The organism is Citrobacter sp. Cpo147 (assembly GCF_030332405.1).
GTDB classification, from domain to species: Bacteria; Pseudomonadota; Gammaproteobacteria; order Enterobacterales; family Enterobacteriaceae; genus Citrobacter; species Citrobacter portucalensis.
This window is the reverse complement of the sequence record NZ_JAOWHX010000029.1, coordinates 284,304-328,235: the sequence shown is the minus strand read 5'-3', so window position 1 is coordinate 328,235 and position 43,932 is coordinate 284,304. Positions and strand designations below refer to the sequence as shown.

Sequence of the window (43,932 nt, the reverse complement as noted above, 5' to 3'; positions counted from 1 at the left end):
GGTGATGCTGCCAACTTACTGATTTAGTGTATGATGGTGTTTTTGAGGTGCTCCAGTGGCTTCTGTTTCTATCAGCTGTCCCTCCTGTTCAGCTACTGACGGGGTGGTGCGTAACGGCAAAAGCACTGCCGGACATCAGCGCTATCTCTGCTCTCACTGCCGTAAAACATGGCAACTGCAGTTCACTTACACCGCTTCTCAACCCGGTACGCACCAGAAAATCATTGATATGGCCATGAATGGTGTTGGATGCCGGGCAACCGCCCGCATTATGGGCGTTGGCCTCAACACGATTTTACGTCACTTAAAAAACTCAGGCCGCAGTCGGTAACCTCGCGCATACAGCCGGGCAGTGACGTCATCGTCTGCGCGGAAATGGACGAACAGTGGGGCTATGTCGGGGCTAAATCGCGCCAGCGCTGGCTGTTTTACGCGTATGACAGGCTCCGGAAGACGGTTGTTGCGCACGTATTCGGTGAACGCACTATGGCGACGCTGGGGCGTCTTATGAGCCTGCTGTCACCCTTTGACGTGGTGATATGGATGACGGATGGCTGGCCGCTGTATGAATCCCGCCTGAAGGGAAAGCTGCACGTAATCAGCAAGCGATATACGCAGCGAATTGAGCGGCATAACCTGAATCTGAGGCAGCACCTGGCACGGCTGGGACGGAAGTCGCTGTCGTTCTCAAAATCGGTGGAGCTGCATGACAAAGTCATCGGGCATTATCTGAACATAAAACACTATCAATAAGTTGGAGTCATTACCTCTTAAAGGTAAGGTTAATATCGTCCTTTCTGTCATCATCAGCTAACGTATTTTTAACACTTAAATTAACCACTGGTGAAAACTTGGCCAACACATCGTTAAAATTATTTTTATTAATATCTATCTTTTCACGCTCAGATAATGGTCGCTGCTCTCTGCCATTACTGAAATCACCGACAGTCAGTAGTTTTAAAGGCAATTCAACTTTCTTTTGAACGCCTCCGGTGTGTAAATCTAACTTAATATTAACGCGTGCCGTCGGCACTTCATTCTGAAAACTGTCACCCATACGTCCCTCTCAGACCGGCGACTCCTGCCGGTATTTTGCGTTTCCTAATGGAGCACGTTCCAATCGCTCAACATGTTTCTTACAACGTCATTTCTGCAGGCAGTTAACAATGGCTGTTGATGACAATTAACTATTATAATTATCACGCTAATGCAATCCGATATATTCCATAGGTAAAAACATGATCAATGTCATTAATTAATCGAATAACACATTATGTTTTTATATTTAAAATGACAATCAAGAAGATATTTATCTAATACAAACAACAATAATTATTTAATGATTGATGCATTCATTTAACGAATGCATTAATCATTAAATATCATTTACCATGAGAATATTTACTGTCATTTATATAAATATAGATACTCATTTAAATATAAGTGCTATCAATCTAATCATAAATAAAAAAACCGGAGATATACTCCGGCTTTTCATATCTCACTCATGAGCGAGCAGAAAGATTAGTCTTCCTTCACCACAATCAGCGGTTCGATATCGCTCTCTTTTTTAATCACCAGCGACTCGTCACCACGCAGGCAGGTACCGCCATAGTTACCACCTACGGTAAAGGTACAAACCTGGATATATTTACCGGCAACTTTTGGCAGACACCAAAGCTGCTGATAAATGTTCTTCTGCTCGGCAAACTTACCGCTGGTTTTATCCAGTAGCTCTTCCTGATGACTCACCAGATCGATGTTGCTGCCACAACGTCCTGCAATAGGTTTCACCGCATAACCGGTTTGCGCCAGCTCTTCATTAACAGTGAAATCCGTATCAAGCAGATAACGGTGGTGCGGGAACAGTTGCCAAAGGATCGGCAGAATCGCTTTGTTGCCAGGGATAACCGTCCACAGAGGTTCGAAGACCAGCACTTCCGGGCGCAGCAACACATCGATTAAGCGCACTTCCTGATTCGTATGCCCGGTACGAATTGGCACCGCGGCGTACTCCGTTTCGCTGACCTCGCGCACCTGTTCAATTGCGGTTTCCCACGCCCAGGTCTTCCAGACGCAGTTCACCAGACGACCGTCCCCGTCAATCAATTGACCGGCGTCATCCCAGCGCAGTTCATCCAGACCTCGCAGAATTTTGCTGTCAAACCCGGCCTGACGCAGCGCCTGCTGCATAAACTGCGCGTGATAGTTTTCCTCGATATCCTTATCCTGCATGATGTGGACAAACGGACGTGCACGGCTGTGCTTCCAGGCACCTGCCAGTTCGTTGATCAACCCTTCAGCCGGGTTGTGTCCCTGCCCTGTGTAACCACGCTCGGCCCATCTTTCGAGAATCAAACCGGCTTCGGTATGGCACGATGCGGAATCGGCGTTGTACTCATACACCTTCAGTCCACGTTCATCCATACAGAAATCCATACGCCCCGTAATCATATGATGCCGACGACGCTGCCAGGAAAGGCGCAGGCGCGGCCAGAGGATTTTCGGGATATCAAACAGCGCCAGCAGGTTGTCGTCTTTCAGCACCTTGTCGGTCGCATGCAGATACATCAGGTGCAGCTCGTTGGTGGCTTTAATCAGCTCCTGCTCGGCGCTCTCGGTAATGGTGAAGTACTGATGAGGGTCCTGATTAATCACATGCCCATTCGCCAGCACGTAGGCTTTTTGCAGCGGATCCTGTTCATCCAGCCATTTGCCGTCAAACTGCCCATTATCTTCCAGTCGCGCACCGCTGATTTTCAGCGAGTCATTGGCGATCTCCGGCTGCGGCAGGCTGTAACGGGTATCATCGGTCTGAATCATCCAACCAAGGATAGTGGTGTCGTCAAAGGTATCACACAGGGTATAACAACCGTTCTCAACCACCATCTCCAGTTCGCGGGTCCACTGCTGTCCGGGAGGCAACGGCGTATGGAGCACGTTCTGCTCGGCAATACGGATTTTGTTTTCCAGCAACTGGGTGACGACCGCCACATGCCCGGTATCTTTAAATTCGCCGCCTTTTTGCCAGATAAGCAGAGCGCCTGCTACCGGCGCGCGGGGCGAACCATTCGGAAATGCCTGTAACGGTAGGATGTTGTCATTCACTACTTCGCGCAGGAAGCGTAAGGAGAAGATCTCCCAGGCCATACCCACATCGGTGAAGACCATGCCATAGTTTAGGAAGAGAAAGCGGCGTGCGAACTCTACGCACTGCCATTTGTGGCCCATGTATTCATCGTCGATATAGCTGCGAAATGCCGCATCATCGTCGTAGTCCCGTGGGTCGAGGGAGCTGTAATCTGAAGAGTAGATTGCTACGCCACCTGGGGCGTAGCCCAATAATGTCCCGAATGGGGCATCCTGACTGGTCGTTCCTTTGCTCATGCACCTTACCTCAAAACAATACAGCCTGAGCAGGTTGGCGTGAATTTTTCGCTCTGGTTGCCTGCTCTGCGACACTAACCGGACAGAGGTCGACATCATCATACACCTCAACGCAGCGGCTGGCGCTCAGAGGCGAAAAATTCACAGCAGGAACTACGCTTTGGTCAGGGTAACCGGTACGCTTTTATACGCCGGAGTCAAACTTTGCGTATCTACCGCATCCAGCGAAAGCAGGACATTCGCTTCTGGCAGATAGGCGCCAATTGAGCCAGCCGCCATGTTGTAAATCACCACCGTTAAACCGTACATGATGCGATCCGCGCAGGGCTGACCATTGTCGTCCAGCGCCTGAACGTTGACCACATCACCCTGGCTCAGACCGCGGCTCGTCGCTTCTTCGGCGCTTAAAAACACCACATCCCGACGACCGGTAATGCCACGATAGCGATCGTTCATCCCATAAATCGTGGTGTTGTACTGATCGTGGCTACGCAACGTCGCCAGCACCAGCGCATCGGCAGGCTGATGTTCCCGCTCCACCGCCCGCTGATTACTGACGATAAAGTTGGCTTTGCCATTCGCCGTTTGCCATTCACGGCGCGAAGCAGGCGTATCCATACGAAATCCGCCCGGCTCGGCAATACGTGCGTTGTAATCGTGGAACGCCGGGATCACGGCTTCAATGGCGTCACGGATCAACGCGTAGTCCCCGGTAAATGCTTCCCAGTTGATCGGTGAACGCGGTAGCGTGGCACGCGCCATGCCCGCCACAATCGCGGGCTCCGATTTTAGCCAGCGGGAAGCCGGCTTCAGCGCGCCGCAGGAAGCGTGAACCATCGACATAGAATCTTCGACGGTCACCGACTGGATCCCCGTCGCCTGCATGTCGCGCTCCGTTCGGCCTAATGCAGGTAGCAGGTAGTTATGCTTTGCCAGCAGCAGATGAGATCTGTTCAGTTTGGTCGCCACATGGACCTGCAGATCCAGATTTTTCATCGCCGCAAAGGTACGCTGCGGCTGGGGCATCGCTACCGCCAGATTGCCGCCCATGCAGATGAGCGCTTTTGCATCTCCCCGCTCGATGGCCCGAATACTCTCCACGCTGGAGCGGCCATGTTTGCGCGGAACACGGATAGAAAAATGCTTCTCAAGGCGTTGCAGGAAGTCTTCGGACGCCGCTTCGTTGATCCCTACAGAACGATCGCCCTGCACGTTAGAATGACCGCGTAACGGGCAGATCCCCGCCCCCGGCTTACCCATATTGCCTTTCAGCAGCAACAGATTTACCAGCTGCTGGACGTTCTCGGTGCCGTTTTTATGCTGAGTGATGCCCAGACCATAACAAACAATCGTGGCGCTGGATTTACTGTAGCTGTGCGCCAGATCTTCCATCTGACTGCGCGTCAGGCCCGAGTCCTGTTCCAGCTCAGCCCAGTTATGCTGACGTAAGTCGTCATACAGCGCTGCATATCCCGCGGTATGTTGGTCGATAAACGCATGATCGAGCGTCGGCTGCTGATCCAGTAGGATCCGCGCTTCGTCCATTTCGATTAGCGCCTTCATTATGCCTTTGAGCAACGAGGCGTCCCCGCCCATTTTTACCTGGTAGTAGTCGTTGCTCAGCTCCGTCGCCTGACCGGTGAACATCTCTTTCGCGCTTTGCGGGAAGCTAAAGCGCTCAAGCCCCCTTTCGTTCAGCGGGTTGATGGAGATAATTTTGGCTCCTCGTTTGGCAACGTCGCGCAAGGTGGTCAGCATGCGCGGATGGTTAGTGCCAGGGTTATGCCCGATACAAATCACCAGATCGCAGTGGTCAAAATCATCAAGTTCAACGGTCCCTTTCCCAAGGCCAATAGCGGGCGTTAGCCCTGCGCTGGTCGGTCCATGGCACATGTTTGAGCAATCAGGGAAGTTACTGCTGCCATATTCGCGGGCAAACAACTGATACAGGAACGCCGCCTCATTTGACGTTCTGCCGGAGGTGTAAAACTCAACCTGCTCCGCTGAGTCATAGCTGCGCAGACGCACGCCGATCTCCCGAAAGGCGATATCCCAATCCACCGCCTGCCAGGTGTCTGACGCTGCATCGTATTTCATTGGATGCGTCAAACGTCCAATGTTTTCCAGCTCATAATCGCTGTAGTGCCACAGCGTGGAAACCGGGTGACGGCTGAAAAATTCCGGTGACGCTTTCTTACTGGTTGTCTCCCAGGAAACCGCCTTAACGCCATTTTCGCACAGCTCCATTGGCGCACGATGCCCTGGGTCCGGCCACGCACATCCCGGACAATCGAACCCTTTCACCTGGTTCATTTTGAACATCGCGATAATGTCGCGCGCAACAGCCTTTTGCGAAAATACCGAAGCAGTGACGGCTTTTACCGCGCCCCACCCACCCGCAGGGCCCTGATAACCGCTTACTCCTGGAACACCATTTTTCATTATTACTGCTTATTCGCCGCCAATTTTTGATGGTGAATACGGTAGCAATTTCCGTCCAACATTGATTTCCTCTTCATGGAGTACGGGCCAGGTACAATGAACGGGTTAGATTTATCTTCCCCTTTCAGCACAAAGCGACATAAAGTCCCAATCTGTTAAATTGAGTTCTACCTAACTGCTACACTGCATCAACACAACCACTCAGAAGGCAGGTCAATATGTCAGACAATACCTATCAGCCCGCGAAAGTCTGGACGTGGGAAAAGTCGAACGGCGGCGCATTCGCCAATATCAACCGCCCGGTTTCCGGTGCCACCCACGAGAAAACGCTGCCGGTTGGCAAGCATCCGCTACAGCTCTATTCGCTGGGTACGCCAAACGGGCAGAAAGTGACGATTATGCTGGAGGAGTTACTGGCGCAGGGCGTGAAGGGCGCGGAATACGATGCCTGGATTATCCGCATCGGCGATGGCGATCAGTTTTCCAGCGGCTTTGTTGAGGTGAATCCGAACTCGAAGATCCCGGCACTGCGTGACCACTCGCAAAACCCACCGGTTCGCGTATTCGAATCTGGCGCAATACTGCTCTATCTGGCGGAAAAATACGGTTATTTCCTGCCGCAGGATTTGGCAAAACGTACCGAAACGCTGAACTGGTTGTTCTGGTTACAGGGTGCGGCGCCGTTCCTCGGCGGTGGTTTTGGTCACTTTTACAACTATGCGCCGGTAAAAATTGAGTACGCTATTAACCGCTTCACTATGGAAGCCAAGCGCTTACTCGACGTGCTGGATAAGCAGTTAGCACAGCATAAGTTTGTGGCTGGAGATGAATACACCATTGCCGATATGGCGGTCTGGCCATGGTTTGGCAATGTGGTGCTGGGTAACGTGTACGACGCGGCAGAGTTCCTCGATGCAGGAAGTTACAAGCACGTGCAGCGCTGGGCAAAAGAGGTTGCCGCGCGTCCGGCAGTTAAGCGAGGTCGTATTGTAAACCGCACTAACGGGCCGCTGAACGAGCAGCTTCATGAACGTCATGACGCCAGCGACTTCGACACCAATACCGAAGATAAGCGCCAGGGTTAAAATGCCTGATGGCGACGCCGGGGCGTCTTATCAGGCCTACAAAGATGCCATGCCGTAGGCCGGATAAGGCGTTTGCGCCGCCATCCGGCATAAAATCACGCGCTGGTGACGTCGTACTCCATGCGGCGAAGTGCGTCTAACGTGGCTTTAGCTTCATCTTCATCAATGATGCTCATGGCGAACCCTACGTGCACCAGCACCCATTGCCCGACCAGCTCAGCGGTATCACCTTCACAAATTAGGGCAATATTGACATCACGTTTGATGCCGCACACTTCAACCTGCGCAAGCTGGTGAATATCTTCACCAACGGCCAGAACCTGACCAGGGACTCCAATACACATATCTGACTCCGCCCCATAGCAACCTATGGGTTATTCGACTTCAATACTTTTCACTTTCAGTGAATCGCCTGCATCAACCCGCAGACGATCGCCCTGACATAGTGGACACTGCGCATCATGCTGGGTGATTTCCACAACCTGACTGCAATCCCAGCACCATGCCTGGGCTGGTTTGTAATCAATATGCAGCTCACACCCTTGCGCCAGCGTGCCCTGACAGACGATGTCGAAACTGAAACGGACGGCGCTCTCTTCAACGCACGAGAGCGCTCCGATTTCCAGCCAAACGCCGGTTACACGTTTGACACCGTGCTGCTCTGCCTGCTGTTGAACAATCTCAACCGCGCTCTGACAAAGGGACAGCTCATGCATTTTCGCAGTTCCGACGACCCAGCAGTAGCGCGCGACGATTTAGCTGCGGCGCATTCGGATCGCTCACCGGCAGCGATAACAGCATGCGCGCGCAATCGTCAGTCAGACGCACACCTTCTTGCGCCGACATGCTGTGCGAAAGCGGCGACATCAGTGAACAGGAAAGGTATTGCGATACGCCATCCAGTTCACCAACGGTAAAGGTCATCTCGCCATACGGCAGACGCAGCCCGATTTTTTCGCTGACTTTACGCACCGGCCAGATCTGGTCCGGCCCGGGGAAAATCAGTGCGCTGAGCATCCAGGGTGTGATAACACACCCCGTCCACTGTCCTTCAAACAGCGTAAAATCAGAGACATACACCGGCATGTTCGGATGCAAGAAAGAGAGATCGTGCATCGAACGCCGGGCAACCTCTTCAAACGCTGCCTGAATCTGCGTCTTCGGGGCCGTCTGAAAACCGACAAACTCCTCAGACATGAGCCGCCTCCCGAGGGATCGCTTCAACGCCTGATTCGCGAAGCGCGGCAAGAACCTGCTCCAGCGCCGGTTCAATCATCGCTTCAACCGTTGGCGTTAGCCCGATATGCGGTTCCAGCGATTCCGGAATAACGCCGACTAAGGTCAGCTTTTTCGGAAACTCGCCGGTAAAACGCAGGGCCGACAATACGTCGGCTAGGCCAAGCTGGTGCGGTGAGATTTTGTTGGTAAACAGCGCCGGGATCTCTTCATCCCGCAGGATCATCATCGTTCCTGGCGTGTTTTTCTTCGACACAATGGCGTCAGCAATGATCAGATGATCTCTGTTCGCCATATCGCCGAGAAGCTCCATCCCAGCCGTACCACCGTCCAGAACATCAACAAAGTCTGGCAGGATGTACCGTTGCTCTAATGCCTCAACGATACGTACCCCGATGGCTTCGTCGGTCAGCAAAATATTGCCGACCCCTAAGACTAATATCCGCATTACAGAACCTTAACTGAGACCACTTCGTTCCCGTCAACGTCCACCACATGCACCGCACATGACATACAAGGGTCGAAGGAGTGAATGGTACGAACCACTTCCAGCGGTTTGTTTGGATCGGCAATCGGCGTACCTACCAGCGAGCGCTCATATGGTCCCACTTCATCATTAAAGTTACGTGGGCCAGAGTTCCAGGTTGACGGTACAACCGCCTGGTAGTTGCTGATAATGCCGTCTTTAATCACCATCCAGTGAGACAGCATACCGCGTGGCGCTTCGAGGAAACCAACACCTTTGAATTCACCCGTTGCCGGAATATCCGGTTTCACGAAGGTGGTGTGGTCGCCCTTACCGATGTTCACAATCAGCGCGTTGTACTGATCCTGCAGAACGTTCTGCAGTTCACAGCAGTGAACGGTACGGCCAATAATACGGCCCAGCGTAGAGTGCAACTGCGACACTTCGATAGTTTTACCAGTCAGCTTGGTGTAAATCGCGATGATTTCATTCAGCTTGGCATGGGTAGACTCGCGTTTGGCCGCCAGTTTACACAGCATGTTGGCCAGCGGACCCACTTCAACCGTTTTACCGTAGAAGGTCGGTGCTTTAACCCAGGAGTATTTGCCGTCGTCTGACCAACCGGTGTAATCAGGAACCGTTGTGCCTTCCCACGGAGCCTGCGGCGCTTCGTCTTTGTACCACGCGTGTTTCGCACTCTCCTGAATCCCTTTGATCAGGTACTCATCTGAGTGAGAGGTGATCGGACGATAGGTCGAAAGATCGGCATCGGTGATATAACCGCCCGGGAACAGGAAGCTGCCGTTTTTACCGTCTGTCGGGAATTCCGGCGCACTCAGGTAGTTAACCGCACCCTGACCACGTTCCAGCCACTCAGGATAGAACGCAGCAATAACCGCGGTATCAACCTTGTACACCTGCTCAACGAAGTCGCTCAGCTTATCGATGAAGGACTTGATGTACATCAGGCGTTCAAGGTTCAGCACGCCGAGGCCGTCAAGGTTAATTGGGTTAGCAACCCCACCTACCGCCAGGTTCTGGATGTGCGGCGTTTTACCGCCTAACAGTGCCACAACGCGGTTGGCATCACGCTGGCATTCCAGCGCTTGCAGGTAGTGTGCGACCGCAATCAGGTTCACTTCCGGCGGCAGCTGCATTGCCGGGTGACCCCAGCAACCGTTAGCAAAAATGCCTAACTGACCGCTGGCAACAAGATCTTTGATCTTGTTCTGAACCTTGGTGAACTCTTCTGCGCTGTTCAGGTGCCAGGAGGACACGCCGTTCAGCATGGCAGACGCTTTCGCTGGGTCGGCTTTCAGTGCAGAAGTGATATCCACCCAGTCCAGCGCAGACAACTGATAGAAGTGAACAATGTGGTCATGCGTGGTGTGCGCGGCCAGAATGATGTTACGGATATACTGTGCGTTCACCGGAACATCAATATTCAGCGCACTTTCTGCTGCACGAACGGAAGAGATAGCGTGAGTGGTCGTACAAACGCCACAGATACGCTGCACAATCATCCAGGCATCGCGCGGATCGCGGTTTTTCACGATCTCTTCCATGCCACGCCACATGGTACCGGAAGCCCATGCTTTAGATACCACGCCATTTTCGATTTCGCAGTCGATGCGTAAATGACCCTCAATACGGGTTACCGGATCAATAGTAATTCTCTGGCTCATGCTTTGCTCGCCTCATGACGATTTTGATCGTTTTGTTTTAAAGGAGGAAGTATCGGCAGTAGACGAATGAGTACGATGTATGCACAAATCTCAATAGCCACAAAACCAATAGAAATCAACAGCTCTTCCCAAGTCGGGAAGTAGTGGTAGCCACCACCAGGATTGAACGCCACCAGCGAATAGGACAGACGCCATGTTGCACAACCCAGCAACGCGCTCAGCGCAGACAGATACAGCATGCGCGAGTCATTACGCAGCTTAGTGACGCGCAGCACCACCAGCGGGAAGACCATCAGCACGACTTCAAGCCAGAACATCAGGGAGTAAAGATCGCCTGAGAACGCATAGGACAGCTTGTCGCGATAGATCAGTTCGCCAAAGCGCAGGACGACGAAAATCGCCAGCAGCACGCTGATGGTATTCGTCAGCTTGATGAACAAGCTTTTCTCGTCCGGACCGTTACCTTTCAGACCGGCTTGTACCAACGAGCCTTCAAAGATGACGATCGAGAAGCCCATAATAAAGGCGGTTAATACCGAGAAAAGCGGCAGCATTTCATAAGCTTGCCATAGCGGATGCACCTTATAACCCGCAGAAATCATCAATGAACCCATTGAAGACTGGTGCATGGTTGGCAGCAGCGCGCCGAGGGCAATAATAAAGAACATCACTTTATTCAAACGTTTGAGGGAAACTTTCCACCCCAGACGTTCAAACAGAGCCGGAGCAAATTCCAGCGCCATGATGCCGATATAGATGGTCATACAGACCGCCGTTTCGAACAGTACCGAGTTCACGTTGAAGTGGCCCGGAATGTAGAAATACGGCAGGTTCCAGTAACGACCGACGTCAATGGTGATCGACAGACCACCCAGCGAGTAGCCAAACAGGCTCGCCAGCAGCGCCGGACGAACCAATGGATGGTATTGTCCTCTGTTGAAAACGTACACCGCCCATGCCAGCGCCCAACCGCCGCACGCGAAGCCAGTACCAATCAACAGGTCAAACGCGATCCATACACCCCATGGGAAACCGCCGTTCAGATCGGAGACTGAGCCCAGTCCGAAGACCAGACGTTTCACGATCAGGAGCATACACAGGACGATAAGCGGCCCAAAAATAATGACCGGTTTGCTGATTATTTTTCCGCCCAGCGGTTTAGGATCATGACTCATGATCGTCTCCTCCATCGTGATGGTCGTTTTTCGTGTTACGACGAACCAGCACGGTTAAGCCCGCCAGCGCAGCCAGGGGTAATATCATGCCCTTGTACAGGGAATGTTGAACATGTTCGGAACGCGCACCAGTTGAAAGATCATCCAGCTTCGGCAGATCCAAATCCTCGTAAGGAACACCCGTCAGTACCATAACCTGCGTACCACCGCCTTCTTTCTCACCGTACAGGTGCGGGTAGTACTTCGGTACCGTATGCAGATAGGTATCGCCTGCTTTCACCGTCTGACGCGGATAGTGGTATTCGCTACCAGGCTTCAGCGCGAGACGTTTTTTCGCCTCAGCCATCAGCTCTTCACGCGTACCAAAAATCACCGCACCGGCAGGGCACACTTCAACACAACCCGGTAAACCACCTTTGTCCAGACGCTCAACGCCTTTCTGGTTACACAGTTCACATTTGTGAAGCGCACCAAACGGGTTGTTGTAGTCGTACTTAGGCACGTTGTACGGGCAGGCGACCATGCAGTAACGACAGCCCGTGCAGACATCTTTGTCATAATGGACGATGCCGGTTTTCGGATCTTTCTTCAGCGCGGAGACCGGGCAAACGGAAACGCAGTTCGGATCAACACAGTGCATGCACTGTTTCTTGATGTATGCGTAGCCATTTTCTTCCTGGTCTTTGTTAACGCCTGTTCCGCTACGCCACACCTGAATGATGTTATTGGTATACGGCGACAGTTTGTCGTTGTTCGACCAGGTTTGCTCGCCTTCCGGGTTACGCGCCGGGAAGTTGATATCCTGACACTTGGTGACACAGGCCTGGCAGCCTACGCACAGCGTCGAGTCATAGAGCATCCCAAGAGAACCTGGGATCGGCGGACGGTTTTCTGCAGCCGCATGGCTGATGGACGGCGCTGCGCCCAACAGCAATGCCCCGCTGGAGGCTGCTTTTATAAAGTTACGTCTGTTCACGGTTATTCTCCCCGTGAGTCAGCGTTATCTTTCTTCTGCTGACGCCCCAGTTCACGAACCGCCATCACGCTGACACCGGCAACCAGTCCTACTACGCCACCCAGCAGTCCAATCGCCCCGGCAGAAACATTGCCGCCTTCTTTCATGTTGACGTCAGGTTTCTCGGAACGCGGCGTTTGGTTTTCCACATGAGCAAGCTGGTGAATACCTTTATGGAAGCCGACGCCTTCTTCGTTACAGCCGTAGCAAGGGTGACCGATAGCCACCGGCCACACGCCACCCACATCGCAGAATTGCAGCGTTGAGCAGTTGCCGTAGGTTTCTGGCCCTTTACAGCCCAGATGGTAGAGGCACCAACCTTCACGGTGGCCTTCATCACCAAACTCTTTAGCAAAACGACCAGCATCGAAGTGCGGGCGACGTTCGCAGTGTTCGTGAATCAAACGGCCATAGGCGAATGTCGGACGGTTTTTGGTATCCAGCTTCGGCGGCTTACCATAAGTGATGATATGCGCGACCGTTGCGAGGAAGTTATGCGGGTTCGGCGGACAGCCGGGGATGTTGATGATGGTTTTGCCTGGCAGAACTTCTTGCAGGCCGACGGCACCCGTTGGGTTAACGCCAGCGGCAGCAACACCACCCCACGCGGCGCAAGAGCCGATGGCAATGATAGCGGCTGCGCCTTCTGCGGCCCGGCGGATGTGATCCACGATCGGCTCACCGGCAACCATGCAGTAAATACCATTATCTTTCAGTGGGATAGAACCATCTACTACCAGAACATATTGCCCTTTGTACTTCTCCAGAGCGTTATGTTTGTTCTCTTCGACCTGATGGCCGAAGGCGGCAGAGAGCACCTCATGGTATTCCAGAGAGATTGTCTCCAGAACGAGGTTTTCCACTGTAGGGTGTGTCGCGCGAAGCAGCGATTCAGTACAACCCGTACACTCCTGAGCACCAATCCAGATAACCGGTGGGCGCTGAGGACGAGAAACTGATTCGGCCATTTCTGCGGCGGCTTTGCTACTGAGCCCCATGGTAGCGGCCAGTGCTGCACAAAGCTTCATGAAATCACGGCGATTAATGCCGCTCGAATTGATGAGAGAGTTATCTCCAGTCATTTTATAGTTATTCCGTTGCGAAGACCTGGCTTTTATTTTGCACCATTCGCATGTTGCATATTGCGATCGGCGCGCCATTACCACACTTTTTATATGGTTATGTGCATTATAATACTTCGGCGGAGCAACAAAACGAAGGCGTAGGTCAATAGTGTAATTAATTAAAGCAAGATAATACCCCTTTCGGATCAAGCTTCGAGTCGATAGCCGGCCATGAAAAACCGAATTGTTGTACTGGACTGGTTCTCTTTAAAGAAATCCATCACCATCTCTTTATCCAGCCCATAACGGCGCGTCAGGATCCCCGCTTCCCACGCGCTGAGCTGTCGATCGCCCGTTTTTTCAAACATTCGATGTGAAAATCCCAGCACAAAACCACGCTTATAATCCGCACAAAAATTCGCCACCGAGCGTGCACTATCCGCACTTGAGGCGTTTAATCCGGCCATCAGACCTTTACCAAAATGGTTGTCCATGCATAACCTCCAATCGCTATATAATAAATTATATAGCGATTTTTTAAGCAAAGACCAGAGGTATCACGAACTTTTTATAACGGCTTAAAAGGACACCCACTCATCCGTTTTAGCGGCCGCAGACGTTTTGCTGTCTGCTGAAGAGGAAGCGGTTTGGCTGGCTGTGTATTGCACATCATTAGCGGAAAGGCGGAACTGTTGCACCGAACGTTGCAGCTCCTCTGTTTGTCGTTCCAACGCTACTGCCGCGGCGGAAACTTGTTCTACCAGCGCAGCATTCTGTTGCGTTACGCTGTCCATCTGCGTGATCGCCACGCTCACCTGCGAGATACCCTTATTCTGTTCTTCCGAGGCAGAGGCAATTTGCTTCATGATGACAGTCACTTCGGTGGCGCCGCGCAGAATCGCCTCCATGGTTAATCCTGTTTCTTTAACCAAACGAGCACCCTGATCAACACGACGCGATGACTCGCCAATCAGCGTCTCAATCTCTTTCGCCGCCCCGGCGCTGCGACTGGCAAGGTTGCGTACTTCACCGGCAACGACGGCAAAACCGCGCCCCTGCTCGCCTGCCCTGGCTGCTTCAACCGCCGCGTTCAGCGCCAGAATGTTGGTCTGGAAAGCAATGCTATTAATAACTGACGTGATTTCCGCGATCTGTTTAGAACTGGCGGCAATGCCGTCCATCGTCTCAACCACTTCCGAAACCAGCGTGCTCCCTTTGCCTGCCGTTTCTGTGGCCGTATCGGCAAGCTGGCTGGCTTCACGCGCATTTTCTGCGTTCAGTTTTACCGTTGCGGTCAGCTGCTCCATGCTGGCAGCGGTCTCTTCCAGTGCCGCAGCCTGTTCTTCAGTACGTGAGGAGAGATCGTTATTCCCGGTCGAAATTTCCGTCGCCCCTCGCCAGATATTGTCACTACCTGAACGGATGGTACTGACGGCTTCACGCAGGCTATCCTGCATCGCGCACAATAACGGCACCAGTTGACCCACACAGTTACGACCAAAATCTTCGATGGGATGGCTGAGATCGCCCTGCGCAATCTGCTGGAACTGTTGGCGAATACGTCCCAGCGGTTTCACCATCATGGAAACAAGGTAGCGGTCGGTAAAGAAAAGGAGGGCAATCCCAAGGATAACGGCGGTGATAATTAGCGTCCGGATGATAGAGGTTTTGCCATCGACCATCACGCGGGTGGTATCGAGTCGCTCGCCTGCCGTGGCGTTAAAACGCTCGGCACTGGCGCCAAATTCACGGCTCAACGCGGGTGTAATAGTGCTGGCATGCTCCGCAAAGGCCGTAAGCGTACCCTGCTGCGCCAGCTGCATTTGCGGGATCACGCCGTTGTCCAGCAGCGCCTGCCACTTCGTCAGTACTGCGTTAGCGACGTCAGGGTCCATAGGGCCCGGAGATAATGTTTTCATCTCCTGGAGTTTTTTGCTCATATTCTCAAGGGACTGTTGCGCCGGCGCAAAATCAGGCGTTCCGCCACTCATTTTGACATCCATGGCGCGACTTAAGCGCGTTACGAAGCGAAAGTACTGATCGTTGCCCTGACTGAGAACCGTCATCTGATGGACAAGATGACGGTCAATATCATTGCCTTCAGATATTTTTGATAACGAATGAAGACTGAATAAACCCACGCCCGACCAGAGCAGGCAAAAAAGTCCCAGTATTGCCAGCATGACAATACGAATAGTGAAGTTTTTCAGCAAACGCATAATAATTTCCTTGCCGTTGATGAGGAATTCGCCATCAGGCGATACTTATCCTTGTTATCGGCAGGCAGTAGAGAAGATATAATGCGTTCTTTATTTTTTTACTTTCTTAAGTACATCCACTCTCTCTCCACACTATATCAATATGAATGCTAATGAAATTAGGTAGCATTATTATTCAGGTAATTAGTTATAAGCATTAAATAATCTATTGTTTTCTATCGCAAATATTTGTTAAACCACGCAAGAGTACGTTCCCAGGCTAAATCAGCGGCAGCTTTATCATAACGGGGGGTCGAATCGTTGTGAAAGCCATGATTAACGCCGGGATAGATATAGGCTTCATAGACTTTCTTATTGGCCTTAAGCGCCGCTTCATAGGCAGGCCATCCCTCATTAATACGTGTGTCTAATTGCGCATAGTGCAGTAATAAAGGCGCGTTTATTTTGGGGACATCTGATGCAGGAACCTGCCGCCCATAAAAAGGCACCGCGCAGGCCAGTTCAGGGAAAGCTACAGCAGCGGCATTCGACACACCACCACCGTAGCAAAATCCGGTGATACCTACCTTTCCCGTCGTCCCTGAATAAGATTGCATAAATTCAATGGCGGCAAAAAAATCGTTCATCAACTTTACGGGGTCAACCTGCTGCTGCAATTCCCGACCTTTATCATCATTGCCAGGATATCCCCCTACCGAACTTAATCCATCCGGCGCAAGTGCCATAAAGCCCGCCTTCGCCACCCGCCTCGCCACATCTTCAATATACGGATTCAGCCCACGATTCTCATGCACTACCACCACCGCCGGAACTTTCCCTGTCACCTTCGCAGGTTTAACTAAATACCCCCGCACATCACCATGCCCTTCAGGCGAAGGATAGGTAATATATTCCGCCAGAATATCGGGATCGGTAAATTCTACCTGCGTTGCGAGGGCATAATTGGGTTTCAATAAATTGAATAAAGCCAACGCCGTCATGCCACCCACTGCATATTTCGCTGCCAGATTGAGAAACTCGCGTTTCGTTATTTTGCCATGCGCGTAATAGTCATAGTAGTCGAGCAGTTCTTGCGGAAAATCTTTGGCAGTCAAACGCGGCATCGTCGCACTCCTGATTGATGTTTTTTTAAGCAAAGCACAGTGACCTGTTTTTGCCCAGTTTTTCATCTCAGTGTGACCTGGTGAACGGGATATTCACCGTGAACCCGCTAGAATAGAAACGTTGTTTCGAAATTCACCTGCACTAAGGAGATCTCATGGCCTGGTTTGCCAATCCTGAACGTTACGAGCAGATGCTCTATCGCTACTGTGGGCGCAGCGGTTTGCGTTTACCCGCGCTATCGCTGGGTTTATGGCACAGTTTTGGGCACGTTCAGGCGCTGGATTCACAGCGCGCCCTGTTGCGTAAAGCATTTGATTTAGGCATCACGCATTTTGATTTAGCCAATAACTATGGGCCGCCACCAGGCAGCGCAGAAGAGAATTTTGGCCGATTACTGCGCGAGGATTTTGCATACTATCGCGATGAACTGATTATCTCCACCAAGGCAGGCTATGACATGTGGCCTGGGCCATACGGTTCTGGCGGTTCGCGCAAATACCTGCTCGCCAGCCTCGACCAGAGTCTGAAACGCATGGGTCTCGACTATGTCGATATCTTCTACTCTCACCGCGTTGACGAAAATACGCCAATGGAAGAGACCGCCTCGGCGCTGGCCCACGCCGTGCAAAGCGGTAAAGCGCTGTATGTCGGCATCTCATCCTATTCCCCGGAACGTACGCAGAAAATGGCCGAGCTGATGCGGGAATGGAAAATTCCATTGCTGATCCATCAGCCGTCTTACAACCTGCTTAACCGCTGGGTAGACAGCAGCGGCCTGCTGGATACGCTGGAATCCAACGGTATGGGCTGCATCGCATTTACGCCGCTGGCTCAGGGACTGCTGACGGGGAAATACCTTAACGGTATTCCGGAAGGTTCACGCATGCAGCGTGAAGGGAAAAAAGTTCGTGGGTTAACGGAAAACATGCTGACGGAAGAAAACCTTACCAGCCTGCGTTTGCTTAATGAGATGGCGCAACAGCGTGGACAGTCGATGGCACAAATGGCCTTAAGCTGGCTGCTAAAAGACAACAGGGTAACGTCGGTATTGATTGGCGCCAGTCGACCGGAGCAACTGGAAGAGAACGTTCAGGCGCTGGCGAATCTGACGTTCAGCGCCGAAGAACTGGCGCAGATCGATAAGCACGTCGCGGACGGTAAGCTGAACCTGTGGCAGGCCTCATCTGACAAATAACCGTAGGTAATCCCGTGCCGGGTAGCAACGTTGTTCTTCCCGGCACGTAATACGGGCCAGCCAGCTCCTCACACCTCTTCTGCTTTGATTTCTGGGCGCTGATATTCCGGCCACACCAGCGCGACAAGTGCAGGATAGGCTTCCAGGCTGAACTCCCTGAAGCACTGACGTAAGTTAAGCACGTCCAGATCGGCATGCGGGACTTTCTCGCCACTCAGGCAGCGTTTTTTAATATTGTCGTAATATTTATACACCGCAGAGTTGAGATCGCTGCAACGCCGCTGTGCATCAAATAGCCCTGGCGTCTCATTCAGCTCCACCATTGTCATCCGTTTGATCGTCGAGTGGATAAAATCGATATATTCGTGATTGACACGCCAATACCAAACCGGAGTAATCGAATTCATCAGTACCGAGAAATGATCTTCACCCTCTTCTTTACTCAGTATTTCCGGCTGGTTTTCAGCGTATCCATTTTCTGCATTACGGTTTTTATTTGCACTGTGCATCAACAAAAGTACCCCGCAAGTCAGCAATAGCAGGGTAATAACAGAATAAAATATACTGTTCATATACTGGCTCCATTTTTTTTGATTTTAAAATTACGCCATGCTATTGTCAACGCGGCATGGTTTATTTAAAACAACATATCATTGGCATCAAAGGATATTTCAACATGCTTCCCGAGCATCTTGTTCCCTCGCGTTTTCACTTATCCAGCTCACCTGACAATACCACCTCTACAGATAATAGTGAAAATTTGACTCAGGGGAAGATAACATTAAGCGATTACGAATCCGATATTTTGATTAGCTCAACCGCTACCGGTCAGTCACGGAATATGCTATTTGAAGAGTGCGACCGCCATTTAAAAGAGCGTCTATTTCGTGCAGCAAAAATTGAGTCATTCTCTCGCCTGCTCAATTCACTACAGGCAGAAGGCGACATTAATGCACAAGAATTAAGTAAAATTTTGACTCAAAAAACAGCCATCATAAATGAACAGGGCAACAAAATTTGGCTTAATTTAATTACCCGTGAAACCAGCGATCCTATTTTTTATTCTCTGGAAGAGAAATAAAATGAAAGATGTTGAGGATAATAATGTTTATTTGGCTTTAGATAACCATAAAAGCGATGAGTTTGTCTTAAAGCAAAATTTAGCCGTGTTGATTGCCAATAAAAACACGACACTGGAAAGCGTTGCTCAGGAGATAGCCTCTATTCCCGCTGCACTGGTGCGGATGAAATGGCAAAATCGCCGTGAAATTTACTCGCTACAGGCTAAAGAAGAGATCTACGGTGCCGCGATCGAAGCCATTATGGAGCAGCAACCAGAACTGCGGGACAAAATCATGGCCCGACTGGAAAGCACCTACCAGCATATACTCGCGCGGGAAACGGCCACCTTACGCCTGACGCGAAAGCTGTCTGAAGGGAACTACGAACCCACCAGAATAACCACGGTCGCGTTAGATGAGAACAGATAAGAACAAGTGTGCGAGGGAGTTGAATCAGGAGAGGCACGCCGGGTAAGGCGGCAACCATTACCCGGCATGATGAGGATTACTTCGCTTTCACAGTCTCTTCGCCAACCAGACCAATCTTCAGGAAGCCCGCCTGATGCAGCGTATCCATCACCTTCATCATGGTTTCATAATCAACGGTTTTATCTGCCCGGAAGAAAATCGTGGTGTCTTTCTTCCCTTCAGTTAGCGCATTTAGCTCGTTAATCATGGTTTCATCCGTCACCTGATTGTTGCCAATAAACATACTCTTATCGGCTTTAACTGACAGGTAAACCGGTTTTTCCGGACGCGGCTGCGGCGTGCTGGTGGAGGCAGGGAGATTCACCTTCACATCTACGGTTGCCAACGGCGCGGCAACCATAAAGATGATCAATAAAACCAACATAACGTCGATAAACGGCGTCACGTTGATTTCATGCATTTCACCGTTATCGTCCAGGTTTTCATTAAAGCTCATTGCCATGGAACATTATCCTACACGTAATTTCTGCGCTGCACGTACCGGATGCGCGGATGCGCTCGCGTTCAGGTCCAGATCGCGGCTTTGCAACAACAGCACCTGTGCCGCGACGTCGCCCAGCATCGCTTTATAGCTGCCAATCTGACGTGCGAAAATGTTGTAGATAACAACCGCTGGAATTGCTGCGACCAGACCGATTGCGGTCGCTAACAGCGCTTCTGCGATACCCGGCGCAACAACGGCCAGGTTGGTCGTTTGGGTTTGTGCAATCCCGATGAAGCTATTCATGATGCCCCATACGGTACCGAACAGACCGACGAAAGGAGAGATAGCCCCGATGGTGGCCAGGTATCCGTTACCGCGGCCCATATGGCGACCTACCGCAGCCACACGACGCTCCAGACGGAAGCCGGTACGCTCTTTAATGCCTTCGTTATCTTCGCTGCCTTCTGACAGTTCCAGCTCGTTCTGCGCTTCGTTAATCAACTGTGCGCCCAGGCTTTTGCCATCGAATCCTGCGGCAATCTCACTTGCCTGATCTAAAGAGCGGGCTTCCGCCAGCAGTTGCTGTTCACGCTTAAGGCGGCGTTTCTGAGTAAAGAACTCAAGGCTCTTACTAAAGAAGATAGCCCAGGTGACCACTGACGCCAAAATCAGCCCAATCATCACGCACTTAACCACGATATCGGCGTGCTGATACATACCCCAGACGGAAAGATCCGTCTGCATCAAATTATTACCCACTCTGTATCTCCAGGACGCAAATCACAAAATCTGAGCGTAATCATATCAAAACGACGTCGAATTGATAGTCGTTCTCATTACTATTTACATATTGCCGCACCTTTGGTTTCTTTTCCTTGCGCTCACGCAGTAAAAAAGTCACCAGAAGCATTTTGAGATTATTTTCTACTGTATGGCCGTTCTGCAGGATGCGTCATCTTTGATTCATGGTAGTTTAGACATCCAGACGTATAAAAATAGGTAAGACAACATGGCAGATAAGCAACTTGAAACCAAACTCGTTCACGCAGGACGCAGTAAAAAGTACACGCTGGGCTCGGTAAATAGCGTGATCCAGCGCGCTTCTTCGCTGGTTTTTGACACCGTAGAGGCCAAAAAACAGGCCACGCACAACCGGGCGAACGGTGCGCTTTTCTATGGGCGTCGCGGAACCCTAACGCATTTCTCTCTTCAGGAAGCGATGTGCGAACTGGAAGGTGGCGCGGGTTGCGCGCTGTTCCCCTGCGGTGCGGCGGCCGTTGCCAACACCATCCTTGCCTTTGTGGAGCAAGGGGATCATGTGCTGATGACCAATACCGCCTATGAACCCAGTCAGGATTTCTGTACCAAAATTCTCGGCAAGCTCGGCGTGTCCACCGGCTGGTTCGATCCGCTGGTTGGCGCCGATATCGTTAAGCACATACAGCCGAACACGAAAGTCGTATTTCTGGAATCTCCCGGCTCTGTCACTATGGAAGTGCATGATGTTCCCGCTATTGTTGCCGCCGTCAGAAGCGTCGCGCCGGATGCAATCATCATGATTGATAACACCTGGGCTGCCGGGGTGCTGTTCAAAGCGTTGGATTTTGGCATCGATATCTCTATTCAGGCAGGCACCAAATATCTGATTGGTCATTCTGACGGCATGGTCGGCACGGCGGTATCTAATGCCCGCTGCTGGGATCAACTGCGCGAAAATGCCTATCTGATGGGGCAAATGCTGGACGCCGATACCGCCTATATGACCAGCCGTGGACTGCGTACGCTGAGCGTTCGCCTGCGTCAGCACCATGAAAGCAGCTTAAAGGTCGCCGAGTGGCTGGCCAGCCATCCGCAGGTCGCCCGCGTGAACCACCCGGCACTGCCCGGCAGTAAAGGCCATGAATTCTGGAAGCGTGATTTTACCGGCAGCAGCGGCCTATTCTCCTTTATATTGAATAAGAAGCTCAATAATGAGGAGCTTGCTGCGTATCTGGATCACTTCAGCCTGTTCAGCATGGCCTACTCCTGGGGCGGTTTTGAGTCGCTGATTCTCGCCAACCAGCCGGAACACATTGCGGCAATCCGTCCGCAAGGCGAGGTGGATTTCAGCGGAACGCTCATCCGTTTACATATCGGTTTAGAGAATGTTGACGATCTGATTGCCGATTTGGCCGCAGGATTTGCCCGAATCGAGTAAAATTGCCACAGATGGACATATATGCAGACACTTCTGGTGGAAAAGTCTGCAATTGTTGCGTCCGGGATCAAGGCATCCCGGGCAATTCAGGAGTACAATCCACACATAAACGCTGTTCCACAGGAAAGTCCATGGTAGTCATTCAAGATATTGTCTCCGCGCTCTGGCAACACGATTTTGCCGCACTGGCGGATCCGCACGTGGTGAGCGTGGTGTACTTCGTCATGTTCGCCACGCTGTTTTTAGAAAATGGCCTGCTGCCCGCCTCCTTTTTACCCGGAGACAGCCTGTTATTACTGGCAGGAGCGCTGATCGCTCAGGACGTGATGAGTTTTTTACCTACCATAGCTATTCTGACGGCCGCAGCCAGTCTGGGCTGCTGGCTGAGTTATATTCAGGGACGCTGGCTAGGCAACACGCGCACGGTGAAAGGCTGGCTGGCGCAATTACCGGAAAAATACCATCAGCGCGCAACCTGCATGTTTGACCAACACGGTCTGATGGCGCTGCTGGCAGGGCGTTTTCTGGCGTTTGTTCGCACCTTGCTGCCAACGATGGCGGGCATTTCAGGGCTTCCTAACCGTCGGTTCCAGTTTTTTAACTGGCTGAGTGGCCTGCTGTGGGTCACCGTCGTCACCAGTTTCGGCTATGCGCTGAGCATGATCCCGTTCGTTAAACGCCATGAAGATCAGGTGATGACCTTTTTAATGATCCTGCCGATTGCCCTGTTAACCGCAGGTCTGTTGGGAACATTGTTCGTGGTGATTAAAAAAAAATACTGTAGCGCCTGAGTATTATCCGTAGCCGGGGTAATCCCCGGCATTTTGCCTGATGGCGCGCAGCTTTATAGCCTACGGTGTACCTGTCAGGCCTACAAGAAATCAACTCCCCTGCATCATACGAATTCTTGCCGCATCTTCCCCCGGCGTTACGCCAAAGAAACGTTTGAACTCCCGACTGAATTGCGATGCGCTCTCATAACCGACGCGCATGGCAGCCGCACTGGCCTTCATTCCATCGTGAATCATCATCATCCGCGCTTTATGCAGGCGATAACTCTTAAGATATTGCAGCGGCGACGTGCTGGTAACCGCTTTAAAATTATGATGAAACGCCGACACGCTCATGTTCGCCTCTGCCGCCAGCTGTTCTACATTGAGGTTTTCGGTGTATTTGGTTTCAATCCGCTTCAGTACCCGGCTTATCAAACTGAAATGCGTCTGGCGACTGACCAGCGCAAGCAAGGCACCGCCACGCGGCCCGGTCAACACATGGTAGAGGATCTCGCGAATAATCTGTTTCCCCAGAATGCGCGCATCCAGCGGCCGCTCCATTACATCCAGCAGGCGCTCTGCGGCACAGAGAATTTCGTCAGAGAGTGTCGCAGAGTTAATCCCACTGGCAGCCATGGCGGGCTGGAACAGTTCGTCTTCCCCAATGTCCATCAGCAGCTCCTGCAATTGCAGAATATCGACATTCAGGTAAATACCGGCCAGAGGAACCTCCGGCGTCGCATAGGTTTCACATTCAAAGGGTAAAGGTACGGTTAGCAGCAGGTATTCGTTGGCGTCATAGCGAAATATGCGCTCATTGATGTAACCAATTTTATGTCCCGAAAAGAGAAATATGATGCCTGGCTGATACATGACTGGTGTACGTGCCGCCGGCTCCGTACCGTATAGCAGGCGGACATCTGGCAGCAGTTCGTTAAGTCTATTTTCATTGCTTTTCAGCTGCTTAATTTTATCTGTCAGCAGAAGGCAGATCTCATCACGGTTCATGGAGCACCATTTCATCATCGGTTTTCGACCCTGACATAATGCGCAGATTTATCCGTTTTCTCCAGCAGTCTGTAGAAATGGGCAAGACATCGGCAGAAATGAGCATTGAGAGCAGCGCGGCGGGCGACCACAATGTTCATCATCCGGCAGACACTCTCCTGCCCTCTTTTATTACCCACCAAAGGGAACGAGCAATGAACAACTTTAATCTCCATACCCCAACACGTATTTTGTTTGGTAAAGGCGCGATTGCTGAGCTGCGCGATCAAATTCCTCAGGACGCTCGCGTACTGGTTACCTACGGCGGCGGCAGCGTGAAAAAAACCGGCGTCCTGGCACAGGTTCAGGACGCGCTAAAAGGCCTGGATGTGCTGGAGTTTGGCGGTATCGAGCCAAACCCGTCTTACGAAACGCTGATGAACGCAGTAAAAATCGTGCGTGATGAGAAAGTGACGTTTCTGCTGGCAGTAGGTGGCGGTTCAGTGCTGGACGGCACCAAATTCATCGCGGCAGCGGCACAGTACGCTGACAGCATCGATCCATGGCGCATTCTGGAAACCCACGGCAGCGACGTAACAAGCGCCATCCCGATGGGCTCCGTATTAACCCTGCCTGCAACCGGCTCTGAATCTAACTCCGGCGCGGTAATTTCGCGTAAAACCACCGGCGATAAACTGGCCTTTATGACCCCGTTTGTGCAGCCAGTATTTGCCGTACTGGATCCGGTTTACACCTACACCCTGCCGCCGCGTCAGGTTGCAAACGGCGTTGTGGATGCTTTTGTTCATACCGTGGAACAGTATGTGACTTATCCGGTAGACGGGAAAATTCAGGATCGCTTTGCCGAAGGCATTCTGCTCACGCTGGTAGAAGAAGGTCCGAAAGCCTTGCAGGAGCCGGAAAACTACAACGTGCGTGCGAACGTCATGTGGGCGGCAACCCAGGCGCTGAACGGCCTGATTGGCGCAGGCGTACCGCAGGACTGGGCAACGCATATGTTGGGCCATGAACTGACCGCAATGCATGGTCTGGATCATGCTCAAACGCTGGCCATCGTTCTGCCAGCGCTGTGGAATGAAAAACGTGATACCAAGCGTGCCAAACTGCTGCAATACGCAGAGCGTATCTGGAATATCACCGAAGGTTCCGACGACCAGCGCATCGACGCCGCCATTGCCGCTACCCGCACTTTCTTCGAACAAATGGGTGTACCCACTCGCCTGTCTGACTACGGCCTGGACGGTAGCTCTATCCCGGCATTGCTGGAAAAACTGGAAGCACACGGTGGTACGCAACTGGGCGAACATCAGGACATTACGCTTGAAGTCAGCCGTCGGATTTACGAAGCTGCCCGCTAAGGTTTTTTAACCTCCGCCTTTCGTTTTTGGGTATTTATACCAGGCTTAAGTCACACCTAACTCACCGGGGGCTGCCCCGGTGACTGTAATCCAGGGGGGGAATTATGACCGGTCCAACCATTATCAAACTACAGGATGGTAACGTCATGCCGCAACTGGGCCTGGGGGTCTGGAAGGCAAGCAACGAAGAAGTCATCACCGCCATTCATAAAGCGCTGGAAGTGGGGTATCGCTCAATTGATACCGCTGCTGCGTACAAAAACGAAGAAGGTGTCGGCAAAGCAATACGCGATGCTGGCGTACCACGGGACGAGTTATTCATCACCACCAAGCTGTGGAATGATGACCAAAAACGCCCCCGGGAAGCCTTGCTCGAAAGCATGGAAAAACTCCAGCTTGATTACCTCGATCTATACCTGATGCACTGGCCGGTTCCGGCGATCGACCACTACGTTGAAGCGTGGGAAAACATGATCGACCTGCAAAAAGAAGGTCTGATTAAGAGCATCGGCGTGTGCAACTTTCAGATCAATCATCTCCAGCGGTTGATGGATGAAACCGGCGTACCTCCAGTGATTAACCAGATCGAACTTCATCCGCTTATGCAACAGCGCCAACTGCACGCCTGGAACGCAACGCATAAAATCCAGACCGAATCCTGGAGCCCGCTGGCGCAGGGCGGCAAAGACGTCTTTGATCAAAAGATCATCCGTGACCTCGCCGAGAAATATGGCAAATCACCGGCGCAGATTGTCATCCGCTGGCACCTGGATAGCGGGCTGGTGGTGATTCCGAAATCAGTCACCCCGGCGCGTATCGCAGAAAACTTTAACGTCTGGGACTTCCGCCTGGATAAAGACGAATTAGGCGAAATCGCGAAACTCGATCAGGGCAAACGTCTGGGGCCAGACCCGGATCAGTTCGGCGGTTAACCCCTTCCCTCCAGCCCGACACTCTCGTCGGGCCTTTACTGATTTGAAATATCAGGAAACAATTCACGCACATATATTGATGTATTTCTTGCAGTCGCTGGAGCAGCATTACGCAACATAACTTGTTAATTATTAAATAAATATATTTATTTGATGAATATATTCACCATATCCATAGGTGCGTAAGCGTGACTGAGAAAAAAAGTAGCGGAGTCAAATGGCTTCCATTAATTCTTATAATATTCATTTCTGCCGGACTGTGGCAACTTACCCCTCCCTCGGGGTTAAGTGCGCCAGCCTGGCATTCGGCAATTATCTTCGTCGCGACGATTGCCTCTATCGTGGCAAAAGTTTTACCCATCGGCGCGGTCGGCATTATTGGGATTACGGTTTTTGCACTCGCCTATGCTGCCGGGGATAAAACCGCCAGCGGCGCTATCACCACGGCACTGAGTGAGCTGAACAGTTCACTTATCTGGCTTATCGTCGTGGCTTTTATGATTGCCCGCGGATTTATCAAAACTGGCCTCGGACGACGCATTGCGCTGCAGATGATCCGTCTGCTCGGCAAGCGCACGCTGGGACTCGCCTATGGTCTGGCTTTTGCCGATCTGATCCTCTCCCCGGCAATGCCGAGTAATACAGCACGCTGCGGCGGCGTCATCTATCCGATTGCTGACTCTCTGGCACGCAGTTTCCATTCGAACCCGGAAGATGAGTCCCGCAGTAAAATCGGTACCTTTCTTATCACCTGTATTGGCAACGTCAACGACGTCACCGCCGCGCTCTTTATGACCGGATATACCGGCAACCTGTTGGCGGTGAAACTGGCGGCCAATGCAGGCGTCACGCTGACCTGGGGCGGCTGGTTTATGGCGGCGCTGCTGCCATGCCTGGTGTCCTTACTGCTGGTTCCACTGCTGGTCTACTGGATCGTGCGCCCGGAAATTAAGCACACGCCGGATGCCCCGAATCTGGCGCGCAAAGAGCTGGCGGAAATGGGCAGTATGTCTCGCGGCGAATGGCTGATGCTGGCTACCGTCGGCGTACTGCTGGTGCTATGGATTTTTGGCGATACGTTAGGCGTCGACGCCACCACTGCCTCGTTCGTGGGGCTGTCCATTTTATTGCTAAGCGGTGTTCTGAGCTGGGAAGATGTGAAGAGCGAGAAAGGTGCATGGGACACACTGATTTGGTTTGCCGCGCTGTTGATGATGGCGAACCAGCTGAAAAAACTGGGCTTCACCACCTGGTTTGGCAATCTGATCGGCGATAGCCTGAGCAGTACTATGCACGGTACCAGTTGGGTGATCGTCCTGCTGCTGCTGAACGCCGCCTACTTCTACACCCACTACTTTTTTGCCAGCGGTAATGCACAGATTGCCGCGCTGTACGCCGTTTTCCTCGGCGTCGGTCTGCATCTGAATATTCCCGCAGCCCCCACGGCATTAATGCTGGCCTTCACCAGCAGTTTGTACTGCTCGCTCACCCAGTACACCCACGCTCGCGGTCCAATCCTGTTTGGTGCCGGGTATGTTCCAACGGGCGTCTGGTGGCGCACAGGATTTATCATCAGCTTGTTTAACCAGGCGGTGTTTATCACCGTGGGTCTTATGTGGTGGAAGGTGTTGGGTCTGTACTAAACTGACTGCGTCCAGACGAATCACCTTACCTGCGGAGAAAAGGAATGACCTGTATTTTCTGTCAAATAGTTGAAGGTAAAGCCCCCTGCCATAAGGTCTGGGAAGACGAGCATCATCTGGCTTTTCTGTCGATTTTCCCGAACACCGACGGTTTTACCGTGGTGATCCCGAAAAAGCATTATCCCAGCTATGCCTTCGATATGCCGCCGCAGGCACTGGCTGATCTGATGCTGGCAACCCAAAAAGTGGCTAAGAAACTGGATAAGGCTTTCCCGGATGTCAGTCGTACAGGGATGTTCTTCGAAGGTTTCGGCGTAGACCATGTACACAGCAAATTAAGCCCCATGCATGGCACTGGCGATCTAACCCACTGGAAACCGATTGAAGCGCGGCAGAATAAATTTTTCGAGCAATATGAAGGATATCTGTCGTCACATGACCACGAACGAGCGGATGATGCAAAACTGGCCGCATTAGCGGCCAGAATTCGTGAAGCATAAATACTGCGTCTTTCTACCGGATGGCGGTACAAGGAACTTATCCGGCCTACAAAACTGTGCTGTACGTAGGCCGGATTAGCTTTCACCATCGGGCAAGACAGATTAGCGCCCTGCCACTTTCCCGCGTTTTTTGTTTGCAGCAGGCGTCTGGCGCTGATGCGCCACCGGTGTGTGCTTGGTCAACGCCGGACGGGTATGACGGTTCTGGCGACGCGCTTCGCGCATCTCTTCCAGCGTAGGTGCCGGGACCAGACATTCGCGACGACCGCCGATCAGATGCTTTTTACCCATATCTTCCAGCGCCTGGCGGATTAACGGCCAGTTAGCTGGATCGTGGTAACGCAGCAGGGCTTTATGCAAACGACGCTGCTTATCACCTTTCGGCACCACCACATCTTCACTCTTATAACCAATTTTACCCAGCGGGTTTTTCCCGGTGTAATACATGGTTGTGGAGTTCGCCAACGGCGATGGATAGAAGTTCTGCACCTGATCCAGACGGAAACGACGTTGCTTCAGCCACAACGCCAGATTCACCATATCTTCGTCACGCGTACCTGGGTGCGCGGAAATAAAGTACGGGATCAGATACTGCTCTTTACCCGCCTGTTTAGAGTAGGTATCGAACAATTCCTTAAAGCGATCGTAGCTGCCCATCCCCGGCTTCATCATCTTCGACAGCGGGCCTTCTTCGGTATGCTCTGGCGCAATCTTGAGATAACCGCCAACGTGGTGGGTCGCCAGCTCTTTGATATAGCGTGGGTCTTCAACCGCGATGTCATAGCGCACGCCCGAAGCGATGAGGATCTTTTTAATGCCTTTCAAATCACGCGCTCGACGATAAAGGTTAATCGTCGGTTCGTGGTTGGTGTCCATATGCGGACAGATATCCGGGTAGACGCATGACAGACGACGGCAGGTCTGTTCCGCGCGCGGTGACTTGCAGCGCAGCATATACATGTTTGCCGTTGGGCCGCCGAGATCGGAAATCACGCCGGTAAAGCCCGGAACGGTGTCGCGAATGGCTTCGATTTCATTGATGATCGAGTCTTCAGAGCGGCTCTGGATGATACGACCTTCGTGCTCGGTGATCGAACAGAACGAACAGCCGCCAAAGCAGCCACGCATAATGTTGATCGAGAAACGGATCATCTCATAGGCCGGAATGCGGCTGTCGCCATACGCCGGATGCGGCACGCGTTTGTACGGCAGCGCAAAGACGCTATCCATCTCTTCGGTAGAGAGCGGAATGGCTGGCGGGTTGATCCAGATGTAGCGATCGCCGTGCTTTTGCATCAGCGCACGCGCACAACCTGGGTTGGTTTCGTGGTGCAGGATACGCGACGCATGCGCATACAGCACTTTATCGCCCTTCACTTTTTCGAAGGACGGCAGCAGCACGTAGGTTTTCTCCCACGGTTTCGGGCGCGGCGGTTGTACGGTTACCGCTTTCGCTTCCTGCTTTTTCGGTGCGACCGGTTTGTTGTCAGCACACGGCAGATCTTCACCATACGGATGCGGGATCGGGTCAATCTTGCCCGGCGTGTCGAGGCGCGTGGAATCCACCCCACTCCAGCCCGGCAGCGCTTCTTTAACCATAATCGCAGTGTTACGCACGTCGCGGATCTGATCGATGGTTTCGCCCATCGCCAGACGATGCGCCACTTCCACCAGCGGACGTTCGCCGTTGCCGAACATCAGCATGTCGGCTTTGGAATCCACCAGAACAGAGCGGCGAACGGTATCAGACCAATAGTCATAGTGCGCAGTACGGCGCAGGCTGGCCTCAATACCGCCGAGAATAACCGGCACATCTTTCCATGCTTCTTTACAGCGCTGGGTATAGACCAGCGTGGCGCGGTCCGGACGTTTGCCCGCAACGTTGTCCGGTGTGTAGGCATCGTCATGGCGCAGTCGGCGATCTGCGGTGTAGCGGTTGATCATCGAATCCATGTTGCCTGCGGTCACACCAAAGAACAGGTTCGGTTTGCCCAAACGCATAAAATCGTCTTTGTTGTTCCACTCCGGCTGGGCGATAATCCCTACGCGAAAGCCTTGTGCTTCCAGCATACGTCCGCAAATTGCCATGCCAAAGCTGGGATGATCGACGTATGCATCGCCGGTAACCAGAATGATGTCGCAGCTATCCCAGCCAAGTTGGTCCATTTCGTCGCGTGACATCGGCAAAAACGGTGCCGGGCCAAAACAGGCAGCCCAGTACTGCGGCCAGGAGAAAAGGTCTCTGTCCGGCTGGATCAGGGATATTGCGCTCATAATGCTTCCAAAAATGGTAAAAAAATAATCAAAGGCCGAGGATTATACGCTGTATGTCGGCAAGAAATGAAGTGGAGTCTGAACCAGACCAGTAGAAAGTTATATAAATTGTTAAATTTTACGACGATCATTTTTATCAATCATAATTAACACCATGCCAGCCAGCTGAGATAACTCTTTTTCGGCGGGGGATTTTTCATTGCGACTCAACGATTCACTGCATATTTCCCAGTTACGGGTTGTTGTTCACCTGTGCGGATTTCTGGTTCTTCTCTACAGCTTTTCTATGCTGCCACCGATGCTCATCGCTTTGTTAAATAAAGAGCGGAGCTTGTTCGCTTTTTTCAGCACATTTATGACTTTCTTCACCCTCGGCGGCGGGGCGTGGTTGGCAACCAAACATGCGGGTATTCAACTGCGCACCCGGGATGGTTTCGTCATTATCGTCCTGTTCTGGCTGTTGTTTTCGTTTATCAGCGCGATGCCGATGTGGATGGACGATGGCTTAAACCTCTCTTTTGCGGATGCCCTGTTTGAAGGAGTTTCTGGAATTACCACTACAGGCGCAACGGTGATTGATGACGTCAGCGCCTTGCCGAAGTCGTATCTGTACTATCGGGCTCAGCTCAATTTTATTGGCGGTCTGGGTGTTATTGTCCTCGCCGTAGCGGTATTGCCGCTGCTGGGTATTGGTGGCATGAAGCTGTATCAGTCTGAAATGCCGGGCCCTTTTAAAGAAGAGCGCCTCACGCCAAGACTTGCTGATACTGCACGTACGCTGTGGATGACCTATGTCATTCTGGGTCTGATCTGTACTCTGGCCTACTGGGCTGCCGGGATGTCGTTTTTCGACGCCTTATGCCACGGGCTGTCGACGGTCTCTCTCGGCGGATTTTCCTCTCGCAGCGAGAGCATCGGCTTTTATAACAGCCATGCCATTGAGCTTGTCGCCGGGATATTTTCACTGCTGTCTGCATTTAACTTCACCCTCTGGTACGTTGCTATCGTGAAACGTACCTTCAAACCCTTTCGTCGTAATGCCGAATTGCGTTTCTTTTTGCTTATTGCGTTGGTGGTCACTCTGATCGCCACCTGGCAAGTTTGGCGGGCAGGCATGTACGGATTAACGGACAGCCTGGTGCATGCTTTTTTTCTGGCCAGTTCGATGCTGACAGATAATGGCCTGTCGACGGCGGATTACGCACAATGGCCTTCGCACACGATCTTCATGCTGCTCAGCGCCAGTTTCTTCGGCGGTTGTGTGGGATCGACCTGCGGGGGGATTAAGGTGCTGCGCTTTTTGATTATGTTCAAGCAGTGCCGCCAAGAGTTACACCAGCTCGCGCACCCTCGCGCCCTGCTGAATATCAAAGTGGGCAATAGCGTGGTAAGCGACCGGGTAGTGCGTTCGGTATGGAGCTTTTTCTTTCTCTACGTTTTGCTCACCAGCTTTTTTATCTGGGCGCTCAATCTGATGGGCTACGATCTATTCTCCTCTTTCGCCACCGTCGCCGCCTGCATCAACAATATGGGGCTAGGATTTGGCGTCACCGCCACGACATTTGGCACCTTAAACGAGGAAGCAAAGCTACTGATGTGCGCGGCCATGATCATGGGGCGTCTGGAGATTTACCCCATTCTGATCCTGTTCTCGCGCATGTTCTGGCGGGCGTAACGAATACCCCGGCGCATTACGGCGCCGGGTTCACCAACATCTGTCCGATTGAGCCACGATCCGCCATTTCCAGCGTCTGGCTATTAAAGTAGAACGGGAAATGGGCCCAGGAAGGCTGTCCGTAATAAACCAGTAATTCAACCTGGCCATCAACCCAGACAGTATCTTTCCAGCCTCTGTCTTCCGGGAACGGCATCGCGCCATTCACATTACGGATCAGGAACGAGACGCCTTCAATATGGAAGGACTGAGGCATATCCGCCCGCACCGTCCAGCGCTCCCAGGAGCCCTGCTGGGCAGTAATATCCATACGATTGACGTCCCACAGCTGACCGTTGATGCCAGGATCGTCGTCCAGGCTGATATCACGGCTGCGAATCGGCGAACCGCTGAGGATTTCCGTTGGCAGCAGGCGCATTGGCAGGCTGTCAGTCACCAGCGGCAGAAGACCTGTCGGGCGCAACGTCAATACCAGCGTGGAGATGAGAATACTGGAAGGCTCAAAGAACCCGCGGATCCTGTCGACAATACTGGCCGCCTCACCACAGGTGATAGAGACCTCATTACCATTAGTCATATCCACCAGGATCTCACGACGCTCGCCCGGAGCCAGCGAGAGCTGCTTCACCGAAACAGGCGCAGGTAAAAAACCCTGATCGCCGGAAATCACATGCAGAGCACGGCCATCACTCATTTGCAGCTGGTAACGACGCGAGTTTGAAGCGTTCAGCAAACGCAAGCGCACCCAGCCGCGGGAGACTTCGACATACGGGCTTTGCGCCCCATTGACCAGCAGCGTATCACCGACAAAGCCACCGCTGCCGGGCTCGCTGTATTCCGGCGTGCCAAAGTTGTCCAGCCGCTTGTCCTGGATAATGACCGGAAAATCATCCACGCCATAGTGGTTGGGAATAGATAGTGATTTACTCACTTCATCTTCAACCAGCCACATCCCGGCAAGACCGTTATAGACCTGCTGAGCAGTACGATTTGGTGTATTAGCGTGATACCACAACGTGGCGGCATTCTGGCGAATCGGTAGCACCGGCGCCCAGTCAGCATTCGGGGACATCATGCGCGCCGGGCCGCCCATCAGCGGGCCAGGTACCTGTAACCCGGCGACGGTCATCGAGACATTTTCAGTCAGACGGTTGCTGTAGATAAGCTTGACGTCATCCCCTTTCCAGACGCGGATTGTCGGTCCCAGATAGCGGCCGTTAATTCCCCAGACAGGTGCGCGCGTGCCTTGCGTAAAGGACCAGTGCGCACGTTGCAGCGTCATAAATAGCGGCTGCCCCCGGCGGGATTCCAGCAGCGGAGGCACGGGTAACGGTTGTTGCTGACCGGCAGCATTAGCCTTCAGCGGAACAGCACCTGCACACAGTGCGATCCCCGATGCCTGAATGAACTGACGCCGACTGAATGACATATAAACTCCATAAAAAACTGGCTATTAACACGCAGGAAGTCATTTCCTGTAAAAAACCCGAATTGCGCGGATTAAACCTTACCGGCGGCTTCCCGCTCAGCAACTTCTTTATCGAGTTCTGCGATTTTTTGTTCCATCAGCGTGCGGCAATGCGCTGCCAGTTCACGAACCTGATCTTTCCCAAAGTGGCTAATATCCACCGGCGGCAACATCTCGACAATCGCCAGACCATTATTGAGTCGATTGAGTTTTATCTTGTTCGAGGTTGTGGAAACGCACACCGGAATGACCGGGACACCTGCAGCAATCGCTGCATGGAACGCACCGGTTTTAAACGGCAGCAGACCGCGACCACGGCTACGCGTCCCTTCCGGGAACATCCAGATAGAAATGCGACGTTTTTTGAAATGATTCACCACGGCAGCAATGGTGCTGTGCGCTTTAGCGCGGTTGTTTCTGTCAATCAACAGGTTACCAGTTAACCAGTACAGCTGCCCGAAGAAAGGGATCCACAGCAGGCTTTTTTTACCTACTGTCACCGTCGGCGGCTGAACGATATTCGCAGCGGTAACCATGTCATAGTTGTTCTGATGGTTACAAATATAGATAGCATTACCATAGTTCTGCGCGTCTGCCGGCATGCGGCACTCGACCTTCAGGCCATAAAGGGGAGCCAGGCGGCCAAACATATGACCGAACGTTGCGACGTGTTTTGGATTTCGTGGGCTGAACAGACAGTATATGCAACCGAAAATACAGACCAGAACGCAGTAAATAACAGTAATAATTAAACGAAAAATATATAGCATAACAACCTCTAAGGCCTAAGAGCCTGGCATTTTACGTCACCTGATTCATCATGCGGTATCAGGTTAGGGCTTTGTTAAGGGCGGCTCTCTGGAAAAGCGTATTGTTAATCGCAACGCACGAATAAACAACGGTTTCACGGGAATTTTTAACGTTGGCTCTCCCTGGGCTTTAACAGGGAGAGCCGGACGGTAGCGTTATTCTTCGCTGTCGCCGTGACTGGCGCGTCGAGGCGAGTCAATCTCAATGCTGTCGATACGCTGCAGACCACGCATTAGCGTGCCGCGACGACCGCGCTCACCGGTCACTTTCTGCAACTCTTCAGGACGCAGTTTGATTTTGCGCTTACCGACGTGGATGGTCAGCGTGCTCTGCGGCGGCAGCACGTAAAGTTGCGCCAGACCATCCTCGCCTTTCGCCGCTTCCGCTGAAGGGATATTAATGATCTTGTTCCCTTTGCCTTTCGACAACTGCGGTAAATCGCTCACCGGGAACATCAACATGCGACCGGCCTGGGTAATAGCCAGTAGCATGTCGGTTTCATCTTCAATCACCACCGGCTGCATCACGCGCGCATTTTCTGGCAGCGTAATCAACGCCTTACCAGCACGGTTACGTGCGACCAGGTCACTGAAGGTGCAGACAAAACCGTAGCCCGCATCGGAGGCCATCAGCAGTTTCTGATCGTCGCCTTCCATCAGCATGTGCTCAACCGTCGCGCCTGGCGGCAGCGTGAGCTTCCCGGTCAGCGGTTCACCCTGACCACGCGCCGACGGCAGCGTAATCGGGTCGATGGCATAGCTGCGTCCGGTCGAGTCCACGAACACCACCGGCTGGTTGCTCTTACCCTTCACTGCCGACTTAAAGCTGTCGCCCGCTTTATAGCTTAATCCCGGTGCATCGATGTCGTGGCCTTTGGCGCTACGCACCCAGCCACTCTGGGACAACACAATGGTCACCGGCTCAGATGGCAGCATGTCGTGCTCGCTCATCGCCTTCGCTTCTTCGCGCTCCTGCAACGGAGAACGACGATCGTCGCCATAGGCGTCTGCATCGGCCTGCAGCTCTTTCTTCAGCAGGTTACTCATTTTACGTTCGGAAGCCAGAATGGCCTGCAACTGATCGCGCTCTTTCGCCAGCTCATCCTGCTCACCGCGGATTTTCATCTCTTCGAGTTTGGCAAGGTGGCGCAATTTCAGCTCAAGGATGGCTTCAGCCTGGGTTTCAGAAATGCCAAACCGCGACATCAGCTCAGGCTTAGGTTCATCTTCATGACGAATAATTTCGATTACTTCGTCAATGTTGAGGAACGCCACCAGCAAACCTTCAAGGATGTGCAGGCGCTTGAGCACTTTTTCCAGACGATAATTCAGGCGGCGACGCACGGTATCGCGGCGGAACGCCAGCCATTCGGTGAGGATCTCCAACAGGTTTTTCACCGCCGGACGACCATCAAGACCGATCATGTTCAGGTTGATACGGTAGCTTTTTTCGAGATCGGTAGTGGCAAACAGGTGGTTCATCACCTGCTCCATATCCACACGATTCGAGCGCGGGACAATCACCAGACGGGTCGGGTTTTCGTGATCCGATTCGTCGCGCAGGTCGTCTACCATCGGCAGCTTTTTATTGCGCATTTGAGCGGCGATCTGCTCCAGCACTTTTGCCCCGGAAACCTGATGCGGCAGCGCGGAAATCACCACCGCGCCGTCTTCTTTCGTCCATACCGCACGCATACGTACGGAGCCGCGTCCGTTTTCGTAAATTTTACGAATCTCCGCGCGAGAGGTAATGATCTCCGCTTCGGTCGGGTAATCCGGCCCTTGCACGATATCCAGCAACTGATCCAGCGTCGTTTTCGGCTGCTCAATCAGAGTAATCGCTGCTTTTGCCACTTCACGCAGGTTATGTGGCGGAATGTCCGTTGCCATACCAACGGCAATACCGGTCGTACCGTTCAGCAGAATATTTGGCAGACGCGCAGGCAGCATCTTCGGCTCCTGCATGGTGCCGTCGAAGTTTGGCACCCAGTCCGACGTTCCCTGACCGAGTTCGCCCAGCAAGACTTCCGCATATTTAGACAGGCGTGATTCGGTATAACGCATCGCCGCGAAGGATTTCGGATCGTCCGGTGCCCCCCAGTTCCCCTGCCCGTCAACCAGCGGGTAACGGTAAGAGAACGGCTGCGCCATCAGCACCATCGCTTCATAGCAGGCGCTGTCGCCATGCGGATGGTATTTACCCAGCACGTCACCGACGGTACGGGCGGATTTTTTAAATTTGGCGCTGGCATTCAGCCCCAGTTCGGACATCGCGTACACGATGCGACGCTGAACGGGTTTCAAACCATCGCCAATAAACGGCAACGCCCTGTCCATGATGACGTACATGGAATAGTTCAGATAGGCGTTTTCCGTGAATTCATGCAGCGCCAGGCGCTCTGCCATATCGCTCATTAATCGTGGTTCCTCAACTTTGTACCCCTCTATTGAAGGGCAATATTGCCGCAGATACTACCCTATCTGGCGTGTTGAGTCACAAAGAAAAGGGCCGCGAATGCGGCCCTGATGGGGATTACTTAGCAACTTTGGTAATCTGTTTCACGTCGATTTCAACGGAGTTCCAGTCTTTATCCACTTCACCCTGGATTTCAACCACATCCTGCGGTGTGACGGTTACGCCGTTCCAGCGCTTGTGGTCGATATCCACATTCACCGTGCCGGTCGCATCTTTAAACACGTACAGGTCGTCGGAAATACGCTCAACGATGTTCCCACGCAGGGTAACCCAGGTGTCATCACGCAGTGATTTGGCGCTTTCTACCGTCGTGCTGCTACCGTTCGGGCCGACAAATCCGCCGTTTTGGCTCTGCGTGGTGGTTGTCGTTGGCCCAGAGAAGCCGCCCTGCTGAGCTGCCAGAACAGGTGCGGAACACAGTGCCATTACGGCAACCATTGCAGCTAATTTTTTCATCGTCATGTCTCCCTTTCATGTTGGTTTACGACTATTAAATAAGTTAATCCTTAACAAGTTCTTAAGGCAAAAAAAGATACTTTTTTTGCTGTACAGAGACTGTAGCCACAGGTTTACTGACTGCAAATGAGTTATCGCAGGGATGAACATATGCGTATTTTACTGATCGAAGATGACACGTTGATTGGCGATGGCCTGAAAACAGGTCTGAGTAAAATGGGTTTCAGCATCGACTGGTTTACCGAAGGTCGCCAAGGGAAAGAAGCACTCTACAGCGCACCTTATGATGCGGTAATCCTCGACCTGACACTGCCGGGCATAGACGGACGGGACATTTTGCGCGAATGGCGAGCCAACGGAAAGCAGGAGCCTGTGCTGATTCTGACCGCTCGCGACGCGCTGGCAGAACGCGTTGAAGGCCTGCGCCTGGGCGCAGATGACTATCTGTGCAAACCCTTTGCGCTGATCGAAGTTGCCGCCAGACTGGAGGCACTGGTACGTCGTGCCAGCGGCCAGGCCAGCAACACATTGTGCCATGGCCAGGTAACGCTCGATCCCGGCGCGCTGGTCGCCACGGCGGCGGGTGAACCTTTGTCACTCAAACCTAAAGAGTTCGCGCTGCTGGAACTGCTGATGCGCAACAAAGGTCGCGTCCTGCCCCGCAAACTGATTGAAGAAAAACTGTATACCTGGGACGAAAATGTCTCCAGCAATGCGGTTGAGGTCCATGTCCATCACTTACGCCGTAAGCTCGGCAGCGACTTTATCCGTACCGTACATGGCATTGGCTATACCCTGGGTGACGCATGAAACTCACACAACGCCTCAGCCTGCGAGTCAGGCTAACGCTTATTTTTCTGATTCTGGCATCAGCGACCTGGGCCGTATCCAGTTTTGTGGCCTGGAGGCAGACTACCGATAATGTCGATGAACTGTTTGATACGCAGCTGATGCTGTTCGCCAAGCGGCTTAGCACGCTGGATATCAGCGATGTCACCACCTCAAGCACGATGGCCCGCACGCCAAAAAAACTGAAACATGGCCATATTGATGACGACGCACTGGCGTTTGCCATCTACTCCACCGACGGCAAAATGGTGCTACACGATGGCGACAATGGCCAGGATATTCCCTACAGCTACAGCCGGGAGGGGTTTAGCGACGGCCAACTCAGGGGCGACAACGATTCCTGGCGCTTCCTGTGGCTGAATTCCGCTGATGGAAAATATCGCATTGTGGTGGGCCAGGAGTGGGAATACCGGGAGGATATGGCGCTGTCGATCCTTACCGCACAGTTAACCCCGTGGCTGGTTGCGCTGCCGCTGATGTTGCTGATCCTGGTGGTCATGCTGAGTCGCGAACTCAGGCCGCTAAAAAAACTGGCGCAAGCTCTGCGCTGGCGCGCCCCGGAGTCAGAAGAACCGCTCGACCCGAAAGGTGTGCCAAGCGAAGTGCGCCCGCTGGTTGAATCGCTTAATCAGCTGTTTACCCGTATCCACTCTATGATGGTCCGCGAACGACGCTTTACCTCTGACGCTGCTCACGAGCTACGCAGTCCGTTGACCGCGCTGAAGGTGCAAACCGAAGTGGTGCAACTGTCAGACGACGACCCGCAAACGCGGGAAAAAGCGCTGGTGCAGCTGCAGGCGGGAATTGAACGCGCCACCCGACTGGTCGATCAGCTCCTGACGCTTTCGCGCCTCGACTCCCTCGATAATCTTCAGGATGTGGCAGAAATCTCGCTGGAGGAGCTACTGCAATCCGCGGTGATGGATATCTACCACCCGGCCCTGCAGGCGCATATTGACGTACGTTTGCAGATTAACGCACACAATATCACGCGCACAGGACAGCCGCTGTTGCTGAGCCTGATGGTACGAAATCTGCTGGATAATGCCATTCGCTACAGTCCGCAGGGGAGCATTGTGGAAGTGACGCTCAACGCCCGTAACTTCAGCGTCAAAGATAATGGTCCTGGCGTTGCGCCGGAGGTACTTACACACATCGGTGAACGCTTTTATCGTCCACCGGGACAAAGCGTGACCGGCAGCGGCCTCGGCCTGTCGATTGTCCGCCGTATCGCAACACTGCATGGAATGTCAGCCTCGTTTGGCAATGCCCCGGAAGGTGGCTTTGAAGCAAAAGTCAGTTGGTAATTGCGTTATTGTTGCTCACATAGCAAAAGACTTTGCACATTTTGCTAATTTCACCGCACCGCTGGTGGGAGTAAAATCGTCCTCAAACGTATTTCCTTGAGGACACAAAATGAGCAACATTCTAATTATCAACGGGGCGAAAAAATTCGGCCATTCTAATGGTCAACTGAATGACACCCTGACCGAGGTCGCGGACGGTATCCTGCGCGACCTCGGGCATGATGTTAAAGTCGTACGCGCAGACAGCGATTATGACGTAAAAGCAGAAGTGCAGAATTTCGTCTGGGCCGATGCGGTTATCTGGCAGATGCCTGGCTGGTGGATGGGCGCACCGTGGACCGTGAAAAAATACATCGATGACGTGTTTACCGAAGGTCACGGTACGCTGTACGCCAGCGACGGCCGCACACGTTCAGATGCCTCTAAAAAATACGGCTCCGGCGGGCTGATTCAGGGCAAAAAATACATGCTGTCCCTGACCTGGAACGCACCGATGGAAGCCTTCACTGAAAAAGACCAGTTTTTCCATGGCGTTGGCGTTGATGGCGTCTATCTCCCGTTCCATAAAGCAAACCAGTTCCTGGGAATGGAAGCGCTGCCGACCTTTATCACCAATGACGTGATTAAAATGCCGGACGTCCCGCGTTATATCGCAGAATATCGCAAGCATCTGACCGAAATTTTTGGTTAACTGGTAACCTGGAATTAGAAGGAGTTAACCATGCTTACCGTTATTGCAGAAATCCGTACACGTCCAGGTCAACATCACCGCCAGGCGGTACTGGATCAGTTTGCTAAAATCGTTCCGACCGTACTGAAAGAAGAAGGCTGCCACGGCTATGCGCCGATGGTGGATCATGCCGCAGGTGTCAGTTTTCAGACCACAGCGCCAGATTCAATCGTGATGGTTGAGCAGTGGGAAAGCATTGCGCATCTTGAGGCGCATTTGCAGACCCCGCATATGAAAGCCTACAGCGAAGCCGTGAAAGGTGACGTGCTGGACATGAATATTCGTATTCTGGAGTCGGGCATTTAAGATTGTCGATTTGCCGGGTGACGCTTAGCTATCCGGCATAAATCGCTTCGTCAGATGAGAGCCGGATAAGGCATTTTACGCCCGTCTCCGGCTTTTCTACATGCAATTACCCTTCGAGATCCGCCAGGTCGCCTTTCTCTTGCAACCAGTTTCGACGATCTTCAGAACGCTTTTTGGCCAGCAGCATATCCATCATTGCGTTGGTACGCTGATCGTCTTCATCATCGATAATGAGCTGCACCAGGCGACGGGTGTTCGGATCCAGCGTAGTTTCACGAAGCTGCATCGGGTTCATTTCACCCAGACCTTTAAAGCGCTGCACGTTCGGCTTGCCTTTCTTGCGCTTTAACTGCTCCAGTACGCCCGCTTTCTCTTCTTCCGTCAGCGCGTAATACACCTCTTTACCAAGGTCGATACGGTATAACGGCGGCAGCGCCACGTAGACGTGACCGTGTTTCACCAGCGTGCGGAAGTGTTTCACAAACAGCGCGCACAGCAGCGTGGCGATGTGCAGGCCATCGGAGTCCGCATCCGCCAGGATACAGATCTTGCCGTAGCGCAATTGGCTCAGATCGTCGCTGTCCGGATCGATGCCGATCGCCACGGAAATATCGTGAACCTCCTGCGAAGCCAGCACTTCATCGGAAGAGACTTCCCATGTATTGAGGATCTTACCTTTCAGCGGCATGATCGCCTGATATTCACGATCGCGCGCCTGCTTGGCCGATCCGCCCGCCGAGTCACCTTCGACAAGGAACAGTTCGGTGCGATTAAGATCCTGTGCGGTACAGTCCGCCAGTTTACCCGGCAGCGCCGGACCGCTGGTCAGCTTTTTACGCACTACTTTTTTCGCCGCACGCAGACGACGCTGCGCGCTGGAAATCGCCATCTCAGCCAGCAGTTCGGCTGACTGCACATTCTGGTTCAGCCACAAACTGAATGCATCTTTCACCACGCCAGAGACGAATGCCGCACACTGACGCGAAGAGAGGCGCTCTTTGGTTTGTCCGGCAAACTGCGGATCCTGCATTTTTACCGACAATACATAAGCACAGCGATCCCAGATATCTTCCGCCGACAGCTTCACGCCACGCGGCAGGATGTTACGGTATTCACAGAACTCGCGCATCGCATCCAGCAGTCCCTGACGCAGACCGTTAACGTGCGTACCGCCCTGCATGGTTGGGATCAGGTTCACATAGCTTTCGGTCAGCAGCTCGCCGCCTTCCGGCAGCCAGAGCAGCGCCCAGTCCACCGTCTCCGTCTCACCGCTGAAATTACCGATAAACGGTTTTTCCGGCAGCGTCGGTAGGCCATTCACCGCTTCGCTCAGATAGTCATTTAAACCATCCTGGTAGCACCAGCGCTGCTCGCTGTTGTTGACCTCATCCTTAAAAGTGATCTCAACGCCTGGGCACAGTACCGCTTTTGCTTTCAGTACGTGCGTTAAGCGCGAAACAGAAAAACGCGGGCTGTCAAAGAAGCTTTCATCCGGCCAGAAGTGCACGCTGGTCCCAGTATTGCGTTTGCCGCAGGTACCGACTACCTGTAAATCCTGCACTTTATCGCCATTCTCAAACGCGATGTTGTATACCTGCCCGTCGCGGCGCACGTTCACTTCCACACGTTTGGACAGGGCGTTGACGACGGAGATACCCACACCGTGCAGACCGCCGGAGAACTGGTAGTTCTTGTTAGAGAACTTGCCGCCCGCGTGCAGACGACAGAGGATCAGCTCAACCGCCGGAACGCCTTCTTCAGGGTGAATATCTACCGGCATGCCGCGTCCGTCATCAATGACTTCCAGTGACTGGTCGGCATGTAAGATCACGTCCACGCGTTTTGCGTGACCCGCCAGTGCTTCATCCACACTGTTATCAATCACTTCCTGTCCAAGATGGTTCGGACGGGTCGTATCGGTGTACATCCCAGGGCGACGGCGTACCGGCTCAAGCCCAGTGAGTACCTCAATGGCATCAGCGTTATAAGTTTGCGTCATGGTTTAAATAAGCAATTCGAATTGATCGTCAGAAACTGTGCAGTCCAAGGAAATCGACAATCGGGTTGAAATAATCTTCGAAGCCCGTGAATGCGTGGTTTCCGCCCTCAATAACTGTCTGACGGCAGGAGGCGTAATACGCCACCGCCTGGCGGTAGTCCAACACTTCATCGCCCGTTTGTTGGAGCAGCCAGATCAAATCCGGCGCTTCCAGCGGGTCAATCTGCATGACTTTAAGATCGTAAATATGGCGTGACTCTAGCACATATTGCTGCCCCGTGTAGGGGTTCTCGTTTTGACCGAGATAGTCGACCAGCAGTTCATAAGGCCGTACGGCAGGGTTCACCACCACTGCCGGCAGCATAAAACATTGCGACAGCCAGGTGGCGTAATAACCGCCTAAAGAGGAACCGACAATCCCCAGCGACTCTCCGCCATGTTCAAGAATGATCGATTCCAGCATCTCTGCGGCCTGCGCTGGATACGGAGGTAGCTGCGGCACGATCATCTCAACGTGCGGGTGGTGCTCCGCCAGCCAGTTTTTCAGTAAACACGCCTTCGCCGAACGAGGAGAGCTATTAAATCCGTGAAGATAGAGAAGCGTAGACATCAGTAGCCTTCTGAAGCGGTATCAGGGTGGAACCGATTACCCTGCAGACGACGTACCTGAGTCTGCAATGTTCCGTCGGCAAAAAGCTCCAGCGTCCGCCAGCCTGGGCTGATGGTATCCAATGTGAAGTTGGAACAGTGCGGTTTAAACTGCACGCAGGTCGACGGCGTCGCCAGCAGACGGCGACCGTTCCAGTCCAGATCCAGTTCCTGATGAATATGCCCGCACAATAGATACCTGGCGCGAGGATAATTCACCAGCACGTTATCCAGCTCAGCGGCATTACGCAGACTGTGCTGATCGAGCCAGCTGCAGCCTGCAGGCAGAGGATGATGATGCAGAAGCAACAAGGTATTACGCTCTGGCGCATCAGCAAGTTTACGCTCCAGCCATTCGAGCTGGAATTCACTTAACTCACCGTGGGGAACGCCGAACACCTGGCTGTCCAGCAACAATATTTGCCACTGTTCGCCAATGAAAACGCGTTTGGCCGGGGAAATGCCCGCATCCTGCAG

At 52.6% G+C, this 43,932-nt stretch carries 41 protein-coding genes and 1 pseudogene (1 of these 42 cut by a window edge); 16 read left to right on the top strand and 26 right to left on the bottom strand.

Translation table 11 applies throughout. From position 1 onward, the window contains the following. Nucleotides 1-55: 55 nt before the first annotated feature. A protein-coding gene (locus OGY06_RS02625) for an IS1-like element IS1A family transposase (RefSeq protein WP_103215986.1) occupies nt 56-753 on the top strand; the annotation gives its coding sequence in 2 pieces (ribosomal slippage) (nt 56-305 and nt 305-753; 699 coding nt in all). A gap of 16 nt (nt 754-769) precedes the next feature. On the opposite strand, the pseudogene OGY06_RS02620 reads toward OGY06_RS02625, so the two are convergent. The 3 genes and pseudogenes from OGY06_RS02620 to OGY06_RS02610 all read right to left on the bottom strand — a co-directional run. After that, nucleotides 770-1,057, bottom strand: a pseudogene (locus tag OGY06_RS02620) (type VI secretion system contractile sheath small subunit); the annotation flags it as partial. Between the two features lie 467 nt (nt 1,058-1,524). Continuing rightward, nucleotides 1,525-3,387: a bifunctional glutathionylspermidine amidase/synthase gene (gene gss / locus OGY06_RS02615; protein WP_003828343.1), complete on the bottom strand. Its 1,863-nt coding sequence runs from the start codon at nt 3,385-3,387 to the stop codon at nt 1,525-1,527. Between the two features lie 153 nt (nt 3,388-3,540). Next, nucleotides 3,541-5,829, bottom strand: coding sequence for an FdhF/YdeP family oxidoreductase (locus OGY06_RS02610; RefSeq protein WP_063941823.1), 2,289 nt, complete (start codon nt 5,827-5,829; stop codon nt 3,541-3,543). Nucleotides 5,830-6,047: 218 nt separating this feature from the next. Between OGY06_RS02610 and yghU the strand changes: the two genes are divergently transcribed. Beyond that, nucleotides 6,048-6,914 (top strand): glutathione-dependent disulfide-bond oxidoreductase, encoded by an 867-nt coding sequence (yghU, locus tag OGY06_RS02605; RefSeq protein ID WP_003828346.1) that lies wholly within the window; start codon nt 6,048-6,050, stop codon nt 6,912-6,914. 95 nt (nt 6,915-7,009) lie between these two features. Here the strand turns inward: yghU and hybG are convergent, their stop codons facing one another. The 11 genes from hybG to yghX all read right to left on the bottom strand — a co-directional run bounded on the left by hybG (nt 7,010) and on the right by yghX (nt 16,877). Then, nucleotides 7,010-7,258: a hydrogenase maturation factor HybG gene (hybG, locus tag OGY06_RS02600; RefSeq protein WP_003024459.1), complete on the bottom strand. Its 249-nt coding sequence runs from the start codon at nt 7,256-7,258 to the stop codon at nt 7,010-7,012. A 30-nt stretch (nt 7,259-7,288) separates the two neighbouring features. Continuing rightward, nucleotides 7,289-7,630 (bottom strand): hydrogenase maturation nickel metallochaperone HypA, encoded by a 342-nt coding sequence (hypA, locus tag OGY06_RS02595; RefSeq protein ID WP_003828349.1) that lies wholly within the window; start codon nt 7,628-7,630, stop codon nt 7,289-7,291. Beyond that, entirely contained in the window at nt 7,623-8,111 is a 489-nt protein-coding gene (gene hybE / locus OGY06_RS02590) for a hydrogenase-2 assembly chaperone (protein WP_003828350.1), read from the bottom strand. Before hybE ends, hypA begins: the two co-directional genes overlap by 8 nt. After that, nucleotides 8,104-8,598: a HyaD/HybD family hydrogenase maturation endopeptidase gene (locus OGY06_RS02585; protein ID WP_003828351.1), complete on the bottom strand. Its 495-nt coding sequence runs from the start codon at nt 8,596-8,598 to the stop codon at nt 8,104-8,106. The genes hybE and OGY06_RS02585 overlap by 8 nt, the downstream gene beginning before the upstream one ends. Next, nucleotides 8,598-10,301, bottom strand: a complete 1,704-nt coding sequence (gene hybC / locus OGY06_RS02580) for a hydrogenase 2 large subunit (RefSeq protein ID WP_003828353.1) — start codon at nt 10,299-10,301, stop codon at nt 8,598-8,600. Before hybC ends, OGY06_RS02585 begins: the two co-directional genes overlap by 1 nt. Continuing rightward, complete coding sequence (gene hybB / locus OGY06_RS02575) at nt 10,298-11,476, bottom strand: Ni/Fe-hydrogenase cytochrome b subunit (RefSeq protein ID WP_003828354.1); 1,179 nt, start codon at nt 11,474-11,476, stop codon at nt 10,298-10,300. The genes hybC and hybB overlap by 4 nt, the downstream gene beginning before the upstream one ends. Continuing rightward, on the bottom strand, nt 11,466-12,452 hold the full coding sequence (hybA, locus tag OGY06_RS02570; RefSeq protein WP_003828357.1) for a hydrogenase 2 operon protein HybA: 987 nt from the start codon (nt 12,450-12,452) through the stop codon (nt 11,466-11,468). Before hybA ends, hybB begins: the two co-directional genes overlap by 11 nt. Before the next feature lie 2 nt (nt 12,453-12,454). Then, nucleotides 12,455-13,573 carry a hydrogenase 2 small subunit gene (gene hybO, locus OGY06_RS02565; RefSeq protein WP_003024486.1) on the bottom strand — a complete coding sequence of 373 codons (1,119 nt, stop codon included), beginning with the start codon at nt 13,571-13,573 and terminating at the stop codon, nt 12,455-12,457. Nucleotides 13,574-13,761: 188 nt separating this feature from the next. After that, nucleotides 13,762-14,049, bottom strand: a complete 288-nt coding sequence (locus tag OGY06_RS02560) for a DUF2623 family protein (RefSeq protein ID WP_003024490.1) — start codon at nt 14,047-14,049, stop codon at nt 13,762-13,764. An 84-nt stretch (nt 14,050-14,133) separates the two neighbouring features. Next, nucleotides 14,134-15,774: a methyl-accepting chemotaxis protein gene (locus OGY06_RS02555; protein ID WP_063941825.1), complete on the bottom strand. Its 1,641-nt coding sequence runs from the start codon at nt 15,772-15,774 to the stop codon at nt 14,134-14,136. A gap of 215 nt (nt 15,775-15,989) precedes the next feature. Then, nucleotides 15,990-16,877 carry a YghX family hydrolase gene (gene yghX, locus OGY06_RS02550; RefSeq protein WP_079934127.1) on the bottom strand — a complete coding sequence of 296 codons (888 nt, stop codon included), beginning with the start codon at nt 16,875-16,877 and terminating at the stop codon, nt 15,990-15,992. A gap of 155 nt (nt 16,878-17,032) precedes the next feature. Between yghX and OGY06_RS02545 the strand changes: the two genes are divergently transcribed. After that, complete coding sequence (locus tag OGY06_RS02545) at nt 17,033-18,073, top strand: aldo/keto reductase (protein ID WP_111464935.1); 1,041 nt, start codon at nt 17,033-17,035, stop codon at nt 18,071-18,073. A gap of 68 nt (nt 18,074-18,141) precedes the next feature. Here the strand turns inward: OGY06_RS02545 and OGY06_RS02540 are convergent, their stop codons facing one another. Beyond that, nucleotides 18,142-18,645, bottom strand: coding sequence for an ESA_00282 family adhesion-associated protein (locus tag OGY06_RS02540; protein ID WP_003828365.1), 504 nt, complete (start codon nt 18,643-18,645; stop codon nt 18,142-18,144). 104 nt (nt 18,646-18,749) lie between these two features. Here OGY06_RS02540 and OGY06_RS02535 point away from each other — a divergent pair, with 104 nt between their 5' ends. Further along, the gene (locus OGY06_RS02535) at nt 18,750-19,154 is read left to right on the top strand and encodes a hypothetical protein (protein WP_003828367.1); all 405 of its coding nucleotides are present in this window, start codon (nt 18,750-18,752) and stop codon (nt 19,152-19,154) included. A gap of 1 nt (nt 19,155) precedes the next feature. Further along, a complete protein-coding gene (locus OGY06_RS02530) occupies nt 19,156-19,563 on the top strand; it encodes a hypothetical protein (RefSeq protein WP_003828369.1) in 408 nt (135 codons plus the stop codon). Nucleotides 19,564-19,639: 76 nt separating this feature from the next. Here OGY06_RS02530 and exbD read toward each other — a convergent pair whose 3' ends face one another. Then, entirely contained in the window at nt 19,640-20,065 is a 426-nt protein-coding gene (gene exbD, locus OGY06_RS02525) for a TonB system transport protein ExbD (RefSeq protein ID WP_003828370.1), read from the bottom strand. Between the two features lie 6 nt (nt 20,066-20,071). Continuing rightward, nucleotides 20,072-20,806, bottom strand: coding sequence for a tol-pal system-associated acyl-CoA thioesterase (gene exbB / locus OGY06_RS02520; RefSeq protein WP_003828371.1), 735 nt, complete (start codon nt 20,804-20,806; stop codon nt 20,072-20,074). A 250-nt stretch (nt 20,807-21,056) separates the two neighbouring features. Between exbB and metC the strand changes: the two genes are divergently transcribed. After that, complete coding sequence (metC, locus tag OGY06_RS02515; protein WP_003828372.1) at nt 21,057-22,244, top strand: cystathionine beta-lyase; 1,188 nt, start codon at nt 21,057-21,059, stop codon at nt 22,242-22,244. A 131-nt stretch (nt 22,245-22,375) separates the two neighbouring features. Further along, nucleotides 22,376-23,035, top strand: a complete 660-nt coding sequence (gene yghB / locus OGY06_RS02510; RefSeq protein ID WP_003024510.1) for a DedA family general envelope maintenance protein YghB — start codon at nt 22,376-22,378, stop codon at nt 23,033-23,035. A gap of 90 nt (nt 23,036-23,125) precedes the next feature. On the opposite strand, the gene OGY06_RS02505 is transcribed toward yghB, so the two are convergent. After that, nucleotides 23,126-24,025 (bottom strand): AraC family transcriptional regulator, encoded by a 900-nt coding sequence (locus OGY06_RS02505; protein WP_032934199.1) that lies wholly within the window; start codon nt 24,023-24,025, stop codon nt 23,126-23,128. A gap of 194 nt (nt 24,026-24,219) precedes the next feature. Here OGY06_RS02505 and yqhD point away from each other — a divergent pair, with 194 nt between their 5' ends. From yqhD to OGY06_RS02485, 4 genes are all read left to right on the top strand, one after another. Then, nucleotides 24,220-25,383, top strand: a complete 1,164-nt coding sequence (gene yqhD, locus OGY06_RS02500; protein ID WP_126317410.1) for an alcohol dehydrogenase — start codon at nt 24,220-24,222, stop codon at nt 25,381-25,383. 104 nt (nt 25,384-25,487) lie between these two features. Beyond that, nucleotides 25,488-26,315, top strand: coding sequence for a 2,5-didehydrogluconate reductase DkgA (gene dkgA / locus OGY06_RS02495; protein ID WP_008785816.1), 828 nt, complete (start codon nt 25,488-25,490; stop codon nt 26,313-26,315). A 188-nt stretch (nt 26,316-26,503) separates the two neighbouring features. Further along, nucleotides 26,504-27,958 (top strand): DASS family sodium-coupled anion symporter, encoded by a 1,455-nt coding sequence (locus tag OGY06_RS02490; RefSeq protein ID WP_003828381.1) that lies wholly within the window; start codon nt 26,504-26,506, stop codon nt 27,956-27,958. A gap of 44 nt (nt 27,959-28,002) precedes the next feature. Next, the gene (locus OGY06_RS02485; protein ID WP_008785817.1) at nt 28,003-28,458 is read left to right on the top strand and encodes an HIT family protein; all 456 of its coding nucleotides are present in this window, start codon (nt 28,003-28,005) and stop codon (nt 28,456-28,458) included. Between the two features lie 102 nt (nt 28,459-28,560). Here the strand turns inward: OGY06_RS02485 and OGY06_RS02480 are convergent, their stop codons facing one another. Next, nucleotides 28,561-30,732, bottom strand: coding sequence for a YgiQ family radical SAM protein (locus OGY06_RS02480; protein WP_003024532.1), 2,172 nt, complete (start codon nt 30,730-30,732; stop codon nt 28,561-28,563). Between the two features lie 199 nt (nt 30,733-30,931). On the opposite strand from OGY06_RS02480, the gene OGY06_RS02475 reads away from it, so the two are divergent. Continuing rightward, entirely contained in the window at nt 30,932-32,407 is a 1,476-nt protein-coding gene (locus tag OGY06_RS02475; RefSeq protein ID WP_164562480.1) for a TrkH family potassium uptake protein, read from the top strand. Between the two features lie 16 nt (nt 32,408-32,423). Here OGY06_RS02475 and ftsP read toward each other — a convergent pair whose 3' ends face one another. From ftsP to OGY06_RS02455, 4 genes are all read right to left on the bottom strand, one after another. Further along, nucleotides 32,424-33,836, bottom strand: a complete 1,413-nt coding sequence (gene ftsP / locus OGY06_RS02470; RefSeq protein ID WP_008785819.1) for a cell division protein FtsP — start codon at nt 33,834-33,836, stop codon at nt 32,424-32,426. Nucleotides 33,837-33,907: 71 nt separating this feature from the next. Next, a complete protein-coding gene (gene plsC / locus OGY06_RS02465; protein ID WP_003024540.1) occupies nt 33,908-34,645 on the bottom strand; it encodes a 1-acylglycerol-3-phosphate O-acyltransferase in 738 nt (245 codons plus the stop codon). A gap of 195 nt (nt 34,646-34,840) precedes the next feature. Next, nucleotides 34,841-37,099 (bottom strand): DNA topoisomerase IV subunit A, encoded by a 2,259-nt coding sequence (parC, locus tag OGY06_RS02460; protein WP_286604608.1) that lies wholly within the window; start codon nt 37,097-37,099, stop codon nt 34,841-34,843. Between the two features lie 118 nt (nt 37,100-37,217). Further along, nucleotides 37,218-37,616 carry a YgiW/YdeI family stress tolerance OB fold protein gene (locus tag OGY06_RS02455; RefSeq protein WP_003024544.1) on the bottom strand — a complete coding sequence of 133 codons (399 nt, stop codon included), beginning with the start codon at nt 37,614-37,616 and terminating at the stop codon, nt 37,218-37,220. 150 nt (nt 37,617-37,766) lie between these two features. Between OGY06_RS02455 and qseB the strand changes: the two genes are divergently transcribed. From qseB to OGY06_RS02435, 4 genes are all read left to right on the top strand, one after another. Continuing rightward, entirely contained in the window at nt 37,767-38,426 is a 660-nt protein-coding gene (qseB, locus tag OGY06_RS02450; protein WP_003828394.1) for a quorum sensing response regulator transcription factor QseB, read from the top strand. Then, the gene (gene qseC / locus OGY06_RS02445; RefSeq protein WP_286604605.1) at nt 38,423-39,772 is read left to right on the top strand and encodes a quorum sensing histidine kinase QseC; all 1,350 of its coding nucleotides are present in this window, start codon (nt 38,423-38,425) and stop codon (nt 39,770-39,772) included. The genes qseB and qseC overlap by 4 nt, the downstream gene beginning before the upstream one ends. Nucleotides 39,773-39,881: 109 nt before the next feature. Beyond that, nucleotides 39,882-40,463 (top strand): NAD(P)H-dependent oxidoreductase, encoded by a 582-nt coding sequence (locus OGY06_RS02440; RefSeq protein ID WP_003828397.1) that lies wholly within the window; start codon nt 39,882-39,884, stop codon nt 40,461-40,463. A 30-nt stretch (nt 40,464-40,493) separates the two neighbouring features. Further along, a complete protein-coding gene (locus tag OGY06_RS02435; protein ID WP_003024557.1) occupies nt 40,494-40,808 on the top strand; it encodes a putative quinol monooxygenase in 315 nt (104 codons plus the stop codon). A gap of 106 nt (nt 40,809-40,914) precedes the next feature. Here OGY06_RS02435 and parE read toward each other — a convergent pair whose 3' ends face one another. The 3 genes in view from parE to cpdA are tightly spaced (at most 28 nt apart) and all read right to left on the bottom strand, a layout consistent with a single transcriptional unit that may run on beyond the window. After that, nucleotides 40,915-42,807, bottom strand: a complete 1,893-nt coding sequence (gene parE, locus OGY06_RS02430) for a DNA topoisomerase IV subunit B (protein ID WP_003024571.1) — start codon at nt 42,805-42,807, stop codon at nt 40,915-40,917. Nucleotides 42,808-42,835: 28 nt separating this feature from the next. After that, nucleotides 42,836-43,417 (bottom strand): esterase YqiA, encoded by a 582-nt coding sequence (yqiA, locus tag OGY06_RS02425; protein WP_003024575.1) that lies wholly within the window; start codon nt 43,415-43,417, stop codon nt 42,836-42,838. Beyond that, nucleotides 43,417-43,932: the 3' portion of a 3',5'-cyclic-AMP phosphodiesterase gene (gene cpdA / locus OGY06_RS02420; RefSeq protein WP_008785825.1), read on the bottom strand. 312 nt of this gene lie beyond the right edge of the window; the window shows 516 of its 828 coding nt (coding positions 313-828); the start codon falls outside the window, past its right edge; its stop codon occupies nt 43,417-43,419. Before cpdA ends, yqiA begins: the two co-directional genes overlap by 1 nt.

What these genes read in the sequence shown, in the direction of transcription:
- gss (WP_003828343.1), bottom strand. Translation starts at nt 3,387, where the DNA reads ATGAGCAAAGGAACGACCAGTCAGGATGCCCCATTCGGGACATTATTG.
- OGY06_RS02610 (WP_063941823.1), bottom strand. Translation starts at nt 5,829, where the DNA reads ATGAAAAATGGTGTTCCAGGAGTAAGCGGTTATCAGGGCCCTGCGGGT.
- yghU (WP_003828346.1), top strand. Translation starts at nt 6,048, where the DNA reads ATGTCAGACAATACCTATCAGCCCGCGAAAGTCTGGACGTGGGAAAAG.
- hybG (WP_003024459.1), bottom strand. Translation starts at nt 7,258, where the DNA reads ATGTGTATTGGAGTCCCTGGTCAGGTTCTGGCCGTTGGTGAAGATATT.
- hypA (WP_003828349.1), bottom strand. Translation starts at nt 7,630, where the DNA reads ATGCATGAGCTGTCCCTTTGTCAGAGCGCGGTTGAGATTGTTCAACAG.
- hybE (WP_003828350.1), bottom strand. Translation starts at nt 8,111, where the DNA reads ATGTCTGAGGAGTTTGTCGGTTTTCAGACGGCCCCGAAGACGCAGATT.
- OGY06_RS02585 (WP_003828351.1), bottom strand. Translation starts at nt 8,598, where the DNA reads ATGCGGATATTAGTCTTAGGGGTCGGCAATATTTTGCTGACCGACGAA.
- hybC (WP_003828353.1), bottom strand. Translation starts at nt 10,301, where the DNA reads ATGAGCCAGAGAATTACTATTGATCCGGTAACCCGTATTGAGGGTCAT.
- hybB (WP_003828354.1), bottom strand. Translation starts at nt 11,476, where the DNA reads ATGAGTCATGATCCTAAACCGCTGGGCGGAAAAATAATCAGCAAACCG.
- hybO (WP_003024486.1), bottom strand. Translation starts at nt 13,573, where the DNA reads ATGACTGGAGATAACTCTCTCATCAATTCGAGCGGCATTAATCGCCGT.
- OGY06_RS02560 (WP_003024490.1), bottom strand. Translation starts at nt 14,049, where the DNA reads ATGGACAACCATTTTGGTAAAGGTCTGATGGCCGGATTAAACGCCTCA.
- OGY06_RS02555 (WP_063941825.1), bottom strand. Translation starts at nt 15,774, where the DNA reads ATGCGTTTGCTGAAAAACTTCACTATTCGTATTGTCATGCTGGCAATA.
- yghX (WP_079934127.1), bottom strand. Translation starts at nt 16,877, where the DNA reads ATGCCGCGTTTGACTGCCAAAGATTTTCCGCAAGAACTGCTCGACTAC.
- OGY06_RS02545 (WP_111464935.1), top strand. Translation starts at nt 17,033, where the DNA reads ATGGCCTGGTTTGCCAATCCTGAACGTTACGAGCAGATGCTCTATCGC.
- OGY06_RS02540 (WP_003828365.1), bottom strand. Translation starts at nt 18,645, where the DNA reads ATGAACAGTATATTTTATTCTGTTATTACCCTGCTATTGCTGACTTGC.
- OGY06_RS02535 (WP_003828367.1), top strand. Translation starts at nt 18,750, where the DNA reads ATGCTTCCCGAGCATCTTGTTCCCTCGCGTTTTCACTTATCCAGCTCA.
- OGY06_RS02530 (WP_003828369.1), top strand. Translation starts at nt 19,156, where the DNA reads ATGAAAGATGTTGAGGATAATAATGTTTATTTGGCTTTAGATAACCAT.
- exbD (WP_003828370.1), bottom strand. Translation starts at nt 20,065, where the DNA reads ATGGCAATGAGCTTTAATGAAAACCTGGACGATAACGGTGAAATGCAT.
- metC (WP_003828372.1), top strand. Translation starts at nt 21,057, where the DNA reads ATGGCAGATAAGCAACTTGAAACCAAACTCGTTCACGCAGGACGCAGT.
- yghB (WP_003024510.1), top strand. Translation starts at nt 22,376, where the DNA reads ATGGTAGTCATTCAAGATATTGTCTCCGCGCTCTGGCAACACGATTTT.
- OGY06_RS02505 (WP_032934199.1), bottom strand. Translation starts at nt 24,025, where the DNA reads ATGAACCGTGATGAGATCTGCCTTCTGCTGACAGATAAAATTAAGCAG.
- yqhD (WP_126317410.1), top strand. Translation starts at nt 24,220, where the DNA reads ATGAACAACTTTAATCTCCATACCCCAACACGTATTTTGTTTGGTAAA.
- dkgA (WP_008785816.1), top strand. Translation starts at nt 25,488, where the DNA reads ATGACCGGTCCAACCATTATCAAACTACAGGATGGTAACGTCATGCCG.
- OGY06_RS02485 (WP_008785817.1), top strand. Translation starts at nt 28,003, where the DNA reads ATGACCTGTATTTTCTGTCAAATAGTTGAAGGTAAAGCCCCCTGCCAT.
- OGY06_RS02480 (WP_003024532.1), bottom strand. Translation starts at nt 30,732, where the DNA reads ATGAGCGCAATATCCCTGATCCAGCCGGACAGAGACCTTTTCTCCTGG.
- ftsP (WP_008785819.1), bottom strand. Translation starts at nt 33,836, where the DNA reads ATGTCATTCAGTCGGCGTCAGTTCATTCAGGCATCGGGGATCGCACTG.
- plsC (WP_003024540.1), bottom strand. Translation starts at nt 34,645, where the DNA reads ATGCTATATATTTTTCGTTTAATTATTACTGTTATTTACTGCGTTCTG.
- parC (WP_286604608.1), bottom strand. Translation starts at nt 37,099, where the DNA reads ATGAGCGATATGGCAGAGCGCCTGGCGCTGCATGAATTCACGGAAAAC.
- OGY06_RS02455 (WP_003024544.1), bottom strand. Translation starts at nt 37,616, where the DNA reads ATGAAAAAATTAGCTGCAATGGTTGCCGTAATGGCACTGTGTTCCGCA.
- qseB (WP_003828394.1), top strand. Translation starts at nt 37,767, where the DNA reads ATGCGTATTTTACTGATCGAAGATGACACGTTGATTGGCGATGGCCTG.
- qseC (WP_286604605.1), top strand. Translation starts at nt 38,423, where the DNA reads ATGAAACTCACACAACGCCTCAGCCTGCGAGTCAGGCTAACGCTTATT.
- OGY06_RS02440 (WP_003828397.1), top strand. Translation starts at nt 39,882, where the DNA reads ATGAGCAACATTCTAATTATCAACGGGGCGAAAAAATTCGGCCATTCT.
- OGY06_RS02435 (WP_003024557.1), top strand. Translation starts at nt 40,494, where the DNA reads ATGCTTACCGTTATTGCAGAAATCCGTACACGTCCAGGTCAACATCAC.
- parE (WP_003024571.1), bottom strand. Translation starts at nt 42,807, where the DNA reads ATGACGCAAACTTATAACGCTGATGCCATTGAGGTACTCACTGGGCTT.
- yqiA (WP_003024575.1), bottom strand. Translation starts at nt 43,417, where the DNA reads ATGTCTACGCTTCTCTATCTTCACGGATTTAATAGCTCTCCTCGTTCG.